This is a genomic window from Paenibacillus ginsengihumi DSM 21568 (assembly GCF_000380965.1).
Classification (GTDB): domain Bacteria; phylum Bacillota; class Bacilli; order Paenibacillales; family NBRC-103111; genus Paenibacillus_G; species Paenibacillus_G ginsengihumi.
Window position 1 is genome coordinate 86,047 of sequence record NZ_KB905555.1, and the last position, 57,435, is coordinate 143,481.

55 protein-coding genes, 1 pseudogene and 1 riboswitch (1 of these 57 only partly in view) are annotated in these 57,435 nt (G+C 58.6%); of the genes and pseudogenes, 45 read left to right on the forward strand and 11 right to left on the reverse strand.

Going from position 1 to position 57,435, the window contains the following annotated elements; translation table 11 throughout:
* The 16 genes from F591_RS32230 to F591_RS0106585 all read left to right on the forward strand — a co-directional run.
* Positions 1-185: hypothetical protein (locus F591_RS32230; protein ID WP_211217563.1), on the forward strand; the 185-nt coding region annotated here is incomplete at its 5' end.
* Positions 160-705, forward strand: a complete 546-nt coding sequence (locus F591_RS0106515) for a hypothetical protein (protein ID WP_019533785.1) — start codon at positions 160-162, stop codon at positions 703-705. The genes F591_RS32230 and F591_RS0106515, both read left to right, overlap by 26 nt.
* A 70-nt stretch (positions 706-775) precedes the next feature.
* Positions 776-1,990, forward strand: coding sequence for an MFS transporter (locus F591_RS0106520; RefSeq protein ID WP_019533786.1), 1,215 nt, complete (start codon positions 776-778; stop codon positions 1,988-1,990).
* Positions 1,991-2,459: 469 nt separating this feature from the next.
* A complete protein-coding gene (locus tag F591_RS0106525) occupies positions 2,460-3,194 on the forward strand; it encodes an NAD-dependent protein deacylase (RefSeq protein ID WP_019533787.1) in 735 nt (244 codons plus the stop codon).
* 180 nt (positions 3,195-3,374) lie between these two features.
* Entirely contained in the window at positions 3,375-4,382 is a 1,008-nt protein-coding gene (locus F591_RS0106530; RefSeq protein WP_019533788.1) for a 2-oxoacid:acceptor oxidoreductase family protein, read from the forward strand.
* 45 nt (positions 4,383-4,427) lie between these two features.
* Entirely contained in the window at positions 4,428-6,731 is a 2,304-nt protein-coding gene (locus F591_RS0106535; protein WP_019533789.1) for a thiamine pyrophosphate-dependent enzyme, read from the forward strand.
* A 118-nt stretch (positions 6,732-6,849) separates the two neighbouring features.
* Positions 6,850-7,137 carry a hypothetical protein gene (locus F591_RS0106540; RefSeq protein ID WP_019533790.1) on the forward strand — a complete coding sequence of 96 codons (288 nt, stop codon included), beginning with the start codon at positions 6,850-6,852 and terminating at the stop codon, positions 7,135-7,137.
* 42 nt (positions 7,138-7,179) lie between these two features.
* The gene (locus F591_RS0106545; protein ID WP_019533791.1) at positions 7,180-7,692 is read left to right on the forward strand and encodes a hypothetical protein; all 513 of its coding nucleotides are present in this window, start codon (positions 7,180-7,182) and stop codon (positions 7,690-7,692) included.
* Positions 7,693-8,095: 403 nt separating this feature from the next.
* On the forward strand, positions 8,096-8,620 hold the full coding sequence (locus F591_RS0106550) for a hypothetical protein (RefSeq protein WP_019533792.1): 525 nt from the start codon (positions 8,096-8,098) through the stop codon (positions 8,618-8,620).
* A 121-nt stretch (positions 8,621-8,741) separates the two neighbouring features.
* Positions 8,742-10,472, forward strand: a complete 1,731-nt coding sequence (locus tag F591_RS0106555) for an ABC-ATPase domain-containing protein (RefSeq protein ID WP_019533793.1) — start codon at positions 8,742-8,744, stop codon at positions 10,470-10,472.
* On the forward strand, positions 10,469-11,110 hold the full coding sequence (locus tag F591_RS0106560; RefSeq protein ID WP_019533794.1) for an NUDIX hydrolase: 642 nt from the start codon (positions 10,469-10,471) through the stop codon (positions 11,108-11,110). Before F591_RS0106555 ends, F591_RS0106560 begins: the two co-directional genes overlap by 4 nt.
* Positions 11,111-11,155: 45 nt before the next feature.
* Entirely contained in the window at positions 11,156-11,734 is a 579-nt protein-coding gene (locus F591_RS0106565) for a suppressor of fused domain protein (protein ID WP_019533795.1), read from the forward strand.
* 303 nt (positions 11,735-12,037) lie between these two features.
* Positions 12,038-13,738, forward strand: a complete 1,701-nt coding sequence (locus F591_RS0106570; protein ID WP_019533797.1) for a spore germination protein — start codon at positions 12,038-12,040, stop codon at positions 13,736-13,738.
* Positions 13,686-14,804 carry a GerAB/ArcD/ProY family transporter gene (locus F591_RS0106575; protein WP_019533798.1) on the forward strand — a complete coding sequence of 373 codons (1,119 nt, stop codon included), beginning with the start codon at positions 13,686-13,688 and terminating at the stop codon, positions 14,802-14,804. Before F591_RS0106570 ends, F591_RS0106575 begins: the two co-directional genes overlap by 53 nt.
* Entirely contained in the window at positions 14,776-16,005 is a 1,230-nt protein-coding gene (locus F591_RS0106580) for a Ger(x)C family spore germination protein (protein ID WP_040741191.1), read from the forward strand. The genes F591_RS0106575 and F591_RS0106580 overlap by 29 nt, the downstream gene beginning before the upstream one ends.
* Before the next feature lie 123 nt (positions 16,006-16,128).
* Entirely contained in the window at positions 16,129-16,335 is a 207-nt protein-coding gene (locus F591_RS0106585; RefSeq protein ID WP_019533800.1) for a CLC_0170 family protein, read from the forward strand.
* Here the strand turns inward: F591_RS0106585 and F591_RS0106590 are convergent.
* Positions 16,332-16,994, reverse strand: a complete 663-nt coding sequence (locus F591_RS0106590; protein WP_019533801.1) for a 3'-5' exonuclease — start codon at positions 16,992-16,994, stop codon at positions 16,332-16,334. The genes F591_RS0106585 and F591_RS0106590 overlap by 4 nt on opposite strands.
* Before the next feature lie 616 nt (positions 16,995-17,610).
* Here F591_RS0106590 and F591_RS0106600 point away from each other — a divergent pair.
* Entirely contained in the window at positions 17,611-19,041 is a 1,431-nt protein-coding gene (locus F591_RS0106600; RefSeq protein ID WP_019533803.1) for a DEAD/DEAH box helicase, read from the forward strand.
* A gap of 623 nt (positions 19,042-19,664) precedes the next feature.
* Complete coding sequence (locus F591_RS0106605) at positions 19,665-20,768, forward strand: GerAB/ArcD/ProY family transporter (protein WP_019533804.1); 1,104 nt, start codon at positions 19,665-19,667, stop codon at positions 20,766-20,768.
* Positions 20,769-20,906: 138 nt separating this feature from the next.
* On the opposite strand, the gene F591_RS0106610 is transcribed toward F591_RS0106605, so the two are convergent.
* Positions 20,907-21,173: a DUF2533 family protein gene (locus F591_RS0106610; protein WP_019533805.1), complete on the reverse strand. Its 267-nt coding sequence runs from the start codon at positions 21,171-21,173 to the stop codon at positions 20,907-20,909.
* 597 nt (positions 21,174-21,770) lie between these two features.
* On the opposite strand from F591_RS0106610, the gene F591_RS0106615 reads away from it, so the two are divergent.
* The 5 genes from F591_RS0106615 (at position 21,771) to fumC (ending at position 26,976) form a co-directional block, all read left to right on the forward strand.
* Positions 21,771-22,826, forward strand: coding sequence for an ABC transporter substrate-binding protein (locus F591_RS0106615; RefSeq protein WP_019533806.1), 1,056 nt, complete (start codon positions 21,771-21,773; stop codon positions 22,824-22,826).
* A gap of 77 nt (positions 22,827-22,903) precedes the next feature.
* Positions 22,904-23,812, forward strand: a complete 909-nt coding sequence (locus tag F591_RS0106620) for an ABC transporter permease (protein WP_019533807.1) — start codon at positions 22,904-22,906, stop codon at positions 23,810-23,812.
* Entirely contained in the window at positions 23,812-24,606 is a 795-nt protein-coding gene (locus tag F591_RS0106625) for an ABC transporter ATP-binding protein (protein ID WP_019533808.1), read from the forward strand. Before F591_RS0106620 ends, F591_RS0106625 begins: the two co-directional genes overlap by 1 nt.
* A gap of 177 nt (positions 24,607-24,783) precedes the next feature.
* A complete protein-coding gene (lepB, locus tag F591_RS0106630; protein WP_019533809.1) occupies positions 24,784-25,332 on the forward strand; it encodes a signal peptidase I in 549 nt (182 codons plus the stop codon).
* 231 nt (positions 25,333-25,563) lie between these two features.
* Complete coding sequence (fumC, locus tag F591_RS0106635; protein WP_019533810.1) at positions 25,564-26,976, forward strand: class II fumarate hydratase; 1,413 nt, start codon at positions 25,564-25,566, stop codon at positions 26,974-26,976.
* Between the two features lie 29 nt (positions 26,977-27,005).
* On the opposite strand, the gene F591_RS0106640 is transcribed toward fumC, so the two are convergent.
* The gene (locus F591_RS0106640; protein WP_019533811.1) at positions 27,006-27,200 is read right to left on the reverse strand and encodes a hypothetical protein; all 195 of its coding nucleotides are present in this window, start codon (positions 27,198-27,200) and stop codon (positions 27,006-27,008) included.
* Between the two features lie 259 nt (positions 27,201-27,459).
* Between F591_RS0106640 and F591_RS0106645 the strand changes: the two genes are divergently transcribed.
* From F591_RS0106645 to F591_RS0106670, 6 genes are all read left to right on the forward strand, one after another.
* A complete protein-coding gene (locus F591_RS0106645) occupies positions 27,460-28,107 on the forward strand; it encodes an SOS response-associated peptidase family protein (RefSeq protein ID WP_019533812.1) in 648 nt (215 codons plus the stop codon).
* A gap of 98 nt (positions 28,108-28,205) precedes the next feature.
* A complete protein-coding gene (locus F591_RS0106650; protein ID WP_026326415.1) occupies positions 28,206-28,517 on the forward strand; it encodes an ArsR/SmtB family transcription factor in 312 nt (103 codons plus the stop codon).
* A 2-nt stretch (positions 28,518-28,519) separates the two neighbouring features.
* Positions 28,520-29,008: an SRPBCC family protein gene (locus F591_RS0106655; RefSeq protein ID WP_019533814.1), complete on the forward strand. Its 489-nt coding sequence runs from the start codon at positions 28,520-28,522 to the stop codon at positions 29,006-29,008.
* Positions 29,009-29,351: 343 nt separating this feature from the next.
* Positions 29,352-30,914, forward strand: a complete 1,563-nt coding sequence (locus F591_RS0106660; RefSeq protein ID WP_019533815.1) for an ABC-F family ATP-binding cassette domain-containing protein — start codon at positions 29,352-29,354, stop codon at positions 30,912-30,914.
* A 270-nt stretch (positions 30,915-31,184) separates the two neighbouring features.
* Positions 31,185-32,474 carry a M48 family metallopeptidase gene (locus F591_RS0106665; RefSeq protein ID WP_019533816.1) on the forward strand — a complete coding sequence of 430 codons (1,290 nt, stop codon included), beginning with the start codon at positions 31,185-31,187 and terminating at the stop codon, positions 32,472-32,474.
* Complete coding sequence (locus F591_RS0106670; RefSeq protein ID WP_026326418.1) at positions 32,443-33,186, forward strand: hypothetical protein; 744 nt, start codon at positions 32,443-32,445, stop codon at positions 33,184-33,186. The genes F591_RS0106665 and F591_RS0106670 overlap by 32 nt, the downstream gene beginning before the upstream one ends.
* A gap of 2 nt (positions 33,187-33,188) precedes the next feature.
* Here F591_RS0106670 and xerS read toward each other — a convergent pair whose 3' ends face one another.
* Entirely contained in the window at positions 33,189-34,268 is a 1,080-nt protein-coding gene (gene xerS, locus F591_RS0106675; RefSeq protein WP_019533818.1) for a tyrosine recombinase XerS, read from the reverse strand.
* A 221-nt stretch (positions 34,269-34,489) separates the two neighbouring features.
* Positions 34,490-34,698, forward strand: a riboswitch (cobalamin riboswitch).
* 143 nt (positions 34,699-34,841) lie between these two features.
* Between xerS and metE the strand changes: the two genes are divergently transcribed.
* The 6 genes from metE to F591_RS0106705 all read left to right on the forward strand — a co-directional run bounded on the left by metE (position 34,842) and on the right by F591_RS0106705 (position 41,257).
* The gene (gene metE / locus F591_RS0106680) at positions 34,842-37,142 is read left to right on the forward strand and encodes a 5-methyltetrahydropteroyltriglutamate--homocysteine S-methyltransferase (RefSeq protein WP_019533819.1); all 2,301 of its coding nucleotides are present in this window, start codon (positions 34,842-34,844) and stop codon (positions 37,140-37,142) included.
* A 111-nt stretch (positions 37,143-37,253) separates the two neighbouring features.
* Complete coding sequence (locus F591_RS0106685) at positions 37,254-37,511, forward strand: hypothetical protein (RefSeq protein WP_156829471.1); 258 nt, start codon at positions 37,254-37,256, stop codon at positions 37,509-37,511.
* Between the two features lie 184 nt (positions 37,512-37,695).
* Positions 37,696-37,851 carry a hypothetical protein gene (locus F591_RS31270; RefSeq protein ID WP_019533821.1) on the forward strand — a complete coding sequence of 52 codons (156 nt, stop codon included), beginning with the start codon at positions 37,696-37,698 and terminating at the stop codon, positions 37,849-37,851.
* A 247-nt stretch (positions 37,852-38,098) separates the two neighbouring features.
* Positions 38,099-39,235, forward strand: a complete 1,137-nt coding sequence (locus F591_RS0106695) for a glycoside hydrolase family 88/105 protein (protein ID WP_019533822.1) — start codon at positions 38,099-38,101, stop codon at positions 39,233-39,235.
* Between the two features lie 146 nt (positions 39,236-39,381).
* Positions 39,382-40,110 (forward strand): hypothetical protein, encoded by a 729-nt coding sequence (locus tag F591_RS0106700; RefSeq protein ID WP_019533823.1) that lies wholly within the window; start codon positions 39,382-39,384, stop codon positions 40,108-40,110.
* A gap of 151 nt (positions 40,111-40,261) precedes the next feature.
* Complete coding sequence (locus tag F591_RS0106705) at positions 40,262-41,257, forward strand: acrylyl-CoA reductase family protein (RefSeq protein WP_019533824.1); 996 nt, start codon at positions 40,262-40,264, stop codon at positions 41,255-41,257.
* A gap of 330 nt (positions 41,258-41,587) precedes the next feature.
* Here the strand turns inward: F591_RS0106705 and F591_RS0106710 are convergent, their stop codons facing one another.
* Complete coding sequence (locus F591_RS0106710; protein WP_019533825.1) at positions 41,588-41,896, reverse strand: hypothetical protein; 309 nt, start codon at positions 41,894-41,896, stop codon at positions 41,588-41,590.
* Positions 41,897-42,052: 156 nt separating this feature from the next.
* Here F591_RS0106710 and F591_RS0106715 point away from each other — a divergent pair, with 156 nt between their 5' ends.
* From F591_RS0106715 to F591_RS0106750, 8 genes are all read left to right on the forward strand, one after another.
* Positions 42,053-42,403 carry a hypothetical protein gene (locus F591_RS0106715; RefSeq protein ID WP_019533826.1) on the forward strand — a complete coding sequence of 117 codons (351 nt, stop codon included), beginning with the start codon at positions 42,053-42,055 and terminating at the stop codon, positions 42,401-42,403.
* A gap of 174 nt (positions 42,404-42,577) precedes the next feature.
* Positions 42,578-43,546, forward strand: a complete 969-nt coding sequence (locus F591_RS0106720) for an aldo/keto reductase (RefSeq protein WP_019533827.1) — start codon at positions 42,578-42,580, stop codon at positions 43,544-43,546.
* A 1,102-nt stretch (positions 43,547-44,648) separates the two neighbouring features.
* Positions 44,649-45,542 (forward strand): polysaccharide deacetylase family protein, encoded by an 894-nt coding sequence (locus tag F591_RS0106725; protein ID WP_019533828.1) that lies wholly within the window; start codon positions 44,649-44,651, stop codon positions 45,540-45,542.
* 58 nt (positions 45,543-45,600) lie between these two features.
* Complete coding sequence (locus tag F591_RS0106730) at positions 45,601-46,170, forward strand: RNA polymerase sigma factor (protein WP_019533829.1); 570 nt, start codon at positions 45,601-45,603, stop codon at positions 46,168-46,170.
* The gene (locus F591_RS0106735) at positions 46,167-47,690 is read left to right on the forward strand and encodes a DUF4179 domain-containing protein (protein WP_019533830.1); all 1,524 of its coding nucleotides are present in this window, start codon (positions 46,167-46,169) and stop codon (positions 47,688-47,690) included. Before F591_RS0106730 ends, F591_RS0106735 begins: the two co-directional genes overlap by 4 nt.
* Positions 47,691-47,901: 211 nt before the next feature.
* Positions 47,902-48,882, forward strand: coding sequence for a helix-turn-helix transcriptional regulator (locus F591_RS27510; protein ID WP_019533831.1), 981 nt, complete (start codon positions 47,902-47,904; stop codon positions 48,880-48,882).
* Between the two features lie 21 nt (positions 48,883-48,903).
* A complete protein-coding gene (locus F591_RS0106745) occupies positions 48,904-49,788 on the forward strand; it encodes a hypothetical protein (RefSeq protein ID WP_019533832.1) in 885 nt (294 codons plus the stop codon).
* Between the two features lie 307 nt (positions 49,789-50,095).
* Entirely contained in the window at positions 50,096-50,779 is a 684-nt protein-coding gene (locus F591_RS0106750; RefSeq protein WP_019533833.1) for an MOSC domain-containing protein, read from the forward strand.
* Positions 50,780-50,953: 174 nt separating this feature from the next.
* On the opposite strand, the gene F591_RS0106755 is transcribed toward F591_RS0106750, so the two are convergent.
* The 5 genes from F591_RS0106755 to F591_RS27515 are packed head-to-tail and all read right to left on the reverse strand — an operon-like array spanning position 50,954 to position 55,443.
* Positions 50,954-51,145: a hypothetical protein gene (locus F591_RS0106755; RefSeq protein WP_019533834.1), complete on the reverse strand. Its 192-nt coding sequence runs from the start codon at positions 51,143-51,145 to the stop codon at positions 50,954-50,956.
* A 3-nt stretch (positions 51,146-51,148) separates the two neighbouring features.
* Positions 51,149-51,670, reverse strand: a complete 522-nt coding sequence (locus F591_RS0106760) for a QcrA and Rieske domain-containing protein (RefSeq protein WP_019533835.1) — start codon at positions 51,668-51,670, stop codon at positions 51,149-51,151.
* Positions 51,671-51,697: 27 nt separating this feature from the next.
* Positions 51,698-52,249 carry a 4Fe-4S dicluster domain-containing protein gene (locus F591_RS0106765; RefSeq protein WP_019533836.1) on the reverse strand — a complete coding sequence of 184 codons (552 nt, stop codon included), beginning with the start codon at positions 52,247-52,249 and terminating at the stop codon, positions 51,698-51,700.
* Positions 52,227-54,404, reverse strand: a complete 2,178-nt coding sequence (gene fdhF / locus F591_RS0106770) for a formate dehydrogenase subunit alpha (protein ID WP_019533837.1) — start codon at positions 54,402-54,404, stop codon at positions 52,227-52,229. The genes F591_RS0106765 and fdhF overlap by 23 nt, the downstream gene beginning before the upstream one ends.
* Entirely contained in the window at positions 54,379-55,443 is a 1,065-nt protein-coding gene (locus F591_RS27515) for a hypothetical protein (protein ID WP_019533838.1), read from the reverse strand. The genes fdhF and F591_RS27515 overlap by 26 nt, the downstream gene beginning before the upstream one ends.
* Positions 55,444-55,564: 121 nt before the next feature.
* Here F591_RS27515 and F591_RS0106780 point away from each other — a divergent pair, with 121 nt between their 5' ends.
* Both F591_RS0106780 and F591_RS0106785 read left to right on the forward strand, forming a co-directional pair.
* On the forward strand, positions 55,565-55,828 hold the full coding sequence (locus tag F591_RS0106780; protein ID WP_019533839.1) for a hypothetical protein: 264 nt from the start codon (positions 55,565-55,567) through the stop codon (positions 55,826-55,828).
* Positions 55,829-55,841: 13 nt separating this feature from the next.
* Positions 55,842-57,335, forward strand: coding sequence for an MFS transporter (locus tag F591_RS0106785; RefSeq protein ID WP_019533840.1), 1,494 nt, complete (start codon positions 55,842-55,844; stop codon positions 57,333-57,335).
* A 67-nt stretch (positions 57,336-57,402) separates the two neighbouring features.
* On the opposite strand, the pseudogene F591_RS31275 reads toward F591_RS0106785, so the two are convergent.
* Positions 57,403-57,435: pseudogene (locus tag F591_RS31275) on the reverse strand (helix-turn-helix transcriptional regulator) (its annotated part continues 114 nt past the right edge of the window); the annotation flags it as partial.

Below are 57,435 nucleotides of genomic sequence, written 5' to 3' on the forward strand. Positions count from 1 at the left end.
GGCGCAGCAGCAGCGGCCACTTGTGCCGACGCGGGCCGAACGGCACGGCGTCTGCCGTGCAGGGCGATGCTGCAATGCGGCGCAACACCGCGTGCTGCGGCCTGAGCGCGGTGCGCAGCACGCGGGTTACGACAACAGCAAAGGAGCGGCCGGACTGGAATGTTCGATCCGACGATTTTCGATAATTTGAAGGTAGTGCTGGAAGGGAGCTGCTACGACCTCGACCGCGAGGGCGAGGCGGTGGTCACCGGACGCGAGGATGTGCTGGACCTGGCTTCTCTCGGGAGGACATTCGTCATGCGGCTCGCCTTGCCCGGCGGACGCTGCGAGGCGGAATGGTCGCTGCAAAGCGGCCTTGCCGATTTTGCGATGGAGCTGGCCGGCCTAAGGCGCGCCGCCGACCGTCCCGGCGCTGTGCTGCGGCTGCGGCTGACGATGCCGCCCGCATGGGCCCGGCAGGCTGACCAGGCAGACGCGATACTCAGGCGCGTTTGGGGAGAAGAGAGCGAGCTGCGCCACGAATACCGGCTGGCGTTCGATCCGCAAGCAGGCGCATCCCTGGACGAAGCGGCCGGCAGCGCGTATGCCGTCGATGTCCGTTTCGGCGGCAAAATCGACGAGTCCGAGCTGGAGGCACTGGACGGAATGCTTAGAAAATCCGTGCTCTGCCTGTCGCAGCTGGAAGAGCTGGAGCAGCCGGGGTGAGCCGAGCCATTAAGCCGCGTGAACGGACACCTGGCTGCATCATTTCACCTTTAGAAGGGAATTAACTTCGATGTTCAAGCTAAACGATCGGGCGAATCACGCCGTCTTTGCCATTGTGACCTTGCTTTTCTGGGCGTCGCCCTATGTATACGTGCCGATATTGAGCCCGTATCTGGAAGAGCTGGGCGCTTCCTATACGATCGCCGGCATCGTGCTCGGCAGTTACGGCCTGATGCAAATCATACTGCGGCTGCCCTTCGGCATCACCTCCGACAAGCTGCGCAGGCGCAAGCCGTTCGTGCTGCTGGGCATGCTGTGCGCAACCCTCAGCTGCGTCTCCCTCGCCTCGTCGGAGACGGTTGGCTGGGCGCTGGCCGGGCGAATCTTGTCCGGGATTTCCGCTTCCACCTGGGTGGCCTTCACGGTGATGTACGCCGGATATTACCGCAGCAACGAAGCGACCCGGGCGATGGGCAACATCAGCCTGCTGATTGCCTCGGGCCAGCTGGCGGGCATGATTTTGTCCGGCCTGCTGGTCGAGTGGGGCGGCTGGCTGGCCCCGTTCGCAACCGGCGGACTGTTCGGATTTGTTGGCCTGCTGCTTGCTTTCCTGCTCAAGGAGCCGGAGGAGCGGCTGGGCGGCCAGCCGATGCGAGTCGGCGATCTGCTGCCGGTTATGAAGGAGCGTCTGCTGCTGAAGGTGTCGACGTTATCGATCCTGGCGCACGGCATCCTGTTCATTACGATGTTCGGCTTCACGCCGTCATATGCGCTGTCGCTGGGCGCGAGCAAGGCCGAGCTGACCTGGCTCTCGGCGGCTTTTATGATTCCGCACGCGCTGTTTGCCTACTTGTCCGGCCGCTATCTGGCGCCGCGCTTCGGCGCATGGAACGTCGTGCTGACGGGTCTGGCCATGAGCGCGCTCTGCTCCGCACTTACGCCGCTGGTGGCGGACTTCCGGCTGCTGTTGGCGACGCAGGCGCTGAACGGCCTGTTCCAAGGCCTGCACTTCCCGCTGCTGCTTGGCCTGGCCATCGAGCGGATCGACGGCGACCGGCGGGCGACGGCGATGGGCTTTTATCAGGCGGTGTATGCCATCGGCATGTTCGCCGGTCCGTTCGTCGCCGGATTTCTTAATGAGACAGGCGGGCTGAGGAGCGGCTTTTACTTCGCCGGCCTGCTCGGAGCCGCGGCCGCCGCGCTCGCCCTTCGCTGGAAGCGTGCGGCGGCCGAAGCGTCCGCAGCTCGCATTCGAGGCAACGAACGGTCGAAGACCGTAACGTAGCCGGGGCCGGATGCTGTGGAAATCCAGCGGCGCAAGGACGTGATCCAATTCCCGATCATCGCTTAATGATGCTAACGATTAATGATATTAATAATTCGCCGCCTGACGTGTTCGGCAGCAGGCGGCGCGACTGTTACAGTCGGGCAGGCTGGCCCGAGTGATACAGATGGACGTCGGTGACGAACAGAAGCTTCGTATCTGCGGCGAAATGAAGCTTCGTAACAGACGCTTCGTCATCGGCTGTTGCCTTCGGAGTTGACAATTCGGCCCGGGGACGACGCTGAGAATGCGGATCGACCCAAGCAGACGGGCAGGCGGTAGGAACGGGCCTGTTTCCCGCAGCCGGGAATCCGGATATCGACCGTCGCGGCCGCCTGCGGAAGTTATTGGGCCGGGCGCCGTTTCGAGGGATTCGCTCGGAACGGTGCAGGGCCATTTTTTTCGCCATACCATAAGGAGGAATGAAACAATGACTGCACACGACGCGGAGGACAAGCTGCGGCGTATCGTGGAAGAGAGCCGCAGCATCGCGTTTTTCGGAGGGGCGGGCACGTCGACGGAGAGCGGCATCCCCGATTTTCGTTCGGCCTCGGGTCTGTACAGCCAAGGGGACGAGTTCGGCCATCCGCCGGAAACGATACTGAGCCGCAGTTTCTTCCTGAAGCGTCCCGCCGAATTTTATCGCTATTATTTCGCGAAGATGATTTATCCCGAGGCGAAGCCGAATGCGGCTCATCTCAAGCTGGCCGAGTGGGAGCGGCAAGGGCGGATGACCGGCGTCGTGACCCAAAACATCGACGGCCTGCACCAGCAGGCAGGCAGCCGCAGCGTCGTGGAGCTGCACGGCTCCGTCCGCCGCAACCGCTGCATGTCCTGCGGCGCGGTGTATGGCCTCGATTACATGCTCGGGCAGCGGGAGGGCATTCCCGCGTGCGAGCGCTGCCGCGGCATCGTCAAGCCGGATGTCGTGCTTTACGAAGAGCCGCTGAACGCGGACGATTGGCAGCGGGCCGCCCGCTATTTGAGCGAGGCCGATACGCTGATCGTCGGCGGCACCTCGCTCACCGTTCACCCCGCGGCGGGACTCGTGCGCGCGTTTCAAGGCAAGCGCTTCGTGATCATCAACATGTCGCCGACGCCGTACGATGGGAGCGCCGACCTTGTCATCCGCGCTCCGATCGGGAAGACGCTGGAGAGGCTGTGAGAAGCCTCCCGGCCTCCGAGGGCGATCCGGGTTACAGCCGCTGCCAATCGCCATAAATTTTTAAATTTTCTGTTAAATAGTTTTCATGAAAAGGCTATGCGAGTTATAAATTACCTGTTATACTACTTTCAAAGGCCTGTTATATTTTTTTACTCATCGACCTGAGGGGAGTTGGAGTCATTGAACAAGGTTCTCCCAAAGACGAACGAACTCGGTTTTTTTGAAATTCGTCTGGAATCCATCGGCGGTCTCGGCGCCAACCTGGCGGGCAAGATGCTGGCTGAGGCAGGGGTAGTTGGAAGCGGATTCAACGGAGTCAGCTTCTCTTCCTACGGCTCGGAGAAGAAAGGTTCTCCGGTCAAGGCGCACATCCGCTTTTGCGATGAGAAGACGAACATCCGCGACACGACGCCGGTTGAACGTCCGCATGTCGTCGGCATTTTCCACGAGAATTTGTCCAAGACGGTCAATGTGATCAGCGGCATCTACGAAGACAGCGTCGTGCTCGTCAATTCGTCCAAATCGCCGGAGCAGCTGAAGGAGAAGATGAAGCTGCTCGGCGGAACGATTGCGGTCGTCGATGCGACCGGCATCGCGCTGGAAGAGAAGAACCGCGTCAACATGGCGATGCTCGGCGGCTTGTTCCGGCTGTGCGAATTTCTCGATTTCGAGCATATGAAGGGAATCATCCGCAAATCGCTGGAGAAGAAATATCCGCAGGCGGTCGAGCCCGCTCTGCGCACGTTCCAGCGCGGCTACGACGAGGTGCGGTTCCAGACGTTCGAGCTGCCGGAAGGGACGCAAATGCCCGGCTTCAAGCGCTGGGACATTCCTCTTCTCGGCTACGAGACGCAGCCGATCGGCGGCGTAATCACAAACCCCGGCAACAGCATCCTGAAAGATTTGAGCATCTCCCGCAATGGCATGATGCCGTATTTCGACGACGAGAAATGCATCCACTGCGCGGCCTGTGACACCGCCTGTCCCGACTTTTGCTTCGTATGGGAGGAGCAGCCGGACAAGAAGGGCCGTCCGCAAATGTTCCTGCAAGGCATCGATTATCAATATTGCAAAGGCTGTCTGAAATGCGTCGTCGCCTGTCCGACCGAGGCGCTGTCCGCGAACCGCGAGGTCGACGGCTACGCCGATGAGCACCGCGTGCCTCATCGCTTCCAGCTGGCCAACTAAGGCTCGCGGAGCGGTTACGAATATCCGGAAGAGGTGAAGTGAACCATGGCCATTGAAATGAATAAAGAATTGAGCCAAGGCAAAGTCGAGCAGCGGATGGTCTACGAGTCCGGCAACGAAATGGCGGCTTATGCAGCTCACCAGATCAATTACCATATTATGGGTTATTTCCCGATATCGCCCTCAACCGAGGTGGCTCAGTTCCTCGATCTGATGAAGGCGAACGGGCAGCACGACATCAAGCTCATTCCGGCCGACGGGGAGCACGGCTCGGCGGGCATCTGTTACGGCGCGTCCGCTGCCGGCGGGCGCGTATTCAACGCAACCAGCTCCAACGGCTACCTGTACATGCTGGAGCAGATGCCGGTTCAATCGGGCACCCGGTTCCCGATGGTGCTGAACCTGGTCTGCCGCTCGGTATCCGGTCCGCTCGACATTCACGGAGATCATTCCGACCTGTATTTCGCGCTCAACACCGGCTGGCCGATTCTGATGTCGCGCGACCCGCAGGCCGTATACGATATGAATATCATGGCGATCAAGCTGGCGGAAGACCCGGAGGTGCGTCTGCCGGTCATCGTCGCCTCTGACGGCTATTTCACCTCTCACCAGAAGCGCAGAGTGCAGACGTTCGCCCGCAAGGAGGACGTGCACAAGTTCATCGGCGAACCGCCGAGCGGCTTCCCGCACGTGCTCGACCGCAACAACCCGATTACCGTCGGCCCGTACATGAACGAGCCGGATTATATCAATAACTGTTATCAGCAGTCGATGGCCATGTACAGGGCCGGGGAAGTCTTCGACCGTATCCGCAAGGAATATGCCGAACTGACGGGTCGCGATTACCCGATTCTCGACCTGTACCGGATGGAGGACGCGGAGGTGGCCGTGTTCCTGATGAACTCCGCGTCGGAGATTATCAAGGACGTGGTCGACCAGCTGCGCGAGCGCGGCATCAAGGCCGGCTCGATCGCGCCGAACATGATCCGCCCGTTCCCGCAGAAGCAGATCGCGGAAGCGCTGAAGAATGTCAAGGCGGTTACGGTCGGCGACCGCGCCGACTCCTACGGCGCTTACGGCGGCAACATGACGAATGAAATCAAGGCGGCGCTGTTCACGCACGGCAACAAGGACACGCTTGTCATCAGCCGCATCTACGGCCTCGGCGGCAAAGACTTTTATGCCGAGGACGGCCATCATTTCTTCGAGCTGGCGATCGAAGCGGCGAAGAAAGGGCAGGTCGACGTGCCGTTCGATTACTACGGCCATACGCCGGGCGACGCGGACAAAGCGCCGAAGCGCGTGCTTGAGCCGATGAAATACGAGGATCTGAAGACCGGTCTCATCACGGTGAACAAGGACGAGGCGACGGGGCAGCTGAAGGTGAAGGTGCCGCCGATCCGCCAGCTGACGAAGAAGCCGAAGCGTCTCGCTCCGGGCCACGGCGCCTGTCCGGGCTGCGGCATTTTCTCGGGACTCGAGCTGTTCTTCAAGGGCATCGAGGGCGACATCGTAGCGCTGTTCCAGACAGGCTGCGCCATGGTCGTGACGACAGGGTATCCGTATTCGTCCCACAAGGCGACTTACATTCACAATCTGTTCCAGAACGGTGCCGCCACGCTTTCCGGCGTCGTCGAAATGTTCTGGGAGCGCAAGCGCCGCGGCGAGCTCGATCACCTGAACTTGCCGGACGACTTCACCTTCGTCATGATTACCGGCGACGGCGGCATGGATATCGGCATGGGGCCGGCGATCGGCGCCGCGCTGCGGAATCATAAGATGATCATTCTGGAATACGACAACGAAGGCTACATGAACACCGGTGCGCAGCTGTCTTACTCGACGCCGCTCGGCCACCGCACGTCCACGTCCAACGTCGGCAAGCATCAAGGCGGCAAGCTGTTCCATCACAAGGACACGCCGCAGATTATGGCCGCGACCAATATTCCTTACGTGTTCACGGGCTCGGAGGCGGCGCCGCAGGATTTGCTGAAGAAAGCAGCCAAGGCGCAGTATTATGCCCAGAACGAAGGGCTGGTGTACGGCAAAATACTGATCACCTGTCCGCTGAACTGGCTGTCCGAGGAGCAGATCGGGCAGACGCTGATCGATCAGGCCGTCAACTCCTGCTTCTTCCCGCTGTATGAAGTGGAGCATGGCGTCACGACGATCACCTATAACCCGGAAGAAAAGAACAAGCGCATTCCGGTCAGCGATTGGCTGAAAAATATGGGCAAGACGAAGCACTTGAGCAAGCCCGAGTACGCCGAAGCGCTGAAAGCGTTCGAGGACGAGATCGAGCGCCGCTGGCAGCGGCTCAAGGCAAAGCACGAGAATCCTTACCTGTAGGATATAGGATAGGACAGCTTGGACGAATTACGGCAAGGCGCAAACTCTTCCAGGGCTTGCGCCTTTCCTTTTCGCGCAAGCTCGGATGGGAAGCAACCATAGGACGGGAGGATGAGCGATGCCCATCGTGCTGAGACATTCCCAAACCGGAGAGATCGCGGCATGCCTGATGCGGAATGTGTATGATTTCGAATATTATGGAGCGAAATTTTGGCAAGAAGAAGCTGAGGCGGAGCGGGAGAAGCAGCAGCTGCTCGAGGCGATCGGCCAGCCTGATCCGGAGCGGTGGGTGCCGATATACGTGGATGAAAGCCGTCTGAAGCTGTTTAATGTCAAGCTAAACAACGATCCGAACCGGCGCCTGTATATGAATGGCGAAGGCAAGCTGACGGTGGAACGGCGCTGACGGCGTGCGGAAACGAGAAATTATAGCGATGGAGATAATAGCATGAATGCGAATGGTTCCGAAATCAAGCGGTTTGAAGCTTTCCGGAAGCTGTCCGGCGAGGAAGAGCTAAGCGCGTTTCGCGAGCGGATGGAACGGGAAGGGTTCACCGGCTTCCGGCATTTTCTCGACGATTTCAAAGAGGCGATTCGTTCGTTCGAGGATGACGACAGCGCTGCGATGGCTGCGCTTGTGGAGCGGGGAAAGCGGCTCTTTCCGAAGCCCGGCATGTTCAGCCCGTCATGGCAAAACGTCTGGGAGGAGTATTCGCGGACAGTCGCCTACAAGGCGGAGGTGCTTGCCCGGATTCCTCCGAGCAGCCGGGATGGGGAATGGCAGGTGCTGATGGACAATCCGTTCACGAACGAAGGGCTCGTCTGCTATCCGGCGCTTTCGTTCCGGGAAGCGTCGTATTTGTACGCTTATTTTCGCAGCGATCTGAAGAAGAACGAATATATCCGGCTGCAAAAAATCGAGGATGTGCTGATGGCCTACGGCGGCGAGCAGCAAGCGTAGCCGGACTCGCGATCTGCCTGCCGGGGCGAATGTCCGAGACCGGAGCATGCCACGCCTTATTTCCCCGGCGCTATTTCCCGGGGAAGCGCACAACTCGAGAATTTTGCGGCAATTTCGACAATTCCGTTCCGCTCGATTTCGTCCCGTTTCGACCGGTTTGCCGCCGCTTCTGCGCCGTTCACTGCGGAAAGGCCTGCGGCTGTCGATTGCTGCGATCCTGCCGCCTCGCGAAAGGCGAGAAATGCCGCTTCCTTCGGATTTTGGGCGATGCGGCGGGCATATGCCTGTTGGCTTGTCCTGACCTGTCTGATATGATATATAAGATAATGTGGAAAAATACGGCGGGTTTACCGGGAAGAATGAAGCGCCCGCGGTGCCGGACGATTGAGGAGGAATGGAAGAGATGGTGAGGCGGTTTGTCATTGAAGCCATCATGATTGCCACGTACGGACAAATGCTGATGCCGAGCCGTCCCGTGGAGTACATCATTCCGTATTCGACGATACTGGAATTGTACGATATGCGCGAAAGTCAGGACCCGATTATGACGAGCCCCGAGGATGAGGCTCACGTGCGCGGCAAGCTGAACGAGTTGATTGCCTTTTTCGAAGATTCGTTCAATAAGAAGAAGATTGAAAAATCGCTCGTTGCCCCTTGGCGCCCGAGCTCGCCGCTCTTGGTCAACGAGAAAGTGTCGCTTACGGTGATTCACGCGGTCGACAACGCCCAGTACGGCGAGCTGTTCGATCCGATCGAGACGGAGCTGATTTTGACAGCTATGAAGGAGCAGGCGCCGCTGCTGACGGATCAGTTCGAGCTCCAAGACAAGCTCATCGAGCATGGCGTGCCGATTCAAATCTACGATGTGGACGATTTTGACTTTGCGGTGGAGGAAGGCATCTCTCCAGAGGATTTGCAGACGACCTGAGGCTCTGAAGCGAAGCGGGAAGCGATGCGTCCGGCAAGCCCGCGCTGAAGGGACATTCGTTCCTTGGCGGGGGCTTTTTGCTTCATATGAAGCCAATCATACGCGAAGGGACAGAGATGAGTTGGAGACGTTAAAGCAGACGCTGCGCCGGATCGACGGCAAAGGATATAAGGCATACAAGGAAATCGCCGGGTCTTATCGAATGAAGGACGGCTCATGGCTGCACATCGACCACGTGCAGGGAGACCCTTTCGCCGCGCCGAGCCGAATTCGGGTGACAGCGTCGATGGCCGAACTGAGGTGGCCTGAAGAGTGGTACGGCGAGACGTGGAGAAGGATCGCGCTCGAGGACTTTTTGGCCCGGGAGCTGGCGGCGCGGCTTCGCGAGGAAGGCTGCCGCAGCGACGGCAGCGGCAAGAGCGGCATGATCGCCGTCGACGCGCCGGGCCAGCAGGTGCTGCCGCGAACGGCGGTCCGTGTCGATGCAGAGCGGGTCGAGCTGCGGCTCAGCGCCGGACTCCCGGCGGCGGGCCGCAGCATTCGCGGCCGGGCGGCGGAGCAGCTGCTTGCGGAGCGCATTCCCGAGCTGGAGCGGCGGGCGCTTCGCGCTTTCGATGCCGGGAAGCTGAAGGCGCAGCTGGAGCTGGCCGATCAGCAGCAGGCTATCCGGCGCTATCTTCGGGACAGCGGGTATGCCGCCTTCGTCGCCAACGGCTCGATCTTGCCGCGGGAAAGCGGCATCAGCGACCGGCCGCTCCGCGGCAAAGGGGTCGTGCCCTTCCGGTCGCCGGAATCGCTCGAGATTACCGTTCCGGTGCCGCACCGGGAGCCGCTGCGCGGCATGGGCATCAAGCAAGGCGTCACCTTGATCGTAGGCGGCGGCTACCATGGCAAAAGCACCCTGCTGAAGGCGCTGGAGCGCGGAGTCTACAATCATGCGCCGGGGGACGGCAGGGAGTATGTAATAACGGACGAATCGGCGGTCAAAATTCGCGCCGAGGACGGCCGCAGCGTGACGAAGACGGACATCTCGCCGTTCATCGGGACGCTCCCTTTCGGCCGCAGCACGTCCCGCTTCTCGACGGAGGATGCAAGCGGCAGCACGTCCCAGGCGGCGAACATCATCGAGGCGCTGGAGGTCGGCACTTCGCTGCTCTTGCTGGACGAGGATACGAGTGCAACCAATTTTATGATCCGCGACGAACGGATGCAGCGGCTCGTCGCCAAGGAGAAGGAGCCGATCACGCCGTTCGTCGACAAGGTGCGCCAGCTGTACGAGGAGCATGGCGTGTCGACGATCCTCGTCGTCGGAGGCTCGGGCGATTATTTCGGCGCAGCCGACTGCGTCATCATGATGGACGAGTATGCCGCCCGCGACGTGACCAACGAAGCGCAATCGATCGCCAGCACATACGGCAGCGGCAGGAGCCGCGAGGGCGGCGACCGCTTCGGGACGCTGCGGCCGCGCATCGTCCTGCCGCAAAGCTTCGATCTGGCGAGAGGCGGGCGCGAGAAAGCGGAGGCGAAAGGGCTGCACACAGTGCTGCTCGGCTCCGAAGCCATCAGGCTCGACCAGGTCGAAGGTTTGGTCGATCCGAGTCAAACGCGGGCGATCGCCCAAATGATCCGGCTGCTGGCCAAATCGGGAATGGACGGCAGCATGACGCTTCGCGAGGCGCTCGACCGGTTGTACGTCCGTATCGAGAGCGGCGGCCTGGACATGGTGTCGCCGTTCGGGAAAGGCAAGCATCCCGGCGATCTGGCGCTGCCGCGCAAGCATGAGCTGGCCGCTGCCATCAATCGGCTGCGGACGCTGAAGGTGAAGGACGAAAGCCGGGGAGGCGCACAATGACTGGCAAAAATCAGGAAATGCTGGATATTTTCGATGAACGGATGCAGCGTACAGGCACAGCTTCGCGCAGCGAAGCGCATGCCCGGGGGCTGTGGCATCAGACGTTTCACTGCTGGATCGTCAGCGACTTCCCGGAGCGGTCGCTGCTGTTCCAGGAGCGGCATCCCGGGAAGGAGACGTTTCCCGGCCGGCTCGACGTATCCTGCGCCGGGCATCTGCTGGCTGGCGAACAGGCCGCGGACGGCTTGCGGGAGCTGGAGGAGGAGCTTGGCGTAGTTGCCCGCTTCGACGAGCTGATCCCTTGCGGCATCCACCCCGAGGTGAAGCGAATCTCGGAGCGTATTACGGACCGGGAGTTCTGCCACGTCTTCCTGTACCGGTCCGAGCAGCCGCTTCTCAAGTACAGACTGCAGCCCGACGAAGTGACAGGCCTGTACCGCATCCCGCTGGCGGTCCTGCAGGCATTGATTGAAGGATCGGCCGAACCGTTCCGCGCGGAAGGCGTGGGGCCGAACCCGGAACGGGGCGGCTTGCTGCGGCCCGTGACGCGGCGCTTCCAGCCGGACGACCTGGTTCCCCACTCTCCGGAATATTACCGACACATACTGGTTCAGGCCGGCAAGCTCGCAGCGCTCTGAGGCCCCGCCTGAGGCGATTAGTTGAACTATAAAGGATGATGTAACGTGGAAGTTACCCATCAAATGAAGGAAATTGCCAGACACTTGGCTGAGTTGAATGGAAGCCGCCCCAGAATCTCAAGATTTTACGATGATCCTAAAGAGAGTAGGATTGATATTGCGATTTTGGACAATCAACCCAATGAACATGAAACGACTTATGCGACGATTGGCTTGAGCCATTATGATATTGGATACACGGCAGACGACAAGCCATTAAGAGTGGAGTTTATTGGGGCATGTATGGATGAATATGTATTATTCGGAAACCTGCTTAGCACCTGTGCTTTCAATATCATAAATTCAGGCTACTCCTGTTTCCCTGGAGCCATGTATCCGAATGTAGTCAAAATGTACTATCCTAAGCTCAATATGAAGCATGTTATGTTCGTCAGTCCATTTTTATGGGACGAAAACCTCGCTTCATTCGATTTTGAAGATAAATACGTTTCTTGGTTACAAGCTATCCCCATCTCGGAAGATGAGTATGTTTACGCGGAAAAGAACGGAAGCGAAGCATTAGAAGATTTATTGGAGGAAGCCGGAGTAGACACGATGGATCTGAATCGGCCGTCCGTTGTATAAACCGCCCAAGGGGCATCATCGGCATGGCGCGCCGCGGTTCCGTGCCGAATGCGAAAGCCGTAAACCTTAGCGATCGGCAACTTCATCATGAGCATGGACGAAGCCTTATCTTCAGCCGGAAGATAAGGCTTTTCGCATTTCCGATTGCCGTCATTCGCGGCAGGCATTGCGAACGGATGAAAATTGAGGGAATTAATCCAGCGATGATGTGCAATCCTAAAAGGAAACGGCGACCGTCCTAAGGCGCGATTGTCGCCAGGCGTCGTCAGGCAGCGGATTACAGGGGATAAGGGGAGGACGGCGATGTCTTTACGCCATTGGTTAAGCCGGATGCATCAGCCAGGCAAGCCGGCAGCGGCGCGGCCAGTTCCGAATCGGGCTATCCAGCAAAGCGAAAACGAAACCGTGACCGGCGATATGGAGCTGATGATCGATAAGGTCAAATCATTTCTCGGCGACAGCGACGATTTCGTCATACGCCGCTTTCTGATATTCGGGCGGTATGATGCGGTATTGTTCTATTACTCCTCATTGGTCGATCAAAGGGAATTGAACACGGAAATCATCCGCTCGCTGATGTATCTGCCCAGGCATCTGGAAGGGAAAGAGATTGACGAGGCGCGGCTGGAGGAGCTGCTGCTGAATGAGGCGCTGTTTGTCGGCGAGGCGACATCGAGCAATCAGATGAATTTGGTGCTCGAAAGGGTGACCCAGGGCAAGACCGCGATTTTGGCCCAAGGCATGGACACCGCGGTGGTCGTCGGAACGAGGCAAATCGATAAACGGTCGATCGACCAGCCCGCGACCGAACAAGTTATCCGCGGCCCGCGCGAAGGCTTCATCGAGCATCTGGATACGAATATCTCGCTGCTTCGATACCGGCTGCAAAGCGCGGATTTTTGCGTTAAAACGTTAACGGTCGGCCGGATCACCAAGACGAGGGTTTCGTACTGCTATATCAAGGGAATTGCGAACGACGCGCTCGTCCACGAGGTCGAAGACCGGCTGAACGCGATCGATATCGACGGGGTGCTCGATACCGGCTATGTAGAGCAGTTCATTGAAGACAACCATTGGTCGCCGTTCCCGCAGGTGCAAAATACGGAGCGTCCCGATAAAGCGGTCGCCAACATGCTGGAAGGCCGGATCGTCATTCTGGCCGACGGCTCGCCTCTGGCCTTGATCGTGCCGACGGTATTTAACCAGTTCTACCAGGCGGCCGAAGACTATTCGGAACGCTTCCTGCTCGTCAGCTTCATTCGTCTGGCCAGGCTGGTGGCGCTCGTGTTCTCGCTCGTGACGCCGTCGCTGTATGTTTCCGTCATCTCGTTCAACCCGGAGCTTATTCCGACCGATTTCGCCGTCGCTGTAGCCGGCGGCAGAGCGGGCGTGCCGTTCCCGTCTGTGGTCGAGGTGCTGATTATGGAGATATCCATGGAAGTGCTGCGCGAGGCGACCGTGCGATTGCCGCAGCAGGTAGGCGGCGCCTTGTCGATTGTCGGCGTGCTCGTGATCGGCCAGGCAGCGGTGGCGGCCGGCTTCGTCAGCCCGATCACCGTCGTCGTTATTGCTCTGACGACGATCGGCTCGTTCGCGACGCCGGCGTACAATGCGGCACTTGCGCTCAGACTGCTGCGCTTCCCGCTTATTCTTCTTGCCGGGATGTTCGGGTTGTACGGCGTCACGGTCGGACTGATCCTGATCGCCAACCATCTGCTGTCGCTGAAATCGTTCGGCATCCCTTACTTGAGTCCGCTCGTTCCGGGCAACTTCCAGGCGATGAAGGATACGGTGTTCCGCGCTCCGCTATGGTGGATGACCAAGCGCCCCTCGCTGCTACATACGCAGAACGATACGCGCGTCAGCAATGATGCGGTTGAAAAGATCAAGCAGCCGCCGAGCAATACGCTGGACCCGCTGATGGTTGGCAACCAAAGGGAGGAATTGTCCGATGGAATATCCCCGCCAAATAACGACGCTCCAGACGGCAGCCGTTCTCATTAGCACGATCATCGGCGTCGGCGTCCTTTCGCTTCCGCTGTTTGCCGTGCGCTCCGCCGACGCGGGAGCGCCGCTCGTGACGCTCATCGGGATTGCAATCGCCTTGGCCGGTTTGCTCCTTCTGGCCAAGCTGCAGTTGCGCTTCAAACGGCAATTCTTCATTAATTACAGCGAGCAGATCATCGGCAAATGGCCCGCCCGCGCGTTCGGGGTACTCGTCATCGGCTTCTTCGCGCTGCTCACCTCGTTTACCGCGCGCGAATTCGGCGAAGTGGTCATTACTTCGGTATTGAAGCAGACGCCGCTGGAGGTTACCGTCATGGTCATGCTCATGCTGGCCGCGATCTCCACGCGCAATGACATCTCGACATTCGCCTATGTCCATCACTTTTATTTGCCGGTCCTGGTAGGACCCGTTCTGCTGATCATCGCGCTGTCTCTGAAAAATGCGGATGTCATCAATTTGCTGCCTGTGTGGGGCAATAAGCCTGGCGGCATGCTGACGGGGGCGATTACCGTTGCCGGTTTGTTTCAAGGGTCGTTTATTTTGACCACGGTTATGCCAGCCATGCGGCATCCGGATAAAGCCGTCAAGTCGATCTTCTGGGCCATCATGATCGCTGGAGGCATCTATTTATTAATCGTCATCGCCGTTGTCGCCGTATTCGGTAACGAAGAAGTGAAAAACTTGCTTTGGCCGACCCTCGAGCTGGCCAAAACCACCTCGCTTCCGGCGAATATATTGGAGCGGCTCGACGCGGCTTTCCTGGCGGTCTGGGTAACAGCCGTGTTCACGACGCTGTTCGCCACCTATTACTTGACGGCTCATGCGCTGAGCCGGTTGCTTGGCCTGAAGGATCACCGGCTGTTCAGCTCGGCGCTGCTGCCCTTTGTCTTCGTGATGGCCATGCTGCCGCAAAATATTATGCAAATGTATCAGATCATTCAAGTTGTGCTGCGCTACGGCCTGCTGCTGACGATCGGCTATCCTCTCCTGCTGCTGATCGTTGCTGTCATCCGGAAAAAGAAGGGGAATGATCATGAGAAACCCATGGAGCCGTCGAGTTAGCTTGCTGCTTATGATGACGCTCCTCGTTCCGCTCGTCACCGGGTGCTGGGACCGGCTGGAGATCGAGGAACGAGCCGTCGTGCTCGGCATCGGCATCGATGTGCCCGAGGCGGGGACATTTGAGGAAAATCAAGTGACTCATAGGAGCGATATTCCGCTGAAAAAGTCAAAACGAGTGCATCTTACCGCACAAATCGCGGTGCCGGGCCGCATTCCGCTCGGTCCGGGAGAGGGCGGCGGAGGCGGCGGGGGCGGCGGCATGCAAACGGTCTGGGTCGTCGAAGCGGACGGGCACACGATCGAGGATGCGATGAACAATATGCAGCAGCGCGTCTCGTCGCCGCTATTTTTCGGCCACTTGCGCGTGATTGTCATTTCCGAGGAATATGCGAGGCGAGGCGTGCAAAATTTGAACGATTATTTCCACCGCAATCCGGAAGTCCGCCGCATGAACTGGCTGCTCGTGTCCAAAAATTCCGCCCGCGAGCTAATGAAGGTTTCGCCGAAGCTTGAACGGGTCCCCAGTCTATATTTAATGACATCGCTGGATCAGGCAGTGAAGATGGGCAAGCTTCCGAATCTGTTTCTCGGCTACTTCTGGAGCTCCGTTGCGGCCAAGGGGAGAGAGGGAACGCTGCCGTATGTGGAACTGCAGGATTCGGGGACGCTCGAAATCCGCGGGCTCGCTCTGTTTCGCGGGGATCAGATGGTCGGTGCGACGCTGCCCATCGAGATCCTGTCGTATTTGGGCATTGAAGGCGTCAATCAAGGCGGCGGGCTTGTCTTCTCCCAGGTGCCGGACGTAGAGGACGAAGAAGTCATTTTTTCCAGCTCCTCGCGGCATTCGAAAATCAAAGTGAAGATCAAGAACGGGATTCCGCACGCAACGATCCGCGTCTATATGGAAGGCAACCTGATGGAGAAGTCCAGCGACCGGTTCCGCCTGAACAGCGAAATGATCTTGAGCATTGAGAAGCAATTGCAGGAAAATGCGAAGAAAGGCTATGTAAGGCTGCTCCAAAAAACGCAGAAGTACGGTTCGGATATATTCGGTTTCGGCGAATATGTGAGGGCTTTCGAGCCGAGATATTGGAACCGCGAAATCAGGACATTGGAAAATTGGCAAAAAATGTATCGCAAAATGACGTTTGACATCTTTGTCGATATCAATATTCGGCGGATCGGCATGAAAGGGCGTTAAGGAGGAAAGAAGACCGCCGCATGGGATGAAGTGTGCAACATTCAGCAAGAAACAAGGATGCGCCGGGTCCGCAAGGCGACCTGCGTTTTGCGGACCTGCCATCCAATGAGGGGATGACTAGCGATGAATATAGGCAATTATATCGGCTATTATCAGTACATTCTCTTCTTGTTCCTCTTATGCGGAGCGGTTTTGCTGCGGCTTGATGCCAAGGTGTACAACAAAGAACAGCATATGAAGAAGGAATATACGGTAGCCACCGTCCTCGGCTGGACGCATGTAGGAATCGGCGCGATCATCCTGCTCGCCGTTATGCTTCGCCTTGTTTAGGAGACAGACGAATCGAACAGGCCGGCCAATTTCTCGAACGGGTTATGGGAAGAGCTTCCCGTCGAGTATACGAGCTCTGTGGAATAGCGCAGCTCGTCGTGAATGTCGTTCTCCTCGAGCTTGAAATCGGAGAAACGGCTGATGAGCACGCGAGCCGTATTATGGGCATCGTCCAACGCGCGGTGCGGCGAGCCTTCGAAAGCAAGCTCAAGCTGCTCGAGCGCCCGCTGCAGACCGATTTGCCGGTACGTGTCTCCTTCGGCGACCAGCTTGGAGTACATTTGCTGCAGGTCGTTATAGTTCTTGATCCAATCGATCGGCGTCTCCTGCTCGCGGCATTGCTTGAGCAGCTGCCATTTGTCGTCAGGCCCCCAGGAGCACAAGTAATAGGAGCCGCCGCCAAGCCACTCCTTCCACGCGTTCAAAGCGTCTCTAAAGGCCGGCGCCCGTTCGACGTCCGCCTGCACGATGCCGGTGAATTCGGTCGTATGCTTGCTGAGCACCGGCTGCTTGGTCGGGCGAACGAAGGTCTGGAATTTGTCCGTCACGGAAGGGCTCCCGCCTGCGACTTCGACTTTGACCGCGCCGATCTCGATGACTTCCGCCAGATGCTGGTGCTTCCGCTGTACGGTCATTTCCAGATCGAATACGATGATCATCAGGGTCATCCTTTCCAAGTGCAAATCTATTTCTCTCTATCATATCATGAATGGGCGCCAAAAGCTTGTCTTAAAACGGATGCTCGCCCAAAAATGCGAGGCGATCACTTTTAGCGCCGCAGGTGACAACCGATGACAAAGGAGTCGCTCGTCATAGGCCTCTATCTCGAACATTGCATGACGAAGCACCCGCTCGTCATATGCATCTAGCAGAACATATATTCCTGACAGCTTTTTGTCAGAAGATTATGGTAAATTTAAGTAAACCGGGATGGAGGAATATACCTATGAAAATCGACAGTAACAAAATCGTCATCGACGTCAGAAAAATTATCGAGCAATTGGACATGCCCGCTGCCATCGAGTTCCTGATCGGTAAAGGGAAGGACGATTCGGACCGGTAAACCGGAGGCGGCCATGCGGGCAGCGCAGGCGGCTCGGCTTCGACCGCGGAGCTCGCTGTACGGGGGACGCTTCGTTTGGTATAATGAATCAATTCCTTAAGCATGGCAAAAAAGTCCAGGCTCGGGCAAAGCGAGGAGGCAGGCTCTCCATAAGCTGCCGCCCGGCCTGGGAAATGGGAATCAGAAGTATATCGTAGAAAAGAGGATATTCCATGAACCGCACCACATTCGCCGCACTGGGCATCCGCCCGGAGATCGAGCGGCTGCTGAGGCAGCAAGGCATCGCCGTTCCGACGCCGGTACAGCAGCAAGCCGTTCCCGCGCTGCTCGCAGGCAAGGACGCCATTGTACAGGCGCAGACGGGGACAGGCAAGACGCTGGCGTTCGTGCTCCCGATACTCGAATGCATCCGGACGGACAAGCCGCATATTCAGGCGCTCATCGTGACGCCGACGCGCGAGCTGGCCATCCAAATAACGGCCGAGATCAAGAAGCTTGCTCCCGCCGTAGGCGCGCAGGCGCTGGCCGCTTACGGCGGCCAGGATGTGCTCGGCCAAATTCGCAAGCTGCAGGGAGCGGCGCATATTGTGATCGGCACGCCGGGGCGCATCCTCGATCATTTGCGGAGAGAGACGATGAATCTGTCGCGCGTGTCGATGCTTGTGCTCGACGAAGCGGACCAAATGCTTGACATGGGCTTCCTGACCGATGAGGAGGAGATTGTCCGCCATCTGCCCCGCAGCCGCCAGACGATGCTGTTCTCGGCCACGATGCCGGGGCCGGTGCGCGCGCTCGCGGCCCGCGACATGCGCAGCCCGGAGGATATTCGCGTCAGCGGCCGCCAGGTGACGCTGGAGGGCATCCGGCAAATCGTCGTCGAGACGACGGACCGGCTCAAGCAGCGGGCGCTGCTTGGCATGATCGAGCGGTATCGCCCGTATCTTGCCGTCGTCTTTTGCCGTACCAAGATTCGCGCCAGAAAGCTGACGGAAGCGCTGCAGGCCGAAGGGCTGGAAGCCGACGAACTGCACGGCGACATGACCCAATCGAAGCGGGAGCAGGTGATGAAGCGTTTCCGCGAAGCGAAGCTGCAGCTGCTGGTGGCGACGGATGTGGCAGCCCGCGGGCTCGATGTGGAAGGCGTCACCCATGTGTTCAACTACGACATCCCGCACGATGGCGAATCGTACATTCACCGGATCGGCCGAACCGGGAGAGCCGGAAACAAGGGGATGGCCGTTACGCTCGTTTCGCCCCGGGACCGGTACTATTTGACGCAGATCGAGAAGGCGATCGGTGAGACGCTGGAACGCAAAAGCATGAGCGAATTTGTGCCTGAAGCGGAGAAGGAGAAGGGCGATTGGCCCGAAGAACGGCTCAGCGGCGGGAAGAAAGGAGCGGGGCGGCCGGGCAAAGCCGGCGCCATGGGCGATGGCGGCGGGAGCCGCCCGCAGCGGCAGCGAAGCGGCCGGGCGCCGGCCCGGGACGTCCCGTCCCGCAGAGCGAAGCAGGCGATAGCGCGCCAGCCGGCGAAAGGGCGGCGGCAGGACGGAGCCGGACGCGGCGCCGCCAAGCCGGCCGGCACTCGCGGCGGCGGCCGCCAGACGGACGCCGGTTCGCGCGGCCGGCGCGGCCGGAGATAACGCGAGGCATGGCAAGGCCTTAAGTTATGCTGAAAGGAGCATCCCTGCGGCGGGATGCTCCTTTCAGCATAACTGCCGGGATGGAATGCTCGCTTTGCTTGCCTCGTTTTGCTAGCCGTGGGCTCACGTTTTGCCGGGCAGACCTTAAGCTAACGCCAGCCAGAGAGCTTATTTCACTCGAAACGCTCGATTTGACATGTTAACGCAAGTGAACAACCTTATTTCGCATTTTGGCTACCAGAACGAGCGTTTTGGATAAGAATAGCGCTGTTGCATTTTTCCAAGGCTGCGTTTCAGCTAAATAGACGCCTATGACGAGCTGTTCCATCGTCATCGGTCGCCACCCGCGGTATTGAAATTTTAGCTGGCGGATTACCGCAAAATTTTCAAGAGGGCGTTTGTCACTGGCGTTAGAGATGTGACTCTTGGCTCCTGGCTCGCTTGTAGCCCTCGGTTTCTGATTTCAGGCCATGCCTTGCGGTTCGAGTTCTTTACGGTGACGAGACAGGGAAGCGAGGTTTTTACCTGCCCGGGTCAGGTATCGGCGGTAGCGGCGGACCACTCGCATATTTTAGGCGAATTAGAAAATGATAACAGGAGAGGGGATTGAAAGGAGAATCGCGTTGAAGGCATTTCAGTACGGAGACGACCAAATCAGCTCCAAAGAGATCAGCTTTGCGACTGCTTCTGTGATCATCGCCGTCTTTATACTGGTGCTGCCCCGAACCGTGGCCAAGGATACCGGCTCGATCGATGGCTGGATAGCCATTGTGCTGGCGGGATGCGTCAACGGAGTGTTCGCATGGCTTATGGCCACATTGTGCGCGCGATTCCCGCAGCAGACCTTCTTCGTCTTCAGCGCGCGTCTTGTCTCCAAACCGGTCGCCTACGTGATGACGATCGCCTTGGCGGCCTATTTAATGACGCTGGTCTCATATGAAGTCCGGCTCATCTCGGAGACAGCTAAGCTTTATTTGCTGGGACGGACGCCGCTGGAATTTATCGCGCTTGCTTTCCTGCTGCTCACGGTCTACGCGGTGTTCAGCTCAGAGGTGACGATTCTTCGCCTCAATTTGCTGTTCGTGCCGATCATCGCAGCGATTGTCATCATCGTGCTCGTATCCAACATCGGTTACATGGAAATGAGCAATGTGAAGCCTGCCTTTATAACGAGCTGGGAACGGATCTGGGGCGCCGTCAAAAACAACATCTGGGCGTTCAGCGGGTACGAAATCATCCTGGTATATATCGCTTATGTCAAAGAGCCGTCCAAGGTCGCGAAAGCGGTGGTCGGAGGCATGTGCGTCCCTTTCGTGCTGTACATTGCCGTCTATATCGTGGCCATCGCCGTGTTTTCCGTTCAAGGCGCGGAAAACATGGTATTCCCGACGATTGAGCTGGCCAAGCAGGTCGAGGTTCCGGGCGAATTTTTTTCGCGATTCGAAAGCATTTTTTTTACGGTATGGGTGCTCACGATTTTTACGACGACGACGATGGCGCTGGATGCTGCTGTCAAATCGCTGCGATCGATGTTTCCGCGGTTGCGCAAACCGGTCTTCCTGTCGCTTTCCGCCCCGCTCATCTATATCTTAGCGATGATGCCGGAAAATTTGAACGCCGCTTTCGCTTTGGGCAGTTCGCTCACGTACCCCGCCTTATTTTACACCATGCTCGTGCCGACACTGCTCCTGCTCGTTGCCAAATGGACCGGCATTCGGGGCACATAACGCGATAGCTCCTGCCCCGGCAACGCCGCCTGGCAGGCGGCCACTTTGCCTATCTTGAAAAATCAGCTTTATCTGCAAGCTGATTTTTCAATACCGCAGGTGACGTCCGATGACGAAGTAGTCGTTCGTCATAGGCGTCTATCCGGATTGTCCGATCCGTCTCACGTACTCCTCGATCATCTCCGCGGTGACCCGCTTGCGGGCCTCCGTCCCTTCCGGTCGGGTCAACTCGTTCATCCTATCGCCAATCCGGTTGATCGCCTCGACGGAGAACGGCTTGCCGGCGGCGCACAGCTTCACTGCCCGCTCGATCTCCCGCTCGCGCGCCGCGTCGAGTGCGAGGAACTCGCGAACCCGTTCGTTTTGTTTTTTGACATGGGACGTTATCGCTTCGTGCACATTCACAGTTGGTCATCCTTTCTATCTTGAAAATTTGGCGGTATACGCCGACAAAATTTCAATACCGCAGGTGACGACCGATGACGACAGGAAGCGCTCGTCATAGGCGTCTATCTTGAAAATAGCCCGGGGTGCGCGGCTCATTTTCATCATCTGATGGTGCCGTGCGGCAGCATGGGCGTCTATCTTGAAAAATTGGACGGAACCCTCCGGCGAATTTACAGGCACCGAAGGTGACGACCGATGACGAAAGGAATCGCTCGTCATAGGCGTTTTTCTTATCGCTACAGAAAGTTTAACTTCGCTAGGGCTTAAAGCGAAGTGCGATTTTCTGTACCAAGAAAACTACCGCTGAACCGCGGTCGCTCATCCTTGAATGGACTTCGATAGCCGTTTTTCTTTAAATTCAGCGGTAATCCGCTCGAACGATTAAGCTCGCCACAGGTGTTTATTTTATGCTTTTTTGTCGCGCTTGGAAAGCCCCTCTCATCGATCGCTTTATTTACCGGCGGATAAATTGCGGATTGACGATCCAGGTCAGCCGTAATATCATTACATTATTGATTTAAAGCATTCAACCTTTAAATAGGAGAGGGTCAACAGATGAAATCGGGTAAATCTTCGAAGCTGCTTGCCTTGCTGGTGGCAGTGCCGCTCGTATTCGCAGCCGGCTGCGGCACGAACAACGCGACGAACGGTGCGGAAGGCTCGGGAGGCAGCTCCTCAAGCGACAAAAAAGTGTACAAGATCGGCATCTCGCAAATTGTCGAGCATCCGTCGCTGAATGCTACGCGGGAAGGATTCCTGGCCGCGCTTAAGGATAACGGGTTCGTCGAAAAGGACAATCTGGAGGTCGATTATCAGAACGCGCAGAACGATTCGTCCAACAACGTGACAATCGCCCAGAAGTTCGCAACCGACAAGAAGGATCTCGTGCTCGCGATCGCCACGCCTTCCGCCCAGGCGGTTGTGCAAAGCGTCAAGGACACGCCTATCCTGTTCTCCGCGATTACGGACCCGGTCGACGCCAAGCTTGTGAGCAATCTGGACAAGCCCGGCGGCAACGTGACGGGGGCGGCGGATACGCATCCGGACGCCATTCCGAAGCTGATGGAGTTCATCGCCTCCGACTTCCCTCAGGTGAAGACGGTCGGCATTGTCGCCAACCTGGGCGAACCCAATGCGGCGACGATGGTCAATACCGCGGAAGCCGAGCTGGCCAAGCATAACATTAAGGTGCAGAAGGTATCTGTCGCCAACAGCTCGGAAGTGAAGCAGGCGGTGGATTCGCTCGTCGGCCGCGTGGACGCTTTCTATATTACGCTTGACAATACGGTTGTCAGCGCTGTCGAAACGGTCATCAAGGTAGCGAACGAGAAGAAAATCCCGTTCTTCTCCAGCGACCGCGATACGGTGGAGAAAGGGGCGCTGGCCACTTACGGGTTCAAATATTACGATCACGGCTACCAGACCGGCATGATGGCTGTCGATATTCTCAAAAACGGGAAGAAGCCGGCCGACATGAAGGTCAGCTACCCGGACAAGCTCGATTTGATCATCAACGTCGATGCGGCGAAAAATCAAGGCGTCGAGATTACCGAATCGATGAAGAGCAAGATGCAGGACAAAAACAACTTGATCAGCGGCACAGCGAAATAAGACATTGACGAAGGACGGAGTGACCGGTGCAGTCGACTGCGCCGGTCACTTTTCATGTTATAGGGAGGTATACATTTATGTTTAACGCAGCCATGCTCTCCATAGAGCAGGGATTGCTGTACGCCATTATGGCTCTGGGCGTTTACATTACATTCCGCATTCTCGATTTTCCCGATCTGACCGTAGATGGCAGCTTCACGACCGGAGGAGCGATCGCTGCGGTCGTCATCGCCGGCGGCGGATCGCCGCTTCTGGGCACGCTGCTCGCTTTGCTCGGCGGACTCGTTGCCGGGGCCTGTACCGGCCTGCTGCACACGAAGGGCAAAATCAACGCGCTCCTGTCCGGGATCCTCATGATGATTGCCTTGTATTCGATTAACCTGAGAATTATGGACAAGAAAGCGAACATTCCGCTGCTCGGCACAGATACGCTTCTCACGAACGTGCAGATTCTGCTTGTGATGCCGCTTGTCGTGATTGCGCTGAAGCTCTTGGTCGACTGGTTTCTGCATACCGATCTCGGGCTCGCGCTGCGCGCGACGGGGGACAATCCGCGCATGATCCGCAGCTTCGGCGTAAACACCGATTCGACCATCATCATGGGCGTCAGCCTGTCCAACGGGATGGTCGCCTTGGCAGGCGCGCTCGTCGCCCAGTACTCCGCCTTCGCGGAAATTACGATGGGCGTCGGCATGATCGTGATCGGGCTCGCTTCGGTCATCATCGGCGAAGCGCTGTTCGGCGCCCGCACCGTGTTCCGGGCTACGCTCGCCGTGCTGCTGGGGGCGATCGTATACCGCCTGGTTGTTGCCGTTGCGCTGAGGGTCGGACTGGACCCGATCGACATGAAGCTGATGACAGCGCTTATTGTGATCGTGGCTCTGACGCTGCCGCGAATCCAGAGCAGCTACCGGCAAAAGGCGCTTATCCGCAAGCGGGCCGGCCAGCTGGTGCAGGGCGGTCAGACGGACGGAGGTGGACGTTGATGCTCGAGCTGAGGAACGTATCGAAGCTGTTCAACCCGGGAACGCCGGATGAGAAGGTCGCCCTGTCCAACATTCAGCTGCAATTGAAGGAAGGCGATTTCGTCACCATCATCGGCAGCAACGGAGCAGGCAAATCGACGCTCATGAACATTATTTCCGGCGTGATGATTCCGGACAGCGGCGAGGTGTGGATCGGCGGCAAGCAGGTCGAGCTAATGTCGGAAGCGAGACGGAGCGAATGGATCGGCAGGGTATTCCAGGACCCGATGGCCGGGACGGCGCCGACGATGACGATCCAGGAAAATATGGCCATCGCCTACTCCCGCGGCAAGCGAAGAGGGCTTCAGCTCGGGGTCACCGCGCGCAGAAAAGCGTTCTTCCGCGAGCAGCTCGCAAGGCTGGGCCTCGGGTTGGAGCAACGGCTTACCGCGAAAGTAGGCCTGCTCTCCGGCGGCGAACGGCAGGCGCTCAGCCTGCTGATGGCGACCTTTACCGAGCCGCGCATTTTGCTGCTGGACGAGCATACCGCAGCGCTGGACCCTTCCCGGGCGGAGCTGATTACGAACTTGACGAAGCAGATTGTGGAAGAGCTCAATTTGACGACGCTGATGGTGACCCACAACATGGAGCAGGCGATTCGCCTCGGCAATCGGCTCATCATGATGGACAAGGGACGCATCATTCTGGATGTGCCGGAAGAGGAGAAAAAGGGGCTGACCGTCGAAAGGCTGTTGAGGGAGTTCGAACGGATTCGCGGCGAAAAATTCGTTGATGACCGCGTTGTTTTAGGATAGATGCCGATAAAGGGTGCTTCCTTCGTCATGCTGCGCCGAACCGGCGGGCGAGCGAAGCGCGAAAGCGGCAGCGGGCTCGTCCGAAACTAGCGAATCGCCTGCAAGCTTACATCTCCGCTGCGGTCATGCTATAATGATAGAAAAAGCATTGCCGCTGTCAGGAGAGGAGAGCCGACCATGGCCCGTATTGCCAAAGAAGTGTGGGAATGGACCCGTTCCCTGGCCATCGCTATTTTGCTTACCTTGCTCGTCGGCATATTCGTCATTCAGCCGACCAAAGTGGAAGGGCATTCGATGGACCCGACCTTGCGGGACGATCAGCGCATCTTCGTATCGAAGCTGTCACATACATTCCGCTACGCGCCCGACTACGGCGATATCGTGATTATCGACAGCCGCGTCGACCGCAAGCGGACCTTGATGGACGATGTGATGGAGCACCCGATCATCGCTCTGTTCCGGGGCGAAGTGGACAACACCAAATATATCAAGCGGGTCATCGGCAAGCCGGGAGATGTTCTGGAATTCAAGGATCATCAGGTCTACCGGAACGGCGTCGCTTTGGAAGAACCGTATTTGAACGAGAAAATGAATTATACCTCCGACAAGAAATGGACCGTGCCGGACGGCCACATCTTCGTCATGGGGGACAATCGCAATAACAGCCGGGACAGCCGCGATATCGGCTTTATTCCGCTCGATCATGTGCTCGGTATCAAAATGTGACGAACCTTCGTCTTCATGATGCATAGACAATCTTATAGCGACAAGACAATACGTATACGTAAGATGAAACGGTCATCCGCTGGGCGGATGGCCGTTTTTGCGCTGCGGCAGCGGGGTAAAATAGGGAAGAGCGGATTTCTTTTAGGTGGAATGCGCTGCTAATGCGTTATACGTCCGGTCAACCTGCAGACGCGGGTACAACAAATGAAGACGGAAGGGGCTGTTCCGGCAATGAACGAGAACGATTACGATTCGGCGAACGTGCGCATCGAGCGCGACTCGATGGGCGAAATTCGCGTACCTGCCGATAAGCTGTGGGGGGCTCAAACTCAGCGAAGCCTGGAGCACTTCCGCATAGGGGAGGAACGGATGCCGCAGGAGGTCGTCTATGCGCTGACGTTGCTGAAGAAGGCGGCGGCGCGGGTCAACCGGACCCTTGGCGCGCTGGAGGAAGAGAAGGCGGAAGCGATCGAAGCCGCGGCGGACGAGGTGCTGGCAGGGCGGTGGGACAGTCATTTCCCGCTTTCGGTATGGCAGACGGGGAGCGGAACGCAGACGAACATGAACGTCAACGAGGTGCTCGCCCGCCGGGCCGCAGAGCTGCTCGCATCCCGCGGCAGAGGCCTGCGCGTTCATCCGAACGACGATGTGAACCGCTCCCAGAGCTCCAACGATACGTTTCCGACAGCGATGCACATCGCGGCGGTGTCGGCGCTGGAAGACCGGCTGCTGCCGCCGCTGGCGCGGCTGACCGCCACGCTGAAGCGGAAGGAAGCGGCGTTCGCCGATGTGATCAAGCTCGGGCGCACCCATCTGCAGGACGCTACCCCCTTGACGCTCGGGCAGGAGATCAGCGGCTGGCGGGCGATGCTGGAGGCGGCAGGCCGAATGATCCGGCAAGCCGTCGAGCCGCTTCGCGAGCTGGCGATCGGCGGCACGGCGGTCGGCACGGGGCTTAACGCCCATCCCGCTTTCGGCGAGCAGGTCGCCGCGGAAATTAGCCGGCTCACCGGCAAACGGTTCAGCTCGGCGGCGAACAAGTTCCATGCGCTGACGAGCCACGATCAGCTCGTTTTCGCGCATGGCGCGCTCAAGGCGCTAGCCGCCGATCTGATGAAGATCGCAAACGACGTCCGCCTGCTGGTGAGCGGCCCGCGCAGCGGCATCGGGGAAATGAAGATCCCGGAGAACGAGCCGGGCAGCTCGATCATGCCGGGCAAGGTGAACCCGACCCAGGCCGAGGCCATGACGATGGTCGCCTGCCAGATCATGGGCAACGACGCGGCGCTCGGCTTTGCGGCCAGTCAAGGCCATCTGCAGTTGAACGTGTTCAAGCCGGCGATCATTTACAGTTTCCTGCAATCGGTTCGGCTGCTGTCGGACGCCATCGACTCGTTCGACCGGCATTGCGCTGTCGGGATCGAGCCGAACCGGGAGACGATTCGGCGCAACCTGGAGCAGTCGCTCATGCTGGTGACCGCGCTGAACCCCCATATCGGTTACGAGAAAGCAGCGGCGATCGCCAAGCTTGCTCACCGGGAGGGCATCCGGCTGCGGGAGGCTGCCGTGCTCAGCGGCTTGCTGACGGAGGAGCAGTTCGACGCGTACGTTCGTCCCGAGGATATGATTCATCCGAAAGCGTAATGCGCCGCTTGGCCAGGGCGTGTATGCGGTTATCGAATAGAGACGAAATCGAAATCGTCGCGCATAAATTTTTTGCCGCCAACGGTAACGACGATCGGATTAAACCCTTCTACGCTGCCTATGTAATCGATCACGCGCCGCCCTTTGTCCCGCACACAGACGGTATAATGGGAGACGAATGCTTTCTCGAACTGCCGATCTGATGTTAGCTTGCGAAATGCCATGCGGCGTCACCTCGATGAATGGTAATATGGGCTTTTCTGGAGGGTAGGGACCCGTACTACGTAGTGTGGTCCGCGATCTGGCAAAATAACCAGCCCCATTCATGATATGCGGCTTCAGCTTGTCGCTTTCCCGTCCCGAACCCGAGCGGATTGGCTTCGCGGATCAGGGATGCCTGAGCGTCGCTCGCGGGTATGCATGAATTTCCGCTGCGTGCAAATACTGTATGCAACGAAGCTAGCGGAAGGTGGTTCATTGCTCATGTGCGATCGATTGATTTTGACGGCGGATGCAAGCACGTTAATGGAGCAGTTTCAGGTAGCCGGCAGCGCTCCGGCTGCTCATTCCTTATCGCCCGAATGGAAGCCCGTCGGTTTCGTCGCGGCGATTGTCGTGCGGGAAGGGGAGAGGCGGCTGGAACGATTCCGCTGGGGCATGATGCCCTTCTGGGCTAAAGATTCGGTCTGCGCGGACGGCGAGCAGATCATGGAAAAGCGCGTGTACGACCGCATTGTGCGCAAGCAGCGCTGCATTATTCCGTGCTCGGCATTCGAACGCGTCGTGAAACTGAAAGGAGCTTCGTCGCCGGTGCGCTGCACAGTCCGCGACCGCCGGGTCGTCGGGATCGCCGCATTGTACGACATGTGGGACAGCGCTTCGGGCGACCGGCTGCACACCTGCACGCTGCTGACGCTGCCGAACCGCCGCGGCGAGCTGGGCGACCGGCTGCCTGTGCTGCTCGAAGGCAGCGATCTGGATGCCTGGCTGGACCCGTCGCTAACGGACAAGGATGTGCTGCAGTCGCTGCTTAGGCCCACGGATGCGTCCAGGCTGGTTACCGTCGCGGCGGCCCGCCCCGGCAAGCAAGCGGCCGACGAGCTGGACCCGGCTCCGCCGCGGTTTGCTTGATGCGAAGCGCGTATCGGCAAGCGGCAAGCCCTGTCTCCCGTGTGGAGGCAGAGCTTATATTTCATGACAGTTATATTTCTATCCAGTAATATAATGGCATGAAAAACAGTCTTTTGTTCGAGGTGCTGGCCGAACCGAAGCGCCGGTTGATTCTCGATCATTTGCGGCAGAAGGAGCGGTCGGTAGGCGAGTTGGTCGCTCTGTCGTCGCTGAGCCAGCCCGGCGTGTCGAAGCACTTGCGCATCCTGCGCGAGGCCGGCCTCGTCGGGGTGCGCAAGGAGGCACAGAAGCATCTGTACTATCTGCGGGCAGAGCCGCTGGCCGAAATCGATCATTGGCTGGAGCCGTACCGCCGGTTCTGGTCGGACAAATTGGCCGCCCTTGAGCGGCAGTTGGACGAGGAGGAGTAGACTTGCTGGCAGTTGTAACTAAAACGGACGGCGGTTATACCGCGCGGTTCGAGCGGCGGCTCAAGCATCCCGTGGAGAAGGTGTGGGCCTTTCTGACGGAAACCGAAAAGCTGGCGAAATGGTTCCCGGAGCTGTCGATCGACGATTTGCGCGAAGGGGGAGTCGTCAAGTTCGACATGCAGGACGGCACATTCGAGGAACTGAAGATTCTCGAATTGAAGCCGCTGAAGGTGTTCGAGTACATGTGGGGGGAGGATCAGGTTCGATTTGAATTGTATCCCGAAGCGGACGGCAGCTGCCGGCTAGTGCTGATCGAGAAAATTCATAAGCTGACGGATCATTCCCCCAAAGATTTGGCCGGCTGGCATGTCTGCCTCGATGTGCTTGCCGCTGTGCTGGACGATCGCGAAGCGAAACCGCACGGCGAACAATGGGAGAAGCGGTATGCGGAGTATGCGCCGATCGTCTCCAGGCTCCGCGATGCCGCGTAAAAGAAGTATTGCTTTCTAGCGGAAGGGCCTTCGTTTTCGCCAAAAAGGTGGAAATGAAGGCTCTTCGCTGCTGTTTGCGCCGCCCATTCCTGCCCTGCTTTCGGCCAGACTCGGGACGGCTTCGCCTTCTTACGCCGCACAGCGCGGTGAGCGGGCAGCAGGTTGTTCCGGTATGCCGGCGAAGATGATATAATAAGGCGATTGCAAGCAACCATAAATAGAGGCCGATGACGAGCAATTCCTGCCGTCATCGGTCGTCACCGTCGGTGTCCGAAAATTCAGCTTGCAGATAAAGCTGATTTTTCAATTGATATATCAAACGATAGGAGAATTGGGCGGAAAGATGAGTCTGTTAACGGTTGAACATTTGAGCCACAGCTTCGGAGGACGGGTGTTGTTCAAAAATGTCTCGTTCCGGCTGCTGGCCGGCGAGCATGTCGGATTGGTAGGGGCGAACGGGGTCGGCAAATCGACGTTGATGAATATACTCACAGGACAGCTGCTCAAGGATCAAGGCAAGGTCGAGTGGACGCCGCGCGTGCAGTACGGTTATTTGGACCAGCACGCCAAGCTGACGCCGGGCCTGACGATTCGCGACGTGCTCAAAAATGCGTTCCTGCCGCTGTTCGAGCAGGAGCAGGAGCTACTGCGCATCGGCGAGCAGATGGCCGAGGCCGATCCGGAGGAGCTTGAGCGGCTGCTGGAGCGAATGGGGGAAATTCAGGAGCGGCTCGATGCGAGCGGCTTCTATATGATCGACGTGAAGGTGGAAGAGACGGCGAACGGCCTCGGACTGAGCGCAATCGGGCTGGACCGGGACGTCTCGACCTTAAGCGGCGGGCAGCGGACGAAGGTGCTGCTGGCCAAACTGCTGCTGGAGCAGCCGACGGTGCTGCTGCTCGACGAGCCGACCAACTATTTGGACGTAGAGCATATCGAATGGCTGCGGAACTATTTGCAAAATTATCCGTACGCGTTCATCCTCATTTCCCACGATACCGAATTCATGAATCAGGTGGTCAACGTCATCTACCATCTCGAATTTGCCAGGCTGACGCGCTACACGGCCAATTACGAGAAGTTTCTGCAAATGGCCGAGATCAGCAAAGCGCAGCATATCGAGGCTTATGAGAAGCAGCAGGAATTTATCAGAAAGCAGGAAGATTTCATTCAGCGGAACAAAGCGCGCTATTCGACTTCAGGCCGGGCGAAAAGCCGGGAGAAGCAGCTGGAGCGGCTGGAGCGCATCGACAAGCCTGAGGAAGCGGCCAAGCCGACATTCCAGTTCAAGGAATCGCGGGCGAGCAGCCGGTTCGTCGTCGAGGCGAAGGGCCTCGAGATCGGGTATACCGAGGCGCTGCTTCCGAAAATGGACGTCGTGATCGAGCGCGGCGACAAGATCGCCTTCGTCGGCTGCAACGGCGTGGGCAAATCGACCTTGCTGAAGACGCTGCTCGGCAAGATTGAGCCGTTCGGAGGCAGCGTGTTCCAGGGCGATTTCCTGTATCCCGGCTACTTCGAGCAGGAGGTCAAGGCGGGCAGCGGCACGCCGATCGACGAGGTGTGGAACGAATTCCCGCATCTGAACCAGCATGAGGTGCGCGCCGCGCTTGCCCGCTGCGGGCTCAAGAACGAGCATATTACGCGGCCGATGAACCGGCTGAGCGGCGGCGAGCAGGCGAAGGTGCGGCTGTGCAAGCTGATGATGCGGGAAAGCAATTGGCTGCTGCTGGACGAGCCGACGAATCATCTCGACGTTGCCGCGAAAGCCGAGCTGCAGCGGGCGCTCAAAGCATACAAGGGCACGATCGTGCTCGTCTGCCACGAGCCGGACTTCTACGAAGGCTGGGTTACGAAAGTTTGGGACGTCGAGGCGTGGTCGAACCGCAAGGCGGGCGCGCGCTAGCCGGATCGGACAGAGCTCCTCATGCGCTGCTCCTGGCGCTGGAGCTCTTTTTCATTCAAACGCGACCGACGGTGACGGCCGCTGACGATGATGGCCCCGTCCCGATTACATCTTCGTCAGACTTGCCGGCCGGGCCGCAGCGATTAGACCCGTCGCATGCACACAGCTCGCCCGGCGCGGCCGGCGCCGATGATGTGGCCGCTCCATCGCTATGGTATACTAAGATTTGGAACAGGGCTGGGCAGGCCCTTTACTTGGATGTGAGGGGGAATGCCGGTGCAGCGGCCAAACGAATATCAAGGCAGCCGGGCGATCCGCGGCTTCCTGTGGTTCTTTCTCATCTATGCTGCGGCGATCGCGTCATATGTATGGCTGAACTCCCCGCAGACGGTTCCCGAGCCGTACCGGGGCACTGCGGCCGATCCGGCCACTTTCCTGACGGCGGAGCAGCTTGCAAGCAGCGGCACGATCAACGCTGTGCGGAACATCGTGTTTTTCCTCAGCTATCCTTGGGAGTGGGGATTATACGTGATTTTGCTGTGCGGCGGGTTCGCGCGGCGCTGGAGAGACCGGCTCGAAGCGCCGGCCGTGCCGCGCCTGCTGCGGCTGCCGGCCTACGTGCTGCTGCTGAACGCTGTATCGCTCGCCGCTTTTTTGCCGCTGAACGTCGTCAGCTACAGCATGTCGCGGGCGTACGGCATTTCCACACAGCCGGTGGCAAGCTGGCTGCGGGACAAGGCGGTCAGCTTCGGGATCAATACGCTGCTGATGATCGCCGTGACGGCGGTCGCCTTCTGGATAATCGGCAAGGGCGGGCGGTGGTGGCTTAAGCTGTGGCTATTGTCGGTGCCGTTCACGCTGTTCATGATGTACATCCAGCCGGTCGTGATCGATCCGCTGTACAATCAGTTCTCGCGATTGTCAAGCCCCGAGCTGGAGCGCAAAATACTCGATCTCGCAGCCAAAGCGCATATTCCCGCCGACCGGGTCTATGAAGTGGACATGTCGGAAAAGACGAATGCCCTCAACGCCTACGTCAACGGCATCGGCGGCAGCCTGCGGATCGTACTGTGGGATACGACGCTAAAGCGGCTGGACGAGCCGGAAATCTTGCTGATCATGGCGCACGAGATGGGCCATTATGTGATGCACCATCTGGAGTGGAGCGCGGCGGGGGCGGTCGTCTCCTCGTTCTTCATGCTGTGGATCGGCAGCAGCGTCCTGCTGTGGACGATTCGCCGCAAGGGAGGCGCCTGGGGCATTCGCGGGCCGTCGGACCCGACGGCGCTGCCGCTCATTTTGCTGCTGGCGTCTGTCGTATCCTTCGCCACGCTGCCCGTCTCGAACTACGTCTCGCGCCAGGCGGAGCGGGCCGCGGACAATTACGCCTTCGAGCTGCTCGGGCAAACCGACGGCGCGGCCGGCATGTATCAGAAGCTGGCCGCTTCCTCGCTCAGCGAAGTCAATCCGCCGCTGCTCGTCAAGCTGTTCCGCTCGACCCATCCGAGCATCGTGGAGAGGATCGTCAATGCCGAAAAGCATGAACTTACCGCCCCGTAAGCTCGATATTTATTTGCTGGCCGGCGTCGCCACCGCGCCGAACTTCATGGAGGAGCTGCGGCAGGCGCTTGTCCGGCGGCTCCGCTCGGCAGGGGCGGATGTGCGGGCGGACCTGCTGTTCCCGTACGGCGACTGGAACCGCAAGCTGCTGCCGCAGCTATACGAGATTCGCCGGGACCTTGTCTGCCGCGAAGGGCGCCGCCATTCCACAGGCTGCGCAGCGGCGGCGGAAGCGATCCGCGCCACGTATCGGGGCGGCGGTCTGGCCATCATCGGGCACAGCGGCGGCGGCGTCGCCGCTGTGCATGCGGCGCGGCTGCTGCGCTCCCGGCAGCAGCCGGAGCGGCTGCGCCCGGACCGCGGCAATGAGGGCGCCGAAGCGCCAAGCTGGCGGGTCATTCAGATCGGCTCGCCCAAATGCGCCGTGCCGGACGATATGCGCGATTCGGTGATGTATGTATATGCCGCGAGGCCCTGCGGGCGGCCGGCCGATCCGGTGACGCGGCTCGGCACCTGGGGCGGCTGGGAGCGGGGCGGCGGCCTTCCCCGTTGGAATCCGCGGCGCTACGCCCCGGGCGTCATCGTGCCGGTCCGTATTCGGGGCGGGCATCCCGATTATTTTCGCAGCCGGGAGCCTTACATCGACGAGGAAGGCGTGTCCAATCTGGAGAAAATGCTGCAGCTGACCGTTCCGTGGATCGAACGGCGTTAAAGCTATTCCCGCTGCTTGTCGATCGCTGCGGCCATCGTCCGGTCCGTCAAATGCGCATAGATTTGCGTCGTCTCGGGGGACGCGTGGCCAAGCTGCTCCTGCGTCTTGTACAGGTCGTTGCGCAGGTAGTAATCGGTGGCGAAGGAATGGCGCAGCTTGTGCACGGAAAGATACGGCTTGCCGAACCGTTTGGCGTATTTGACGACCATCTCCTGGATCGCCCGCTTCGTCATGCGCTCTCCCTCCTGTTTTCCGTTGGCGATGGCGAGGAAGAGCGCTTTTTCCCGTTTGGACGGCTTGTATTGCCCGCTTCGCAGCTCCAGGTACATGGTCAAATCAGCGACCGCCTCCTGCCGGAAATAGACCGGCGTCTTGAACGACTCGTCGTTATTCCCTTTGCGGAATACATGAACCAGCTTCTTCTTGAGATCGACATCGTCCACGTTCAGGTTAACGACCTCGGATACCCGCAGCCCGGAATGAAGGATCAGGCTGACGATGCATACGTCGCGAATCCGGTTCAAGCGGTACGAATAGAGTGCCTGCTTGTTGCTCGCCACGTCCTGCGGATAAATATTCCTGATATAGTCGATGAATTCGAGAATCTCCTCTTCCTGCAGCAGCTTGCCCTCGAGCTTGGCCGCCGTATCCTTCGGCTTGTGGGTCCGCTTGATCTCGACCTTGGCCATGACGTTGCGCTTCAGCAGCGGATAAAAGTTCTCGTCCTCCGCGATTTGGCTCAAATAATGAAACAGCGAGCGAAGGGACGACAGCTTGCGGGAAATCGTCGTTTTGCTGTTGGCACCCTTTTTTTTGCTGGAGAGAAACATTTTGTAGTGGTCGATGCTTTCCATATGCAGCTTCTCGAGATCCTCGAGCGGAATGTCGCGCACCGAGCCTGCCGTGCTCAGTCCTTCAGCCAGCAGCCAGGAAAAGAACGTCTCGTAATCCCGAACGTACTCCAGCAGGGAGGAAGGGGACAAGTCCGGCAGCTTGTAATTGATAAATTTCTCCACATACCAGGGCATGGAGGTTACTTTTTTGTCCAGCTCTTCCCGGTCTTTCATTTTAATGACATTCACCGTTCGTTCACCTCGCTTTTCTGATTATACCTTGGCCCGCAGCGGTTGTAAAAGCAGGGGCGAGCAGGCGGAAGCAGGCGGCGCAGTGCCGAATCCGCATGTCCTGGCTAACAGCCCGGCGCAATTGCCCGAAATGGAGCCGCGTCCCCAATTCCCGCGATCAGCAAAAAAAGATTGCATAAATAGGTTAACTAGAGTATGATTTTACAAGCGTTAAACAATTGCATACGCTGGGAACAGGTGCGCCGATTGCCGTTTTGAAATGACGGAATCGGGGCTTAAAAGGGAAGCACGGTGCAAATCCGACGCGGTCCCGCCACTGTAACAGAGGAGTCGACGCGAGTGAAACCCACTGGTTCTTCGAACCGGGAAGGGCGCGTAACGACGATGACGCTGAAGCCAGGAGACCTGCCTGTTCTGACAACACTGCTGTACCTACGGGAGATAGGGAGGTGTTAGAGATGGCAGCCGCCGTTTGGACGAACGCGAGGCATCTTTACCCTATGCTTTAATATGGTAAAGATGTCTTTTTTTGTATGGAGATATTAAAAAAACAGACGGAGTGATGGGAACATGAGTTCGATATTGACCGGCAATTTGGGATACCCGAGAATCGGGGAGAGCAGGGAGTGGAAAAAAGCGCTGGAGGCGTTCTGGTCCTCCGCGATCGACGAACCGGAACTGCAGCGGCGGATGAAGGAGCTGCGGCTGCGCCATCTCAAGGTGCAGCAGGACAAAGGCATCGACCTGATTCCGGTAGGCGACTTCACATTGTACGACCAGGTGCTGGATACGGCCGCCATGTTCGGAATCGTGCCGAAGCGGTTCGCGTATGCCGGCGGGCCTGTGCCGCTGTCCGTTTATTTTGCGATGGCGCGGGGCAGCGAGGGCGCGCCGGCCTGCGAAATGACGAAATGGTTCAATACCAATTACCATTACATTGTGCCGGAGCTGGGCGAGGCGACTCCCGCGCTGACGGAAAACAAGCCGCTCATCGCATACCGCGAGGCGAAGGCGGAGCTCGGCATCGAAGGGAGGCCGGTGCTGATCGGGCTGTACACGTTCTTGACGTTGGCCAAATGCCCTGCCGGTCAGTTGGACGATTACATCGCCCGGCTGCTGCCTCTGTATGCGCAGATCGTTACCGAGCTGGAGCGGGAAGGTGTGCAGTGGCTGCAAATCGACGAGCCGGCCTTGGTCTGCTCGATCGGCAAGGACGACATGAGGCGAATCGCATTCATTTACGATAAGCTGCACGAAGCCGCCCCGGGCCTGCGCATCATGCTGCAGACGTACTTCGACGCGCTGGAGCATTACGAGGAGACGGTTTCGCTGCCGGTGCAGGGCATCGGGCTCGATCTGGTGCGCGGCTGGGAGCGGACGATGCGACAGCTTGCCGAGCACGGTTTTCCGGAGGATAAGGCGCTCGGCGCCGGGCTGATCGACGGGCGGAATATTTGGGCCGCCGATCTGAAGGCGAAGCTTGTCCAGCTGGAAGGCGTAGCTCGGTATGTCGCTCCGCAGCGCTTGATCGTTCAGCCGTCGTGCAGCCTGCTGCATGTGCCGGTGACAGTGCGGCGCGAGACGAAGCTGGATGCCGGGATGAGGGAGGCGCTGGCCTTCGCCGACGAGAAGCTCGACGAGCTCGTGCTGCTGGCGAAGGCGGCGTCCGGGGAGCGCAGCGAGCGCGTCGACAGCCGGCTGGAAGCAAGTGCGCAGGCGGTCCGCCGCCTGCAGACGTCGCCGTGGCGGGTCAAAAGCGGCGTCCGGGAAGCGGCGCTGCACATCGGACAGCAGCCGGCGGAACGATCGGCGCCATTCGCCAAGCGGCGACAGGTCCAGCAGCGCAAGTGGCAGCTTCCATTCCTGCCGACGACGACGATCGGCAGCTTCCCGCAAACGGCCGAGGTGCGGCAGGCGCGCAGCCGCTGGAGAAGCGGCGATTGGACGGACGCGCAGTACGAGGCGTTCGTTCAGGAGCGCATCCGGGAATGGATCGGCATTCAGGAGCAGCTCGGGCTGGACGTGCTCGTTCACGGTGAATTCGAGCGCACGGATATGGTCGAGTATTTCGGCGAGAAGCTGGGCGGCTTCCTTTTCACCCAGAACGGGTGGGTGCAATCGTACGGCTCGCGCTGCGTCAGACCGCCGATCATTGTGGGCGACGTCGAATTCATTAGCCCGATGACGGTCAAGGAATCGGTATACGCCCAATCGTTGACCGAGAAGCCGGTGAAGGGCATGCTGACCGGACCGGTAACGATCCTGAACTGGTCGTTCGTCAGGGACGATCTGCCGCGCGAGCAGGTCGCTTATCAGATTGCGCTGGCGCTGCGCCAGGAAGTGAAGGCGCTGGAAGAGGCCGGCATCGGCATGATTCAGGTCGACGAGCCGGCGCTGCGCGAAGGGCTGCCGCTCAAGCGGCAGGATTGGGCGCGCGAGCTCGAGTGGGCGGTTCGCGCTTTCCGGCTGACGACGTCGACGGTCGCTCCGGAGACGCAAATTCATACGCATATGTGCTACTGCGAATTCCACGATATTATCGACGCCATCCGCGCCCTGGACGCCGACGTCATCTCGATCGAAACGTCGCGGAGCCACGGCGAGCTGCTGCACAGCTTCGAGGAGCACACCTACGATCAGGGGATCGGTCTCGGCGTATACGACATTCACAGCCCGCGCGTTCCTCCTGTGGAGGAGATGGTCCGCATCATCGAGCGTTCGCTAGCGGTGCTCGATCCCGAGCTGTTCTGGGTCAATCCGGATTGCGGGCTGAAGACGAGGGGAACCCGGGAAACGATCGCCTCGCTGCGCCATATGGTCGAAGCGGCGAAGCTCGTTCGGGAGAAGCAGTCGGGGCCGGCGAAGCCTTGAAGCGCGCTTGCAGCGCCGGCGCCGAGCATCTCTGCCGCTTATCCGGCACAGGCGTCCATTCAGCCGAAGACGCTGAACGCCAAGAGCAATGGCAACAAAGTTACGGCAAGCGTGAAGCTCCCCGAAGGCTACGATGCATCCATGATCGAGCCGAACAGCCTCGCTGTCTTCGTCGCGGGAAGCAGCCGCACCGTTCCCGGTGTCATAAAGCAGACCGGAAGCGGCCGCAAAGCGATGCTCGAGTTCGACAGGCAGCAGCTTATTGCGGCGCTGCAGGATCGCTCAGGACCGGTCGCGCTGACCATTACCGGAGCGTTCGGCGACGGCCAACGGTTTGCCGGCAGCGATACGATTACCGTCAAACATTAAATGTTCGTCGGAAGGACGGCCTGCGGGCCGTTCTTTTGCGTTGTATCAGCACATCATTGGCAGCCAAGATGATGTCTTTAACGGTATTGGCCGACGTTTTTTCCCGGGAAAAGGACGGATGCGGAAGCAAAACGCGCCCCAATGAAGTATCGTATAGTAATCGATCGCCGAGGAGGAAGGCCCTGTGAAGTGGAGCACGCTGTGGAAGGAAGGGTATAAAATATTGACGGATGACAAGCAGATTCAACAAATGTTTAAGGACTTCGCCGTAATGGAAAAGGAGCTGAAGCAAGCGGTTAAACAGACGGATGCATTGAAAGAGCGCTGGAAGGATGCGTAAAAGCAAAAGCCCGTAACAAGACGGGCAAAACAAGAGCCCTGCCCATGCCGACGACGCCGAGAAAAGCGGGCCAGGAGGGGGCGAGTGACAGCGGAGAGGAGGATCGCGGACGGCGGCGGGAGACGGGACGGCTGGATGCTTGCCGAAAAAGGGGTTTCCCCTATACTTTGCAGGGGTTGCCCCCATTGCAAAATCACAGCGTCCGGTATAATGGGAATAGGGCCAAAAAAGTAGGGGGGGAATGACGATGAACGCATCATCAACGGCCTGGTCGTCGCGGTTCGCCGACAGCTTCGTAAGCGGTTATCCGCTGCTTGGAGACCATCCGCATCTTTCGCCGAGATGGCAATATGAAAACGGATGCATGTTGAAGGCGATGGAGCGGATGTACGAATATACGAAGGACGAGCGGTATTTTCAGTACATACAGACGAATATGGACCGGTTTATTCGGGAAGACGGCTCGATCGACAGTTACACGCTCGAGGACTACAATCTGGATCAAATATGCCAGGGGAAGACGCTGTTTCTGCTTCATGCTGCAACCGGCCAGGCCAAGTACGCCGAGGCGGCCGAGCGGCTAATCGTCCAGCTTAATGGACATCCCCGTACGGAAGAAGGCGGCTTCTGGCATAAGAAGGTATATCCGTATCAAATGTGGCTGGACGGGCTGTACATGGCTGCGCCGTTCATGGCCCAGTATGCCAAGGCAAGCGGCGATGCGCGCTGGTACGATGAGGCGGTGGAGCAGCTTGTTATCATGGAGAAGCGGGCCCGCGATCCGCACACGGGCTTGCTGTACCACGCCTACGACGAAAGCCGCGAGCAGCGGTGGGCCGATCCGGTGACGGGGCGATCGCCGCATTTTTGGGGCCGGGCGCTGGGCTGGTACATGATGGCGCTGGCGGATGTGCTCGACAGTTTGCCCGTCGATCACCCGCGCCGCGGCCTGCTGTGCGGCATCTTCGAGCGGCTGGCGCATGCGGTCGCCGCGGTTCAGGAGCCGGAGAGCGGTTTATGGCACCAGGTGCTCGATCAGGGCGGCCGCGAGGGCAACTATTTGGAGGCAAGCGGCTCGTGCATGTTCGTATATGCGCTGGCGCGCGGCGTGCGGCAGCGATACATCACCCGCGGCCACTGGAAGACGGCGGAGAAGGGCTGGGCCGGGCTCGTCGGCCGCCTGATCAAGACCGATGCCGAAGGCAATCCGCGCCTGACGCAATGTGTGGCGGTATCGGGGCTCGGCGGCAACCCGTACCGCGACGGCTCCTACGAATATTATGTCGGCGAGCCGGTCCGCGATGACGATGCCAAAGGGCTGGCGCCGCTCATCATGGCTGCGCTGGAGATCGAAGCCGGCTTGAATGCGATGCGATCGGTATAACGGCAAAGACGCTGCGATAAAGACGAACCCTTGGCGAGATGCCAAGGGTTTCCTGCGTATTTCGTCAAGAAGTTGCAAATTGCAATCGACTGGAAAATATGAAACAATAAAAATATGAGAGATTAGCGAGCGGAAGAGGGAGCGGCGTGGAGTATCATTTTGCGAGAGAGAAAGAAAATTATGAAGATTTTGCGAGCGGCCGGGTGCTCTACAGCGCGCCGGGGCTGACCTCGTTCCCGGTGCGGCTGGCCGCGGAATTGTACGGGCGGTGCCGCCGCGCCCTGGAGCGCCAGGGAGTCCAGGGGCCGTATACGCTGTACGATCCTTGCTGCGGCGGAGGATATTTGCTGACGGTCATCGGCTTTATGTACGGGGAGTCGATCGCGCGCCTCTGCGCCTCCGATCTGGACGCGCGGGCGGTCGAGGTCGCCAGCCGCAATTTGGCTTTGCTGAGCGCGGCGGGACTGGAGCGGCGAATCGGGGAGCTTCGGGCGATGCTGGAGGCGTACGGCAAGCCGTCGCACCGGGAAGCGCTGGACAGCGCGCAGCGGCTGCGGAACAGGCTGGAGGCAGGCGGCCGCACGATGGATACCGTTTGCTTTCAGGCGGATATCGCAGCGGATACGGAGCGGATTCGACAGCATGCCGGCAGCGCTCATATCGTCATCACCGATGTGCCGTACGGCGGGCTGGTGCAGTGGCAAAGCGGCGGCGGGATGGAACTCTTGCTGAGCCGGCTGCATGCCGTTCTGCAAGGCCCGGCTGTCGTTGCCGTCGTCGCAGACAAAAGCCAAAAAATCAGGCACGAGCAGTTTCGCCGAATCGAGCACTTAAAGATCGGGAAGCGGCATGCGGCGATATTGGAGCCGTTGTAAGCGGCAGATTTTGGAGTCACTGTAAGCGGCATTTGATTAATGATACATATAATTAACGTCGTTAACTACATAGAGGATAGCGATATGGTTAATTCCGTTAAATATTAATGAAACTAACGATCTGTGCGAGGCCAAAAAGGAGGAACGATCGATGGTATCATCTTTCAACGCTTTTCTGGTTCGCCAGGAGGAAAACGGCGTAACTGCCGGCATGACGACGCTCGCGCTGGACGATTTGCCCGCGGGCGACGTGCTCGTCGAGGTGCATTATTCCAGCGTGAATTACAAGGATGCGCTGGCCTGCAGCCCGGACGGCCGTGTCGCCCGCCGTTATCCGCTCATCCCGGGGATCGATTTGGCTGGCGTCGTGCTGTCCTCGGCGAACCCGCGCTTTCGCGAAGGCGACGAGGTCATTGCGACAGGCTACGAGCTCGGCGTTTCCCATGCCGGAGGATACAGCCCTTATACACGCCTGCCTGGCGATTGGCTCGTTCCGCTGCCGGACGGGATGACGCTGAAGGAGGCAATGATCTATGGGACGGCAGGATTTACCGCCGCCTTGTCGGTCCATCGGATGGAGCAGTGCGGCATTCGTCCGGACGGCGGCAAGCTGCTTGTGACGGGTGCGACCGGGGGTGTCGGCAGCATGGCGGTATCGATGCTGAGCAGACGCGGCTACGAGGTGACCGCCAGCACGGGCAAAGCGGCGGAACGCGACTATTTGACCATGCTGGGGGCACGGGAAATTATCTCCCGGGACGAGGTCAGCGGAGGGGAGCGGAAAGCGCTCGGCAAAGCGCGCTGGCAGGGCGCCGTCGATCCGGTCGGCGGCGGGACGCTTGCCGCGCTGCTCAGCCAAATCAGCTACGGCGGCTGCGTGGCTGTGAGCGGGCTGACCGGCGGATCGGCGGTGGAGACGACCGTCTTCCCGTTCATTCTCCGCGGCGTCAGCCTGCTGGGCATCGATTCGGTGTACTGCCCGAAGGACGTCAGGGAAGAGATATGGCGCAGACTGGCAACCGATTTGCGCCCGCGCGATCCGGCCCTTCTGCTTGAGCGCGAAATTGCGCTTGAGGAATTGCCGGATGCCTTGGCCGCCATTCGCGGCGGGCAGGCGCGCGGCCGGACGGTCGTCAAGTGCCGCTAGCGCGATTCGTCAGTCCCCGATCCGAAGGCTGCGGCTTGCGGCTTGGTGAGCATCGCCGTCACAGGTGTACAGACTCGGCATTCCCGCTTGGCATATGCGGTTATCGCCGGGCTATACAGGCAGAGGCTAGCGGCTCGGCGGGCATCGTTGTCGCAGGGCTAACCGGACTTGGCAAGCATGGTTCCCGCCCGGCTGTGTGGGGTTCGCTAGGTCGCGCCGAAAAAACATCGTCCGGATCAAGCAAAATCGCTGCGCGGGCCGGCAAGCCGGCCGAATGCCGCGCGCTTCCAGAAGACATGCCGCTCTTCGATTTGTGCGCAGCGCGAGCGATTAGCGGCCCCGCTTGGGCCGTCTGCCGATTTCCTCGGTCACGACGTAGGCGAGATCGTCGTTGCCGAACAGCGACAAGACGCCGAGCACGGTATCGTCCGGCACTTCGCCGGCCTCCTCTTTCGGGACGGTCTGCTCGATTGCCTGCTGCAGCGCCGGATTGGCGCCTTGTCCGGGATATGCGCGGGCGTACACTTCCGCCGGGTCGAGCCCGTTGTTGACGCACCACTGGGCGAACACGAGGATCATCATCTGCTCGTCGCGCTCATAGTTGCGTATGATTCGTTCTTCCAACTCTTTGGAATTCATGGCGCATGCAATCTCCTTTTTTTGCAAAGTCAGATTTATTTATTATAGCGGAAGCAGCTTCGGCCGCTCAATAACGCAATACCGCATACTTGCGGAAGAACGCCTTGTCAACGCGATGCGCGTCGGGGTTATTTGGGCACTGAGAAGTGGTTAAGGATGATCATCATGAAGCTGGAGGAGGTCGCCCGCCTTCCCGGCCGCGGGTGCGTGTTCATTGCCAGCCCTGTTGACCGGGATTCGATAGACCATCGTCAACTGAAAGATTGGGCTGGCTCGCCTATTGCGGTTCGTCAGGCGAACGGAACCGAACGGGACTGGGAGGCGACCGGGGTCAGCTTGTCCTTCTCCATCGCCGGAAGCCCGCTCGTCGGCCTCAGCATCAGAGGCGAAGCAAGCGCGGAGCTGATCCGAAAAGGCTCCATCATCACCAAAAAGGAGCTTTCGTCACTTATAAAGCAAGCAAAAACATCAGGTCATCCGTCACTAAGCTTTAAACAATATGTATAATTTCATCAGCATTGCAGCTGGAATTGGGGTAATACACGCACCTTGTACATCCAGTAAAATATTGTATGATAAAAGGGACAGACGATTGGGGGAGATGGATAGATTGCGAGATACCCGCTGTGCCAAGTGCAGCGAGATCGCATGCGACGAATCACCCTAAGGAGGCCGCAAGAGATGGAATATCGTACGCTTGGAAGAACCGGCATTCAAGTTTCCAGGTTATGTCTCGGCACGATGTCGTTTGGCGGCACTGCCGACGAAGAAACGTCCGCAGCCATGTTCTGGCGCTGCCGCGAGCTGGGCGTCAATTTCTTCGACACGGCTAACGTGTATAACGAAGGCCGCTCCGAGGAAATATTGGGAAGGCTGATCAAGAGCTGCCGCGATGAGGTGGTGCTGACATCCAAAGTATGTCAGCCGGTCGGGACCGGCGCGAACGATCGCGGCTTATCCCGCCGGCACATCATGCTGGAAGTCGAAAAAAGCTTGAAGCGGCTGAACACCGACAGGCTGGATCTTTACTTCGTCCATCATTTCGATTCGCATACAGCGATGGAGGAAACGCTGCGGGCGCTGGATGATCTGCAGCGGCAGGGGAAAATTTTGCACCCGGCCGTCAGCAACTGGGCGGCGTGGCAGATCGCCAAGGCGCTCGGCATTTCGGCCAAGGACAGCTTGGCGCGCTTCGAATGCATCCAGCCGATGTACAATCTCGTCAAACGGCAGGCGGAGGTCGAGCTTCTTCCGCTGGCGGCGTCGGAGCAGCTCGGCGTCATCCCGTACAGCCCGCTCGGCGGAGGGCTGCTTACCGGCAAATACGGGGCGGGCCGCAGACCGGCGCAGGGCCGGCTCATCGAGCAGCAGATGTACGGCCGGCGCTACGGCGACAGCCGCTATTACGAAATCGCCGACCGGTTCTCCGCCTATGCCTGCGAGCGCGGGGTGCATCCCGCGACGCTGGCCGTCGCGTGGGTAATGTCCCACCCGGCGGTGACGGCGCCGATCATCGGAGCACGCAGCATCGAACAGCTCGAGCCCTTGCTCGCCGCGCTGCAGCTGAACATGACGCCGGAGTGGCGGGAGGAAATCTCGCAGCTGTCCGATGCGCCCCCGCCAGCCACCGACCGCAGCGAGGAGGCGTAGGCGAGGGCCGGACAGGCCGCGGCGGCTGGTCGAAGCGCGGGAGCGATTAGGCCGAGCGGGGCCGCCCGCGTATCGAAAGGAAGCAACGCTTGCACGTTCTCCCGCTCCTATGATCGCATCTTATCCATCGCAGCTCATCCAGGCGCGACGGTTATCCGATCGCGCCTGGGTAATAGGGGGAAGAACGCGATCGTCATTATGAACAAAACTGTACTTTTCTCCATTAATAGTTAATTATATTAATTATTATCTCCATTAAATTCGTGAGCGATATGAACATGAAACTCGTCGGCCAGGTTAAGCGGATTGAGCTAAATCGACCAAAAGGCTACATAACTAAAATTATGTATCCTTGAATGAACAACAATAGACGTTTTTCTTAATTTAGAAAAATGGCGTTGAACTGAACTAACGCTCGCCTCAGCGCTTATTCCTTCCGAAACACGACCGATTTCGTATTCTAACGCTAATAAGCAGCCTTATGCCGCAAGTTTGGCCAGCAGATTCAGCGTTTCGGACAAAATAGCGTTCTTCAGTTGCGTTCCATTTTAAAAAGGGCACTTATCATCAAAATAACGTTTGTCACTAGCGTTAGAGTTGGTATTGGGTTGGTTGTGGGTTGGTTGTGGGTTGGTTGTGGGTTGGTTGTGGGTTGGTCGAAAGATGTTGCGAGATAATTTCGGGATGATACTGCAATGCAGAAGATCCAGAAAGTCCAGAAGGCTCCAGAAGGTTTCGCTTAAGCCCGCGGTTTGCGGCTCATTGCTGCGGCAGGCGAGAGCAAAGCGATTCTAAAGGCCTATTCCGGATGCATGCGATTGCAAAATGGCAGAAGGCGTTTTTTGGCATGCGATTGCAATGGCAGAAGTCGGTTAACTACATGCGACTGAAATGCCAGGAGGCGGTTTGCTGCACGCGACTGAAATGCCAGGAGGCGGTTTGCTGCATGCGACCAAAATGGCAGAAGGCTTTTCGTTTCAGTAGTTTACATAACTAATATTATGTAAAAAAATAGAGCAATTTCGTCCTATCCTATGAACCTTTCTTGTTTCGCTTACGCCTATTTAATGAGCGCGCTACAAAGCAGGAAAGGCGGCACAGGATGAAAAAATGCCTTTACATCATTGCATGGATCACAATGCTTGGCTGTCTGACGGCCTGGATCGCGAAAGACAGCATGCAGGCACCGGCACAGGAGGTGTACTACCGAGAGCAAGCGATGGTGCTGTTGTACCACGACGTGCGCAGCGAGCTGCCGCCGGGGGACAAAGCGGCGTCCACCGTCAGTACCGCGCAGCTTCGAGAGCATTTGCAGATGCTGACCGATAAGGGGTTCCATATTCTGAGCATGGATGACTTCGTGTCCTTTATGCTGTACGGAAAGCCTATTCCGCCCAATGCGTTGCTGCTCACGTTCGATGACGGTTACGAATCCTTCTATAAGGAAGCGGCGCCGGTGCTGCAGCAGTTCCGGGCGACGGCCGCCAATTTTATCGTGGGCGAATCGTCCGATCGGTTCAACCCGAAAGCGGAGCCGCATCTGAGCTGGGCGCAAATGCGCCGGCTGAAGGCTCAAGGCATGGGCTTCTACAACCATACCTACCACCTGCACTACATGGCGGCTTCCGAGCCGGACGGTTCGCCGCGGCCTGCGCTGGCCTCAAGGATATTCCTGAAAACGGTCAATCGCGCCGAAACAGAGGAGCAATATCGCCAAAGAATTTATACCGATCTTGCCTGGATGGAGAAGCGGCTGAATCAGGAATTGGGCGAGCAGCGTTTTTTGCTGGCTTTCCCTTACGGGGCTTATAATGAAACGGTATTGGAAGAAGCGCGGCGAGCGGGGATCGAGCTATTTTTCGGAACAGAAGAGGGCATGAATACTCCGGGGAACCAGATTGTAAAACGGGTAAACGCCGGCGAACCGTATATGTCGGCTGATACGCTATGGGCTCATATGCAAAGCATTATCGCGAAAGAGAAAGCGAAGCATTGAACCGAAATCCGATTTGTTACGCCTATAGATATAGATCGACACAATGGGAGGTGGAGACATGGAACGGGAAACCGCAGAATTCGCGTTAATGGACGATATTCGGCGGGGGGACAAGGAAGCTTTTCGGGCATTAGCGAATCCGCTCATACCGAAAGCGTACCGAACCGCTTACATGATGCTGCAGTCCAGGCCGCTGGCGGAAGAAGCCGTGCAGAACGCGCTGATCGAGCTGTATACGAGCATCATGAAGGGCAAAGAGATCGCCTGCCTGCAGAGCTGGTTCAACCGGCTGCTGGCGCACCGGGCGATCGATATCACCAGGAAGGAACAGGGCTTCAAGCACGCTGTCGATATCGACAGCATGGACATCGAAGATGCCGCCACCGCTCCGCTGGAGAGCCTGCTGAGGAAGGAGCAGTCGGAATGGCTGCTCGAATCGGTGATGGCGCTGGAGCAGCATCAGCGGATCGTGCTCGCGCTGTTTTATTTTCACGAACTGAAAATCGAGGAAATCGCCGCGCTGCTGGCGATCAAGGAAGGGACGGTCAAGTCGCGGCTGCATCATGCCAGAATCAAGCTGAAGAGCTTGCTTCATCAATCGCAAGGAGCAAAGGAGCTGATTGTGTGAATCGGGATAAGGAGACGAAGGCGACTCTGGAACAAGCGCTGGAGACGATTCCGGTGCCGGAATCGCTGTTTCACTTCGCGGCTCAGGTGCCGGCGCGATGCGCTCGGGACGAGCTTGAAGCCGAGCCAAAACCGAATAGGGGTTCAGCAGCCAGCAGCGGACGGAAGCGGCTTCCTGCCGTCATGAAAGGCGCGGCCGCAGCCGCAGTGCTGATCGCGGCAATCTCCGCAGGCGTAACGATGTCGCCCGCCTTGGCCTCGATGGTGAAGGGCGTGCCGGGCATCGGCGTCGCCGTCGATTGGCTGACGCAGCTGCGCGAACAAGACGGCGTGCAGGGCGCGATCAATCACGGCTATGTTCCGATCGAACCGGCGACGCTGCAGGCAGAAGGAATGACCATTACGATTAGCGACATTTATTTGACGGACGAGGAATTGCTGTTCAAAAGCTTCATTCGCTTCGACGAGGCGGCCGCAGCCGCTCGCCGCGAGGAGGAGATTATGATCGTACCGCTGAACAATCTGCTCGGCGGAGGCTCGACGACGCACTCGGATGTTGCGGAGAGCGAAGACGGAAGCGGAGAAGTGCGGCAAGATACCTACAAATATCATTTGGCGGAAGGAACTGTGCAGCAGTTTTTGAACAGCGGGGAAGACATCGAGTTCGTGGTGTCGAGGCATACGTTCCGGGATGAGCTGCAAACTGTCGAATACCGGGAAATCGGGACGATCAAGGTGCCGGTAACGCCGGATAAGCTGCTGCACAACCGGGTGCTGGAGCCGCAGCTGGCCATGCCGACGGCCGATCCCGAACTGACGGAGCTTTCATGGGAAAAGCTGACGATCCAGCCGACGACGATGAATGTCGTTCTCAAGGCGCCGGAAGGTTGGGAGTACGATTTTCCCAGAGATGAGGAAACGGCGCCTTATTTGAAGGACGACCAGGGCAACGTCTATATGTATGACCCGTCCGGCCCCGCTCTGCTGTTCGACGAGGCAGGGAAGCAGCAGCTGCCGTTCTCTTCGTCCGTGTACTTTAATCCAGACGTCCGATCGCTGACGCTGCATATCGGCGAGATGACGATCAGCGAGGCGAAGCCGAGCCTTGAGACCAAGCTGGATTTAAGCGGCGGGTTCCCGCAGGCGATCCGTTTTAAAGGCGAAGACATCGTCGTCGAGGGCGCCGAATACTTGCCGGAGGGATACCTGCATTTGAAGATAGGGAAGCTGGAGCCGGAGCAAACGAAGCTGAGCGGTGTGTCCTTCAAGATCGCCGAGCGCGAGAAGTTTGCCGGGACCGAGCCTGAAGCGTACAATGCCTCGATCCGAAAGCAGAGCGAGGACCGGAAGGCGCTCGGCATCAGCGCCTTCGGCATCGCCGAGGGTTCCCGCGAACAGCCGCAGCTGGACGTCTATCTTCCCGCTCCCAAGCGGGACAGCTATACGCTGCTTCTGTCCCGCACCAACGACCGGATCGCTGTAAACAAGGATTACACGATTCCGTTGCATCCGAAGCCTTAGGCCGCAGCCCACATGCCGGGGTTGTTACTCATCGCCGCTGAGCGAGGGGAACAGCCCGTTCTTTTTTTTGCAATTGTATTGGCGCGATTCGCCACGGTATACTTTGATCAGTATATCCATTCATCGGAGTATTTTTTTACACGCAAAATTGGTGACATACAAGGTGTCACCATTGGAATGCTATGATCGTCTTTGAGAAGCGAGAGATTCCATGATGAAACGAATGGACAGGTTGCTGGCGATCCTGATCGCTCTGCAGCGAAGGCCGGAAACCGCGCAAAATCTGGCCGACAAACTGGAAGTGAGCAAGCGGACGATATTGCGGGATATGCAGGCGCTCTCCGAGCTGGGCATTCCTCTCTATGCCGTGCCGGGCCCTTCGGGCGGCTTTCGGCTGATGGAAGGCTTCCAGCTCGCCCCTCTGCATTTCGATGTCGACGAAGCGTTGACCGTCCTCTTCGCGCTGCACAGCTTAACCAAGATGGCCGATACCCCGTTCAAACAGGCAAGATGGACGGCGGTGGACAAAATCAAATCGATTATGCCCGAGCAAATGCTGAAGCAGCTGGAACCGCTGCTGGAGTATGTGGAATTCGAGATTCCGCCGCGCAAGGTAAAAACGCCTTATTTGTCCGACTTGCTGGTCCATGCCGCGGAAGCCCACTGGCTGCGCGTGCTCTACCGGTCGGAAAACCAGCGCCGCTGGCTTGAGCTCCTGCCCAGGAAAATCTTCGCGGCACACGGCTTCTGGTACTGCGAGGCATGGTCGCCCACCCATGGAGAGCAGCGGACATTCCGCGTCGACCGGATGGAGAGCATAGAAAGAATAGACACTCCGTCCAACGGGGGCAAGCGCTCCGTTTCCGGGAAGCGGGAGAGCGGGATGGAAGCAAGGCAAGCCCCCGACGTGCGGATCGTCGCCAGGTTGACTTACCGCGGCGCTTTGTTGGCCGAACAGGATTATCATATCGGCGAATGTGTGAAGCAAGTAACCGATGAAGCCTGGGAGGTCGATTTTCGGTGTCCGGCGGCGGAATGGAGATGGGCGGTGCGCTTTTTCTTTGCGCTCGGGATGGATGCCGAGGTGATCGAGCCTGCGTCGCTGCGCCGGGAAATTGGTGAGATGGCGGCCAAGCTGTGCGAACGGTACAGCCAGCAACCGAACCAGGCCCACTCGGGCGAGCAACATTAGTTAATAAGGAGGAACAACCGGATGGTAAAACAACGAATTCTTGAAAAGGCGAAAACGTTTCTGTACACGAACGGGCGTTTGCTTGACCGAAGGCGCTTCGAGTATCACTTTGAAGGAGGATCGAAGGAGGCGGTGATCGCCGCGCTTCGCGCCTACCAGAATCGGGACGGCGGCTTCGGCAACGCGCTCGAGCCGGATATCCGCTGCCCGCAGAGCCAGCCGGTACCGACTGAAATGGCGCTTGCCGTCATGGACGAGGTGGGCTGCTTCGACCCGGATCTATTGGACGGGATCATAGCGTATCTGCGGTCCATTGCGCTCCCCGGCGGCGGGTTCCCGCTGATCTTTCGTTCCGCCCGAGAATACCCGCATGCGCCGTGGTGGGAAAGCGACCGGGACGACCAAGCTTCAATCAATCCGACCGGCACCATCATCGGCTTGCTGTACAAGCAGAACATCAGAACCGCGATCTATGCGGAGGAATGGTTTACGGCAACCACCGCATACATTTGGCGCTATTTCGAGCAGGAACGGCCGCAAGGTTATCATGACGGCATTCATTGGATAACATTCCTGCAGCACACGCCGGAGCAAGCGAGAGCCGCCAAATATTGGCGGACCGTCGACGAATGGCTGCAGCTACCCGAGACGATCGAGCGAAATCCGCAAGCCGACGGCTACACGCATAAAGTGCTGGACTGGGCGCCGATTCCAGGCAGCTATCCGAGCCGGCACATCTCGAGCGCCGATGTTCATAACCATTTGCAGGCGCTGATCGGGCAGCAGGGTGAGGATGGGGGATGGCCGATCAATTGGCTTCCGCCCGGCCCCGGAGCCGAAGCCGAGTGGCGCGGCTGGATAACGGTGGAGCGACTGAAGACGTTGCGAGCGTACGGGATGCTATAACCGGCCCGACGGCAGCAGCCCGACAATGACGGATAGCTGTGAAAATGTTCAATAACGAAGCACCGCCCCGATCGTTATATTGTCGCGCCGGGTTCCATTCGATACCATTGTATGCTGATTTTGCCGTAACGCCCGTCATTTCCTTCTTTCGGGGCTATTTTCGGGAACCATTCAAGCCATCCGCTGCTGTTCAAAAACGATGGCACATGCTATAATCATCGCATTCTAAACATCGCAGAGTGACGAAACAATGGGTATCTTCAGCGACGCTCCCGAAAAAGAATGATGGATGATGAGGTGATGCCGAATGAGCCAGATCGAGATCGTGTCGATCAATGTAGGGAAACCGGCGACGCTCAACTTGAGCAGCAAGGAAATCAGCACGGGCATAATGAAGACACCGGTTCATGGCGCGTTGTATTTATCGCATCTGAATTTCGAAGGCGACGGACAGGCCGATCTTAAATTTCACGGCGGCAAAGACAAGGCGGTGTGCGTATACCCTTACGAGCATTACGCGTATTGGGAGAACGAGCTGGGCATCCAGCTGGCATACGGCGCCTTCGGCGAAAATTTGACGATCCGCGGCTTGAAGGAGGCGGACGTCTGTATCGGCGATGTGTTTCAGCTGGGGGAAGCGGTCGTGCAGGTGACCCAGCCGCGGCAGCCGTGCTACAAACTGTCCGCCAGGTACGGCGATCCGGATCTGCCGCTGAAGGTGCAGAATACCGGGTATACCGGCTATTATTTTCGCGTGCTGACGGAAGGGACGGTATCCGCAGTGGGCGGTCTCGTTCCCGTCTCCCGGCATCCCAAGGCGGTGACGGTCGCTTTTGCCAACGAAATCATGCATCATCGGAAAAATGACGAGGCGGGCATCCGCACGATCCTGGAAGTGGACGAGCTGTCCGACAGCTGGAAAAAGACGCTTCGCAAGCGTCTGGAAGGGGAAGAAGGCAGCACGAAGGAGCGGCTGACCGGAAATCTCTAGGGGCGGGGCCCCCGGCATCTGCTGGTTTGACGAAAAAAGACCGTCCATGCGAATAAGCGGGCACGAACAATTCCTGCCGTCATCGGTCGTCACCTGCGGTGCCCGAAAATTCGCCGGAAGGTTCCGATCAGCTAACCGGCGGCTCCCCGAAGAAGGGTGTCTCTGCAAGCGTAATTAATCCTTCGTATCGTCCATCCTGCGAAAGTAGAGATACATCAGCAAGCCCATGACGAAGACGAAGCCAAGCGCCATGGAGTAATAGAGAAGCTCGTCGTGATGCCCTGCCAGATAGGACTCCGTCATATACTGGACGAGTATGATCTGGGCGGCGATGAAGAAGATGAACATCCACCAGGCCATGCGCATCGCTCACACCCCCTCGTGACCTTCGATCGGCTTCATGCCGACCGCGTAGATGCCGTCCTTGCGGAAATCAAGCCGCACGGCAGGGAGCGGGCGTTGAGGCGGCCCGGCCAGCACCGAGCCGTCCTCCACGTTGAAAAAGCCGTTGTGGCAGGGGCAGGTCATCTTGCCGGACGCTTGGTCCCAATATACCGGACAGCCGAGATGCGTGCATTTAATGTGATAAGACCGGTACTCCTTCTCCGAGAGGCGGATAAGGAGCGCCGGTTCGTTATCGTGAGGATACAGGAACGGCTTGCTTTCGCCGATTCCGAGTTCGTCGAGGCCCGCGATTCGCAGCGCGGGCGCCGCCGGTTCGTGTCGCCCGTTCCGCGTGGCGCGAGCGACGAAGGGAAACGAGCCCACGAAGCAAATGCCGAGAAATGCGAGAGAAGCCCCGATGAAGCCCCGCCGGTTCATGTACAGCTCCTGCTCGCGGTCGATGTTCAGCGCCTGCCTCTTCAAAAATTGATCGATACGCTTCCACATGATCGGTACCCTCCTGAATGTCCCGGATTATTCTTCGCTATAGCCGAAACGGTGCGTCTGTGTGTCAGGCACGCCGATGACCGTTCTCGTCTCGATGAGCGTCCCGCCGAAGTCCCAGACGTATTGAACAGGCTTGTTCCGCTTGTGCCGCGCTTCCTCCTCGTCCAGGAACTGGATCGTATCGGTCGGACAGACGCTGACGCACATCGGAGGCCGCCCCTTGGAGGTTCTGTCGTAGCATAGATCGCATTTGTACATCAGATTGCGCTTCTCATCCACCCGCGGAATGCCGAACGGGCAGGCATATGTGCAATTTTTGCAGCCGATGCACTTCTCATGCGAAGCGGACAGCACGACGCCGTCGAGCACGGAAATCGCCTGGACCGGGCACGATTCGGCGCATGCCGGCGTGACGCAGTGCATGCAAGGGGTCGGCGACGCAGCGACCGTCTCGCCCGGATTCAGCTCGTCCACGAACATGCGGGACAGCCGGTCGTGTCCGCTGCACTCCTCGCAGCCGATCATGCAGGCGCGGCAGCCGATGCAGCGCTCGAAGTCAATGTACAGTACTTTGGCCATGCGGCATCTCCTCCTGCTTCGCCTTTTCGAGCTTCACCGCGCATACTTTGAATTCCGGAATCTTCGACTTCGGATCGAGCGCAGGGTTGGTCAGGTTGTTAATGGCTAACGTTTTGCCCCAATGGTAGGGGACGAACAAGCAATCCGGACGGATCGTCTTCGTGATCTTGGCCGGTACGACGATGCTGCCCCGCCTGCTGGAAATCTTGACGAGCTCGCCGTTGCCGATGCCGTGCCGCGCAGCCAAGTCCGGATGGATCTCGCAGTACGGATCGGGGCACAGCCTGCGCAGCGCGTCGATTCTGCGGGTCTGGTTGCCGCTCAAGTAGTGGAATACCACACGCCCGGTCGTCAGAATAAGCGGATATTCGCCGTCGATCTTCTCGTTCGGGCCGGTATGCTCGAAGGCGTGAAGCCGGGCTTTGCCGTCCGGGAAGTTGAAGCGCAAATCTTCGAACAGGCGCGGAGTTCCTTCATGCTCCTCCGATGGACACGGCCAGAAGACGCCGTTCATGCGGTCGATCTTGTCATAGGTGATGCCGGAATAGTCGGCGACGCCGCCTTTGCTGGCGATTCGCAGCTCGTTGAAGATCTCCTCGGGCGAGTTGAAGCGAAAATATTGTCCCCGGCCGAGCCGCTCCGCCAGCTCGCAGATGATCTTCCAATCCCGCTTGCTCTCGCCGGGAGTCCGGTCGATCCCTTTGATCCGGATGACGCGGCCTTCCACATTGGTCGTCGTGCCGTCGTCCTCGATCCATACCGTCGAAGGCAGCACGACATCCGCCAGTTCCGCTGATTCCGACAGGAACATGTCGATCGCCACGAAGAAGTCCAGCTTCTTCAAATATTCGGCGACGTTCCCGATACTCGGGGCGGACACCATCGGATTGCTGCAGACAAGCAGCAGCATCTTGATCTCTTCACCGAGCGACTTCAGCATCTCAAATGCTGAGATGCCGGGCCCCGGGATCTCGCTCTCCTCGACGCCCCATACTTTGGCGATATACGCGCGCGCCTTCGGGTCCGTAATCTTGCGGTAGCCAGGAAGCTGATCGGCCTTCTGGCCGTGCTCGCGTCCCCCTTGGCCGTTGCCCTGGCCGGTGAACGTGGCGAAGCCGGCGCCTTTTCGCCCGGCTTTGCCGGTGGTCAGGCATAGATTGACGTAGTTGGACACCGTGTCGGAACCGGTGGAATGCTGCTCCACTCCGCGCGCGAACAGGACAAAGCCGTTCTTTGCCCGGCCGAAGAGTCGGGCCGCTTCCACGATTTTCCCGGCAGACACCCCCGTGATGTCGGACACGGTCTGCGGGTCGAACCGCTTGACCGTCTCGGCCAGCTTCTCGAAGCCGGTCGTATGCCGGTCGATGAAATCGCGGTCGATCCAATTCTCTTCGATCATCACATGCAGGAGACCGTTCGTCAGCGCGATGTCGGTGCCCGGGCGCAGATCCAGATGCACGTCGCTGACGAGCGCCGTCTTCGTCTGCCGCGGATCAGCGACGATGAGCTTGGCGCCGCGATCGCGCGCTCCCCAGATGTACGGCATCGATAGCGGATGGCATTCGGCCGTATTCGAGCCGGCGATCAGCAGCACGTCGGCGAACTTGATGTCGGACCAAGGCCCGGTGGAACCGCGGTCAATGCCGACGGTCTGGTTGAAGCCAGCGGCCGCCGAGGACATGCAATACCGTCCGTTGTAATCGATGTATCGCGTACCGAGCCCGATTCGGGCAAACTTCCCCATGATGTAGCATTTCTCGTTCGTCATGGAGGAACCGCTGTAGATGCCGATCGAGTCTTTCCCGTATTTCGCCTGGAGCTCCTTGATCTTGGATACGATCAGGTCATACGCCTCCTCCCAGGAGGCTTCGGTCAATCTGCCGTTCTTGCGGATGAGGGGCTTGAGCAGCCGTTCCGGATGTTCGGCCTGCCGGTAGGCGGACACGCCTTTCGGGCACAATCGACCGCCGTTCATCGGAAAATCGTACCGGGGCTCGACGCCAAGCACCGTATTCGTGTCGTTCGACACGCGGATGTTCATGCCGCATTGCATGCCGCAGAACGAGCAGTGCGTCGCCACCAGCGTCTCGCCCTCGCGGGCGATCGCTTCATAAGGGCGCTGCGAGAAATCAGCGTTCTGGGAGTGCTGCTGCATACCGGTCATCTCCTCCTTCCGAAGCGATTGTCAGCCCGTTGGCGCCGTTGCCCTGCAGCGTGATACCGCGCCGCTCCAGCTTGATTGCTGCACCGGATGCAGCCAGCCGGTTCACGACTCGTCTGCACTCCGAACAGAAATCGGACATATGCAGGTCCGTGCCCCCGATCCGGACGGGAATGCCGCGCTGCTCCAGAACGGCCTGCACGTCTTGAATCTGCCTGCCGGTTGCGTACTCTCGGCCGCACCGGGAACATGCCTTCGGCCCGTGCGCGGCGTGGTACATCGGAACGACGACGCCCAGGAAACGCAGCGGAATGTGCCAGAACTTGCTGAACGGCATGTACAGCAGGAAGACGATGACGGCGACTTGATGCGATAGCGCGATTCCCGTGTAGAACCTGCCCTCCATCCACATCGCGGAGACGGTGAGCAGGGAACCGGTGATGGAGATCGCGATCAGCAATACGAGCGGAAAAATATCGAAGTCCTTCGTTTGCTCCACGAGATTTTTGCGGTCGACCTCCCGCCGCCTCATCGCCATCAGACAGCCGATGATGACGGCGATCCCCGTCCAGTTCAGTCCGTGATAGATCAGGAAGGCCAGCGTCGAATCGACGCCCATGCGGAACAACGGAATCCCGAAGAGCACCACCGAGTACGTGTGCGGATCGACCAGCTCGAAATGCAGCCAGTTGAGCACCAGGCCGTAGGTGATGCCGAAGGAGACAAGGACGCCCCAGGACAGCAGCATGTGCTGAGCCCACCGGTACCAGGAACGTCCTGATATAAAACGCTGCTTGCCGATGTTGTCGTACAGGGTTCGCAACAGAAAGCCCCAGCCCCGCACACTCCTAAACATCTGCAGCCCTTGTTTCCACAGCCGTCTCGCGGGCGGACGGGAAGTCCAGGCCGCGATGCGGATCGTGAACAGCAGGATGCTGAGCACGGTGGCCAATAAATATCCATATAACGCCAGATCGACGTAGCCGAATTGCTCCGAGCCGATGTAAACGGACAATAACAGAGCCGCGGCCATCGCGACCGACCAGATCGCGGCCTTGGAGGCGAAGCTGGCTCTGTGTAATTTTATCCTGATGTGGGAAAAGTATGCGCGGACACAAAAGTATGCAGGAAGCAGGAGGAGGGAGCGGCAGCACATGAATTCTGCAATCAGCAAGCCGGTATATCTCAGCAGCGTCAGCGGGAAAGGAGGGGTCGGCAAATCGACCGCTTCGGTGAATCCGGCAACCGCCCGTGCGGCGGCCGGCTGTCAGGCCGGGTTGAGCGTCGCGATCGAGCCGATCGACCGCGAAGCACCGGCGCCGGGCATCTATGCGGAGGGAACCGCATGCGGCTGGATGCACCGGGAGTTGGCTGCTCAAGTGCCGGCCTTGGTCGGGAAGGCTTCAGCCGCGGGCTAAGGGAGAGCGGAAGATGAAAGTGGAGCGACTGCAACTTCCTCTGCAGACGGTAAGCTTGACGCTGGGCAGCATGGTGTGGGTCATCCTGTCATCGTTGATGCCTTTCATCCAAGAAGACATCTCGTTGACTTCAGCACAGCTGGCCTGGACGACTGCGATTCCCATTCTGGTCGGCTCGGTCATGAGAATCCCGTTCGGGTATTGGACTAACCGCTACGGCGCCCGCCGGTTGTTCATGATCAGCTTCCTGTTGCTGCTCGCGCCGGTCTATTGGGTCAGCCAGGCGGATTCGTTCGGGGACCTGATCTTGGGCGGCTTCCTGCTCGGGATCGGGGGAGCCGTATTCTCGATCGGCGTGACGTCACTGCCCAAGTATTATCCGAAGGAACGCCACGGCTTCGTAAACGGGATCTACGGCATCGGCAACCTGGGGACAGCCCTGTCCGCCTTCGGCGCTCCAGTGATCGCCGCCCAAGCGGGATGGCCGCGCGCAGTCATGCTGTACAGCGTCCTTCTCATCGCGCTGGCGTGCTTGAACTTCATGCTCGGCGATCGGGCGGAGAAGCCTGTCAAGACGCCGATTCTGGAGCAGATTAAGACGGTTTCGCGCAATGAGAAGCTTTGGTTTCTTTGCTTGTTTTATTTTCTGACGTTCGGCTCGTTCGTGGCCTTCACGGTATACTTGCCGAGCTTCCTGGTAAGTCACTTCCAGCTGGACAAAGTGGACGCGGGCATACGGACGGCGGGCTTCATCGCGCTGGCTACGGCGATGAGGCCGATCGGCGGCTGGCTCGGCGACCGCTTCAATCCTTTCAAGATTTTGCTGCTCGTATTCGCCGGCTTGACGGCTGCCGCGATCTTGCTCGCGTTGACGCCGTCCATCCTGCTGTATACGGTCGGTTGTCTGTCGGTCGCGATCTGCGCGGGGGCGGGCAACGGAACGATGTTCAAGCTGGTTCCGCTGTATTTCACCAAGCAAGCGGGGATTGCGAACGGGATCATCGCGGCGATGGGAGGGTTAGGGGGATTTTTTCCTCCATTGATTCTGACGATCCTGTTCGAGCTCACGGGCCACTATGCGATCGGGTTCATGGCGCTGTCGCAGGTCGCGCTGGCCAGCCTGATTATCGTCTTCTGGATGTTCTACCAGGATCGGTTGGCGCTCGCCGCCAATATTGTCGAACAAGCGGTCGAGGGCATCATGATTACCGATACTGCCGGCGTCATCCATTCCGTCAATGCGTCATTCACACGGATTACCGGATACACCCGCGAGGAAACCGTCGGGAAGACGCCAAGCATCCTGAAATCGGGCAGACAGGATGCTGATTTCTATCATCGAATGTGGGACGCGATTCAAAATCAGGGGTATTGGCAGGGGACGATCTGGAACCGCCGGAAGAACGGGGAGATCTATCTGGAGAGGCTGACGATCAGTGCGGTCAAAAACGATGCCGGAGAGGTCGTCTATTATGCCGGGATGTTCGACGAAGCGGCGCCGCAATAAGCGATGCTATGTAGTTTACATAATTATTTTTATGTAATCTATGTGCCATTTCGGGCTTGCGGGGGCATCATGGGATGAACAGCTTCCCGACGAGTTCCCT

Bases quoted from the DNA above. Each gene is read 5' to 3' on its own strand.
- F591_RS0106515 (WP_019533785.1), top strand. From the start codon at position 160: ATGTTCGATCCGACGATTTTCGATAATTTGAAGGTAGTGCTGGAAGGG.
- F591_RS0106520 (WP_019533786.1), top strand. From the start codon at position 776: ATGTTCAAGCTAAACGATCGGGCGAATCACGCCGTCTTTGCCATTGTG.
- F591_RS0106525 (WP_019533787.1), top strand. From the start codon at position 2,460: ATGACTGCACACGACGCGGAGGACAAGCTGCGGCGTATCGTGGAAGAG.
- F591_RS0106535 (WP_019533789.1), top strand. From the start codon at position 4,428: ATGGCCATTGAAATGAATAAAGAATTGAGCCAAGGCAAAGTCGAGCAG.
- F591_RS0106540 (WP_019533790.1), top strand. From the start codon at position 6,850: ATGCCCATCGTGCTGAGACATTCCCAAACCGGAGAGATCGCGGCATGC.
- F591_RS0106545 (WP_019533791.1), top strand. From the start codon at position 7,180: ATGAATGCGAATGGTTCCGAAATCAAGCGGTTTGAAGCTTTCCGGAAG.
- F591_RS0106550 (WP_019533792.1), top strand. From the start codon at position 8,096: ATGGTGAGGCGGTTTGTCATTGAAGCCATCATGATTGCCACGTACGGA.
- F591_RS0106560 (WP_019533794.1), top strand. From the start codon at position 10,469: ATGACTGGCAAAAATCAGGAAATGCTGGATATTTTCGATGAACGGATG.
- F591_RS0106570 (WP_019533797.1), top strand. From the start codon at position 12,038: ATGTCTTTACGCCATTGGTTAAGCCGGATGCATCAGCCAGGCAAGCCG.
- F591_RS0106575 (WP_019533798.1), top strand. From the start codon at position 13,686: ATGGAATATCCCCGCCAAATAACGACGCTCCAGACGGCAGCCGTTCTC.
- F591_RS0106580 (WP_040741191.1), top strand. From the start codon at position 14,776: ATGAGAAACCCATGGAGCCGTCGAGTTAGCTTGCTGCTTATGATGACG.
- F591_RS0106585 (WP_019533800.1), top strand. From the start codon at position 16,129: ATGAATATAGGCAATTATATCGGCTATTATCAGTACATTCTCTTCTTG.
- F591_RS0106590 (WP_019533801.1), bottom strand. From the start codon at position 16,994: ATGATCATCGTATTCGATCTGGAAATGACCGTACAGCGGAAGCACCAG.
- F591_RS0106600 (WP_019533803.1), top strand. From the start codon at position 17,611: ATGAACCGCACCACATTCGCCGCACTGGGCATCCGCCCGGAGATCGAG.
- F591_RS0106615 (WP_019533806.1), top strand. From the start codon at position 21,771: ATGAAATCGGGTAAATCTTCGAAGCTGCTTGCCTTGCTGGTGGCAGTG.
- F591_RS0106620 (WP_019533807.1), top strand. From the start codon at position 22,904: ATGTTTAACGCAGCCATGCTCTCCATAGAGCAGGGATTGCTGTACGCC.
- F591_RS0106625 (WP_019533808.1), top strand. From the start codon at position 23,812: ATGCTCGAGCTGAGGAACGTATCGAAGCTGTTCAACCCGGGAACGCCG.
- lepB (WP_019533809.1), top strand. From the start codon at position 24,784: ATGGCCCGTATTGCCAAAGAAGTGTGGGAATGGACCCGTTCCCTGGCC.
- fumC (WP_019533810.1), top strand. From the start codon at position 25,564: ATGAACGAGAACGATTACGATTCGGCGAACGTGCGCATCGAGCGCGAC.
- F591_RS0106640 (WP_019533811.1), bottom strand. From the start codon at position 27,200: ATGGCATTTCGCAAGCTAACATCAGATCGGCAGTTCGAGAAAGCATTC.
- F591_RS0106645 (WP_019533812.1), top strand. From the start codon at position 27,460: ATGTGCGATCGATTGATTTTGACGGCGGATGCAAGCACGTTAATGGAG.
- F591_RS0106650 (WP_026326415.1), top strand. From the start codon at position 28,206: ATGAAAAACAGTCTTTTGTTCGAGGTGCTGGCCGAACCGAAGCGCCGG.
- F591_RS0106660 (WP_019533815.1), top strand. From the start codon at position 29,352: ATGAGTCTGTTAACGGTTGAACATTTGAGCCACAGCTTCGGAGGACGG.
- F591_RS0106665 (WP_019533816.1), top strand. From the start codon at position 31,185: ATGCCGGTGCAGCGGCCAAACGAATATCAAGGCAGCCGGGCGATCCGC.
- F591_RS0106670 (WP_026326418.1), top strand. From the start codon at position 32,443: ATGCCGAAAAGCATGAACTTACCGCCCCGTAAGCTCGATATTTATTTG.
- metE (WP_019533819.1), top strand. From the start codon at position 34,842: ATGAGTTCGATATTGACCGGCAATTTGGGATACCCGAGAATCGGGGAG.
- F591_RS0106695 (WP_019533822.1), top strand. From the start codon at position 38,099: ATGAACGCATCATCAACGGCCTGGTCGTCGCGGTTCGCCGACAGCTTC.
- F591_RS0106705 (WP_019533824.1), top strand. From the start codon at position 40,262: ATGGTATCATCTTTCAACGCTTTTCTGGTTCGCCAGGAGGAAAACGGC.
- F591_RS0106710 (WP_019533825.1), bottom strand. From the start codon at position 41,896: ATGAATTCCAAAGAGTTGGAAGAACGAATCATACGCAACTATGAGCGC.
- F591_RS0106715 (WP_019533826.1), top strand. From the start codon at position 42,053: ATGATCATCATGAAGCTGGAGGAGGTCGCCCGCCTTCCCGGCCGCGGG.
- F591_RS0106720 (WP_019533827.1), top strand. From the start codon at position 42,578: ATGGAATATCGTACGCTTGGAAGAACCGGCATTCAAGTTTCCAGGTTA.
- F591_RS0106725 (WP_019533828.1), top strand. From the start codon at position 44,649: ATGAAAAAATGCCTTTACATCATTGCATGGATCACAATGCTTGGCTGT.
- F591_RS0106730 (WP_019533829.1), top strand. From the start codon at position 45,601: ATGGAACGGGAAACCGCAGAATTCGCGTTAATGGACGATATTCGGCGG.
- F591_RS27510 (WP_019533831.1), top strand. From the start codon at position 47,902: ATGATGAAACGAATGGACAGGTTGCTGGCGATCCTGATCGCTCTGCAG.
- F591_RS0106745 (WP_019533832.1), top strand. From the start codon at position 48,904: ATGGTAAAACAACGAATTCTTGAAAAGGCGAAAACGTTTCTGTACACG.
- F591_RS0106750 (WP_019533833.1), top strand. From the start codon at position 50,096: ATGAGCCAGATCGAGATCGTGTCGATCAATGTAGGGAAACCGGCGACG.
- F591_RS0106755 (WP_019533834.1), bottom strand. From the start codon at position 51,145: ATGCGCATGGCCTGGTGGATGTTCATCTTCTTCATCGCCGCCCAGATC.
- F591_RS0106760 (WP_019533835.1), bottom strand. From the start codon at position 51,670: ATGTGGAAGCGTATCGATCAATTTTTGAAGAGGCAGGCGCTGAACATC.
- F591_RS0106765 (WP_019533836.1), bottom strand. From the start codon at position 52,249: ATGGCCAAAGTACTGTACATTGACTTCGAGCGCTGCATCGGCTGCCGC.
- fdhF (WP_019533837.1), bottom strand. From the start codon at position 54,404: ATGCAGCAGCACTCCCAGAACGCTGATTTCTCGCAGCGCCCTTATGAA.
- F591_RS27515 (WP_019533838.1), bottom strand. From the start codon at position 55,443: ATGGCCGCGGCTCTGTTATTGTCCGTTTACATCGGCTCGGAGCAATTC.
- F591_RS0106780 (WP_019533839.1), top strand. From the start codon at position 55,565: ATGAATTCTGCAATCAGCAAGCCGGTATATCTCAGCAGCGTCAGCGGG.
- F591_RS0106785 (WP_019533840.1), top strand. From the start codon at position 55,842: ATGAAAGTGGAGCGACTGCAACTTCCTCTGCAGACGGTAAGCTTGACG.